General features: G+C 49.0%; 47 protein-coding genes and 1 tRNA gene (1 of these 48 running past the window's edge). 14 read left to right on the forward strand and 34 right to left on the reverse strand.

Features of this window, described 5'->3' with window-relative positions:
• Nucleotides 1-49: 49 nt before the first annotated feature.
• Both THS27_RS17380 and dapB read left to right on the forward strand, forming a co-directional pair.
• On the forward strand, nucleotides 50-949 hold the full coding sequence (locus tag THS27_RS17380; RefSeq protein ID WP_085593147.1) for an aldo/keto reductase family oxidoreductase: 900 nt from the start codon (nucleotides 50-52) through the stop codon (nucleotides 947-949).
• Nucleotides 950-1151: 202 nt separating this feature from the next.
• Nucleotides 1152-1952, forward strand: a complete 801-nt coding sequence (gene dapB / locus THS27_RS17385) for a 4-hydroxy-tetrahydrodipicolinate reductase (protein WP_085593149.1) — start codon at nucleotides 1152-1154, stop codon at nucleotides 1950-1952.
• 231 nt (nucleotides 1953-2183) lie between these two features.
• Here dapB and THS27_RS17390 read toward each other — a convergent pair whose 3' ends face one another.
• A complete protein-coding gene (locus THS27_RS17390) occupies nucleotides 2184-2846 on the reverse strand; it encodes an ABC transporter substrate-binding protein (protein WP_139835628.1) in 663 nt (220 codons plus the stop codon).
• Nucleotides 2847-3312: 466 nt separating this feature from the next.
• The gene (gene polA, locus THS27_RS17395) at nucleotides 3313-6153 is read right to left on the reverse strand and encodes a DNA polymerase I (RefSeq protein ID WP_085593153.1); all 2841 of its coding nucleotides are present in this window, start codon (nucleotides 6151-6153) and stop codon (nucleotides 3313-3315) included.
• 183 nt (nucleotides 6154-6336) lie between these two features.
• Between polA and THS27_RS17400 the strand changes: the two genes are divergently transcribed.
• On the forward strand, nucleotides 6337-7155 hold the full coding sequence (locus tag THS27_RS17400) for a hypothetical protein (RefSeq protein ID WP_085593155.1): 819 nt from the start codon (nucleotides 6337-6339) through the stop codon (nucleotides 7153-7155).
• Between the two features lie 345 nt (nucleotides 7156-7500).
• Here the strand turns inward: THS27_RS17400 and THS27_RS17405 are convergent, their stop codons facing one another.
• The 5 genes from THS27_RS17405 to THS27_RS17425 form a co-directional block, all read right to left on the reverse strand.
• The gene (locus THS27_RS17405; protein ID WP_168184928.1) at nucleotides 7501-8811 is read right to left on the reverse strand and encodes a folylpolyglutamate synthase/dihydrofolate synthase family protein; all 1311 of its coding nucleotides are present in this window, start codon (nucleotides 8809-8811) and stop codon (nucleotides 7501-7503) included.
• Between the two features lie 2 nt (nucleotides 8812-8813).
• On the reverse strand, nucleotides 8814-9746 hold the full coding sequence (accD, locus tag THS27_RS17410) for an acetyl-CoA carboxylase, carboxyltransferase subunit beta (protein WP_085593157.1): 933 nt from the start codon (nucleotides 9744-9746) through the stop codon (nucleotides 8814-8816).
• A gap of 54 nt (nucleotides 9747-9800) precedes the next feature.
• Nucleotides 9801-10649, reverse strand: a complete 849-nt coding sequence (trpA, locus tag THS27_RS17415; RefSeq protein WP_085593159.1) for a tryptophan synthase subunit alpha — start codon at nucleotides 10647-10649, stop codon at nucleotides 9801-9803.
• Nucleotides 10646-11869, reverse strand: a complete 1224-nt coding sequence (gene trpB / locus THS27_RS17420) for a tryptophan synthase subunit beta (protein ID WP_085593161.1) — start codon at nucleotides 11867-11869, stop codon at nucleotides 10646-10648. Before trpB ends, trpA begins: the two co-directional genes overlap by 4 nt.
• A 123-nt stretch (nucleotides 11870-11992) precedes the next feature.
• Nucleotides 11993-12169 (reverse strand): zinc-finger domain-containing protein, encoded by a 177-nt coding sequence (locus THS27_RS17425; protein WP_085578687.1) that lies wholly within the window; start codon nucleotides 12167-12169, stop codon nucleotides 11993-11995.
• Nucleotides 12170-12304: 135 nt separating this feature from the next.
• Between THS27_RS17425 and THS27_RS17430 the strand changes: the two genes are divergently transcribed.
• The 4 genes from THS27_RS17430 to THS27_RS17445 all read left to right on the forward strand — a co-directional run bounded on the left by THS27_RS17430 (nucleotide 12305) and on the right by THS27_RS17445 (nucleotide 16894).
• Nucleotides 12305-13279 carry an ABC transporter ATP-binding protein gene (locus tag THS27_RS17430; RefSeq protein WP_085593163.1) on the forward strand — a complete coding sequence of 325 codons (975 nt, stop codon included), beginning with the start codon at nucleotides 12305-12307 and terminating at the stop codon, nucleotides 13277-13279.
• Nucleotides 13280-13458: 179 nt separating this feature from the next.
• Complete coding sequence (locus THS27_RS17435) at nucleotides 13459-14718, forward strand: alpha/beta hydrolase (protein ID WP_246833007.1); 1260 nt, start codon at nucleotides 13459-13461, stop codon at nucleotides 14716-14718.
• A 145-nt stretch (nucleotides 14719-14863) separates the two neighbouring features.
• Nucleotides 14864-16600 (forward strand): adenylate/guanylate cyclase domain-containing protein, encoded by a 1737-nt coding sequence (locus THS27_RS17440; RefSeq protein WP_085593165.1) that lies wholly within the window; start codon nucleotides 14864-14866, stop codon nucleotides 16598-16600.
• A 217-nt stretch (nucleotides 16601-16817) separates the two neighbouring features.
• A tRNA-Arg gene (locus THS27_RS17445) sits at nucleotides 16818-16894 on the forward strand.
• Between the two features lie 118 nt (nucleotides 16895-17012).
• Here the strand turns inward: THS27_RS17445 and asnB are convergent.
• The 6 genes from asnB to THS27_RS17475 are packed head-to-tail and all read right to left on the reverse strand — an operon-like array spanning nucleotide 17013 to nucleotide 24068.
• Nucleotides 17013-18950 (reverse strand): asparagine synthase (glutamine-hydrolyzing), encoded by a 1938-nt coding sequence (asnB, locus tag THS27_RS17450; RefSeq protein WP_085593167.1) that lies wholly within the window; start codon nucleotides 18948-18950, stop codon nucleotides 17013-17015.
• A complete protein-coding gene (locus THS27_RS17455) occupies nucleotides 18951-20147 on the reverse strand; it encodes a glycosyltransferase (RefSeq protein WP_085593169.1) in 1197 nt (398 codons plus the stop codon).
• A complete protein-coding gene (locus THS27_RS17460; protein WP_085593171.1) occupies nucleotides 20148-21275 on the reverse strand; it encodes a glycosyltransferase family 4 protein in 1128 nt (375 codons plus the stop codon). It abuts the gene before it with no gap.
• Nucleotide 21276: 1 nt separating this feature from the next.
• Complete coding sequence (locus THS27_RS17465) at nucleotides 21277-21960, reverse strand: bifunctional 2-polyprenyl-6-hydroxyphenol methylase/3-demethylubiquinol 3-O-methyltransferase UbiG (protein ID WP_085593173.1); 684 nt, start codon at nucleotides 21958-21960, stop codon at nucleotides 21277-21279.
• 3 nt (nucleotides 21961-21963) lie between these two features.
• The gene (locus THS27_RS17470) at nucleotides 21964-22740 is read right to left on the reverse strand and encodes a TylF/MycF/NovP-related O-methyltransferase (RefSeq protein WP_085593175.1); all 777 of its coding nucleotides are present in this window, start codon (nucleotides 22738-22740) and stop codon (nucleotides 21964-21966) included.
• Nucleotides 22741-22751: 11 nt separating this feature from the next.
• A complete protein-coding gene (locus THS27_RS17475) occupies nucleotides 22752-24068 on the reverse strand; it encodes a flippase (RefSeq protein WP_085593177.1) in 1317 nt (438 codons plus the stop codon).
• Nucleotides 24069-24267: 199 nt separating this feature from the next.
• Between THS27_RS17475 and THS27_RS17480 the strand changes: the two genes are divergently transcribed.
• Nucleotides 24268-24885: a 5'-methylthioadenosine/S-adenosylhomocysteine nucleosidase gene (locus THS27_RS17480; RefSeq protein WP_246833008.1), complete on the forward strand. Its 618-nt coding sequence runs from the start codon at nucleotides 24268-24270 to the stop codon at nucleotides 24883-24885.
• Between the two features lie 229 nt (nucleotides 24886-25114).
• Here THS27_RS17480 and THS27_RS17485 read toward each other — a convergent pair whose 3' ends face one another.
• Both THS27_RS17485 and THS27_RS17490 read right to left on the reverse strand, forming a co-directional pair.
• Nucleotides 25115-26782 (reverse strand): thiamine pyrophosphate-binding protein, encoded by a 1668-nt coding sequence (locus THS27_RS17485; protein ID WP_085593181.1) that lies wholly within the window; start codon nucleotides 26780-26782, stop codon nucleotides 25115-25117.
• A 151-nt stretch (nucleotides 26783-26933) separates the two neighbouring features.
• Nucleotides 26934-27695, reverse strand: a complete 762-nt coding sequence (locus tag THS27_RS17490; protein ID WP_168184929.1) for a FadR/GntR family transcriptional regulator — start codon at nucleotides 27693-27695, stop codon at nucleotides 26934-26936.
• A gap of 241 nt (nucleotides 27696-27936) precedes the next feature.
• On the opposite strand from THS27_RS17490, the gene THS27_RS17495 reads away from it, so the two are divergent.
• Nucleotides 27937-28263: an NIPSNAP family protein gene (locus THS27_RS17495; RefSeq protein ID WP_085593185.1), complete on the forward strand. Its 327-nt coding sequence runs from the start codon at nucleotides 27937-27939 to the stop codon at nucleotides 28261-28263.
• 84 nt (nucleotides 28264-28347) lie between these two features.
• On the opposite strand, the gene THS27_RS17500 is transcribed toward THS27_RS17495, so the two are convergent.
• From THS27_RS17500 to kdgD, 5 genes are all read right to left on the reverse strand, one after another.
• Nucleotides 28348-29292, reverse strand: coding sequence for an AEC family transporter (locus THS27_RS17500; protein WP_085593187.1), 945 nt, complete (start codon nucleotides 29290-29292; stop codon nucleotides 28348-28350).
• 137 nt (nucleotides 29293-29429) lie between these two features.
• Entirely contained in the window at nucleotides 29430-30947 is a 1518-nt protein-coding gene (locus THS27_RS17505; RefSeq protein ID WP_085593189.1) for a tripartite tricarboxylate transporter permease, read from the reverse strand.
• Nucleotides 30947-31432, reverse strand: coding sequence for a tripartite tricarboxylate transporter TctB family protein (locus THS27_RS17510; RefSeq protein ID WP_085593191.1), 486 nt, complete (start codon nucleotides 31430-31432; stop codon nucleotides 30947-30949). Before THS27_RS17510 ends, THS27_RS17505 begins: the two co-directional genes overlap by 1 nt.
• 81 nt (nucleotides 31433-31513) lie before the next feature.
• Nucleotides 31514-32497 (reverse strand): tripartite tricarboxylate transporter substrate binding protein, encoded by a 984-nt coding sequence (locus THS27_RS17515; protein WP_085593193.1) that lies wholly within the window; start codon nucleotides 32495-32497, stop codon nucleotides 31514-31516.
• Between the two features lie 201 nt (nucleotides 32498-32698).
• Nucleotides 32699-33607 carry a 5-dehydro-4-deoxyglucarate dehydratase gene (gene kdgD, locus THS27_RS17520; protein WP_085593195.1) on the reverse strand — a complete coding sequence of 303 codons (909 nt, stop codon included), beginning with the start codon at nucleotides 33605-33607 and terminating at the stop codon, nucleotides 32699-32701.
• Nucleotides 33608-34056: 449 nt separating this feature from the next.
• Here kdgD and THS27_RS17530 point away from each other — a divergent pair, with 449 nt between their 5' ends.
• On the forward strand, nucleotides 34057-34905 hold the full coding sequence (locus tag THS27_RS17530; RefSeq protein ID WP_085593199.1) for a hypothetical protein: 849 nt from the start codon (nucleotides 34057-34059) through the stop codon (nucleotides 34903-34905).
• A gap of 275 nt (nucleotides 34906-35180) precedes the next feature.
• Nucleotides 35181-35957: a metallophosphoesterase family protein gene (locus THS27_RS17535; protein WP_168184930.1), complete on the forward strand. Its 777-nt coding sequence runs from the start codon at nucleotides 35181-35183 to the stop codon at nucleotides 35955-35957.
• A 653-nt stretch (nucleotides 35958-36610) separates the two neighbouring features.
• On the opposite strand, the gene THS27_RS17545 is transcribed toward THS27_RS17535, so the two are convergent.
• The 5 genes from THS27_RS17545 to THS27_RS17570 all read right to left on the reverse strand — a co-directional run bounded on the left by THS27_RS17545 (nucleotide 36611) and on the right by THS27_RS17570 (nucleotide 43494).
• Nucleotides 36611-37144 (reverse strand): polysaccharide biosynthesis/export family protein, encoded by a 534-nt coding sequence (locus tag THS27_RS17545; protein WP_085593205.1) that lies wholly within the window; start codon nucleotides 37142-37144, stop codon nucleotides 36611-36613.
• A 90-nt stretch (nucleotides 37145-37234) separates the two neighbouring features.
• A complete protein-coding gene (locus THS27_RS17550) occupies nucleotides 37235-38491 on the reverse strand; it encodes an outer membrane beta-barrel protein (protein WP_168184931.1) in 1257 nt (418 codons plus the stop codon).
• Nucleotides 38492-38561: 70 nt separating this feature from the next.
• Nucleotides 38562-39524, reverse strand: coding sequence for a hypothetical protein (locus THS27_RS17555; protein ID WP_139835629.1), 963 nt, complete (start codon nucleotides 39522-39524; stop codon nucleotides 38562-38564).
• A gap of 977 nt (nucleotides 39525-40501) precedes the next feature.
• Complete coding sequence (locus THS27_RS17565) at nucleotides 40502-41197, reverse strand: hypothetical protein (RefSeq protein WP_139835630.1); 696 nt, start codon at nucleotides 41195-41197, stop codon at nucleotides 40502-40504.
• The gene (locus THS27_RS17570) at nucleotides 41197-43494 is read right to left on the reverse strand and encodes a polysaccharide biosynthesis tyrosine autokinase (RefSeq protein WP_139835631.1); all 2298 of its coding nucleotides are present in this window, start codon (nucleotides 43492-43494) and stop codon (nucleotides 41197-41199) included. The genes THS27_RS17565 and THS27_RS17570 overlap by 1 nt, the downstream gene beginning before the upstream one ends.
• A 246-nt stretch (nucleotides 43495-43740) precedes the next feature.
• Here THS27_RS17570 and THS27_RS17575 point away from each other — a divergent pair, with 246 nt between their 5' ends.
• The 3 genes from THS27_RS17575 to THS27_RS17585 all read left to right on the forward strand — a co-directional run bounded on the left by THS27_RS17575 (nucleotide 43741) and on the right by THS27_RS17585 (nucleotide 47739).
• Complete coding sequence (locus THS27_RS17575; RefSeq protein ID WP_085593217.1) at nucleotides 43741-45129, forward strand: O-antigen ligase; 1389 nt, start codon at nucleotides 43741-43743, stop codon at nucleotides 45127-45129.
• 279 nt (nucleotides 45130-45408) lie between these two features.
• A complete protein-coding gene (locus tag THS27_RS17580) occupies nucleotides 45409-46404 on the forward strand; it encodes an NAD-dependent epimerase/dehydratase family protein (protein WP_085593219.1) in 996 nt (331 codons plus the stop codon).
• A 372-nt stretch (nucleotides 46405-46776) separates the two neighbouring features.
• Nucleotides 46777-47739: an NAD-dependent epimerase/dehydratase family protein gene (locus THS27_RS17585; protein ID WP_085593221.1), complete on the forward strand. Its 963-nt coding sequence runs from the start codon at nucleotides 46777-46779 to the stop codon at nucleotides 47737-47739.
• A 104-nt stretch (nucleotides 47740-47843) separates the two neighbouring features.
• Here THS27_RS17585 and THS27_RS17590 read toward each other — a convergent pair whose 3' ends face one another.
• The 9 genes from THS27_RS17590 to THS27_RS17630 all read right to left on the reverse strand — a co-directional run.
• Entirely contained in the window at nucleotides 47844-48809 is a 966-nt protein-coding gene (locus tag THS27_RS17590; protein WP_085593223.1) for a GDP-L-fucose synthase, read from the reverse strand.
• Entirely contained in the window at nucleotides 48809-49930 is a 1122-nt protein-coding gene (gmd, locus tag THS27_RS17595) for a GDP-mannose 4,6-dehydratase (RefSeq protein ID WP_085593225.1), read from the reverse strand. The genes THS27_RS17590 and gmd overlap by 1 nt, the downstream gene beginning before the upstream one ends.
• Complete coding sequence (locus THS27_RS17600) at nucleotides 49930-51378, reverse strand: mannose-1-phosphate guanylyltransferase/mannose-6-phosphate isomerase (RefSeq protein ID WP_085593227.1); 1449 nt, start codon at nucleotides 51376-51378, stop codon at nucleotides 49930-49932. The genes gmd and THS27_RS17600 overlap by 1 nt, the downstream gene beginning before the upstream one ends.
• A 144-nt stretch (nucleotides 51379-51522) precedes the next feature.
• The gene (locus THS27_RS17605) at nucleotides 51523-52293 is read right to left on the reverse strand and encodes a class I SAM-dependent methyltransferase (protein WP_085593229.1); all 771 of its coding nucleotides are present in this window, start codon (nucleotides 52291-52293) and stop codon (nucleotides 51523-51525) included.
• Between the two features lie 354 nt (nucleotides 52294-52647).
• On the reverse strand, nucleotides 52648-53841 hold the full coding sequence (locus tag THS27_RS17610; RefSeq protein WP_085593259.1) for a glycosyltransferase: 1194 nt from the start codon (nucleotides 53839-53841) through the stop codon (nucleotides 52648-52650).
• A gap of 46 nt (nucleotides 53842-53887) precedes the next feature.
• Nucleotides 53888-55084 carry a glycosyltransferase family 4 protein gene (locus THS27_RS17615; RefSeq protein WP_085593231.1) on the reverse strand — a complete coding sequence of 399 codons (1197 nt, stop codon included), beginning with the start codon at nucleotides 55082-55084 and terminating at the stop codon, nucleotides 53888-53890.
• Nucleotides 55081-55833 carry a glycosyltransferase gene (locus THS27_RS17620; RefSeq protein ID WP_085593233.1) on the reverse strand — a complete coding sequence of 251 codons (753 nt, stop codon included), beginning with the start codon at nucleotides 55831-55833 and terminating at the stop codon, nucleotides 55081-55083. Before THS27_RS17620 ends, THS27_RS17615 begins: the two co-directional genes overlap by 4 nt.
• Nucleotides 55834-55837: 4 nt before the next feature.
• The gene (locus THS27_RS26685; RefSeq protein ID WP_139835632.1) at nucleotides 55838-57034 is read right to left on the reverse strand and encodes a hypothetical protein; all 1197 of its coding nucleotides are present in this window, start codon (nucleotides 57032-57034) and stop codon (nucleotides 55838-55840) included.
• Between the two features lies 1 nt (nucleotide 57035).
• On the reverse strand, nucleotides 57036-57671 hold the 3' portion of the coding sequence (locus tag THS27_RS17630; RefSeq protein WP_085593237.1) for a glycosyltransferase. It continues 579 nt past the right edge of the window; 636 of the gene's 1215 nt are visible here — the last part of the coding sequence; the start codon falls outside the window, past its right edge; it ends in the stop codon at nucleotides 57036-57038.

Consider the following 57671-nt stretch of genomic DNA (forward strand, 5'->3'; position numbering starts at 1 on the left):
TGCCGGGACTAAACACCTAGCTTTGATGCAGCCACAAAGGAGGTTTCACATGTCTATTATTGAAAAATCGGGAACGTTTGAATTTGCCGGTCGTACGGTAAAGCGGATGGGATACGGTGCCATGCAGTTGGCCGGGCCGGGTGTGTTTGGCCCGCCGCGTGACCCGGAAGGGGCAGAAAAAGTTTTGCATGCGGCCATGGATGCCGGGATCAACCACATTGATACCAGCGATTTTTACGGTCCCCACATCACCAACCAGATCATTCGCAAGGCGTTGCATCCCTATAACGATGATTTGCTGATCGTGACCAAAATTTCGGCCCGTCGCGATGAAAAGGGCGGCTGGATTCCGGCCTTGTCAGCCGAAGAACTCACCCGGGCAGTCCATGACAATTTGCGCAATCTGGGCCTTGAAACCCTTGATGTGGTCAATTTCCGCAGCATGCACGGCTTGCACGGCCCGGCGGAAGGATCGATTGCCGAGCCGTTTTCGGTGCTGGCAGATTTGAAAAAGCAGGGATTGATCCGGCATTTGGGGCTTAGCAACGTCACGTCCACGCAGATACGCGAAGGGCAGGAAATTACGGATATTGCCTGTGTGCAGAACCAGTACAATCTGGCGCATCGTCATGATGATGCGTTGATTGATGACCTGGCAAAACAGAACATCGCCTATGTGCCGTTTTTCCCGCTGGGCGGATTTTCACCGCTGCAATCGCAGATTTTGTCCGATATTGCCGCCCGTTTGAATTTGACACCGATGCAGGTTGCCCTTGCCTGGCTGTTGCAGCGCGCGCCCAATATTTTGCTGATTCCTGGCACATCATCGGTCGCACATTTGCATGAAAACATTGCGGCATCCGCTGTTACCTTGTCGGCCGACGTGGTTGCCGAGCTTGACGGGGTGTGGGACGCGGCAAAGGATGCCCCGGCAGATGCCGCTCATTAAACGTTGTTTCACAAGGTCGCTGTTTTAAAAATACCTTCTTGTGCAATCAAGATCGGGGTGGTGCAAATATGCGCCACCCCTTTTTGTTATGTGGCGTGTTTTGTTGTGTTGTGTTTCTGCGCTGTTCCCGCCGTTTCATCGCCTGGCGTGATGTGCTAAAGCAGATGGCATATTGACTGAATTTGCCTGCAGGAGGCCAAAAATGAAAATCGGAATCGTCGGTTGTGCTGGACGTATGGGACGGATGCTGGTGGCGGAAACCGCCAAAACCAGTGGCTGCGAAATTGGCGGGGGCACCGACCTTCCGGGTAGTGCCTTTGTCGGCAAGGATATTGCCCTGGTTGCCGGGCTGGAAGAATGCGGCATTGCCATTGGCGATGATCCCAAAGCCCTGTTTACCGATGTCGATGCAGTGATTGATTTCACCACCCCGGCCGCAACCCTGAAACATGCGGCACTGGCGGCGGAAACCGGAACAGTGCTGGTCATTGGCACCACGGGCCTGTCGGCCGATCAGAAAGCGGAACTGGCAAAAGCGGCCGAAAAGACCGCAATTGTTTTTGCCCCGAATATGAGTGTCGGTGTTAATCTGGCCTTTGCCCTGGTCGAAAAAGTTGCCGCGATCCTGGATAAGGACACGGCGGATATCGAAATTGTTGAAATGCACCACAAGCACAAGGTGGATGCGCCGTCCGGCACCGCATTGGGCCTGGGCGAAGCGGCGGCCCGCGGGCGGGGTGTTGCGCTCGATGATGTTGCCGTTCGCTCGCGCGATGGGCATACAGGCGCGCGTGAAGACGGGGCGATTGGCTTTGCCACCCTGCGCGGCGGCGATGTGGTGGGGGACCATACGGTGGTTTTTGCCTGTGAAGGCGAACGGATTGAAATCACCCACAAGGCATCCTCGCGCGAAGTTTTTGCCAAGGGGGCAATGCGCGCGGCAAAATGGGCTTTTGGCAAGGACGCCGGGCTTTATTCCATGCAGGATATTTTAGGGCTTTAAGCTGCGCTGACAAAACCGGCACATGCGTAATACCAATTGTCGATGAGAAGAACTTATCGACAATTGGATCGGCGCGACGGTGCTGCGCGGCCAGTGCCGCGACAGGCAAGGGCTTCGTCGCGCCCGCCCGCCCGCCGGTTAAGCGGCTTCTTGATCGGTTTCGATCAGCAGGCTTTGGTATAAGGCAGTGGATTTATTGCGGGGATGCAATATATGCAGCCCCGCTTTTGTTTAGCGGCTGGCGCATCCGGCTTCGTTATTGCATTCCAGCCGGTTGAGTTCCTGATTGAATATCTCGCGTAAATTGGCACCGGCAGGCGTTTTGTGAAAGGCAACATAAAGCCCCTTGTTGGCAAGCGGGGTTGGGTGAAACCGGAAAGAATTAACAACCTGTGCAAACTCCTGGTATGTGCCAAGCAGATGCTCCATCACCAGTTTGTCCATAACGGCGACATCAATTCTGTTGGTACGTAATAATCGCAACAGGGTTAAATCATCATTGGTTTCAACAGTGCGCAGCTTGCCGCTGGCAACCAGTTCGTCAAAAAGCGGTGTGTTGGTGTATCCGGCAACCACACCAATTGCCATCCCCTGTAAATCGGCCAGGGTTTTCCAGTCAAACAGCTGGTTATGAAAAACCACAAATCCCATTGGGCTATAGCTGATCGGGGCGGAAAGCAGCATTTCGTCGAAACCTTCACGGTCCTTGTAAACCGGAAAAATGCCATCGATATCGCGGGTGGTGCGAAAGGTTTGCAGCGCGCGCCGCCACGGCAAAACCGACAAATGGATGGTCATGTTGGCATTGGCAAATACGGTTCGGACCGTCGCACTGCTAAGGCCATAGTCCGATAATTCCTCGCCTGAATAAGGCGGCCATTCGGTCGTGACCATTTCCAGATCACGGGGGGCCGCTATTGTTGGCAAAGCAGGGTCGGAATTGCTTGTCTGAGCCTGTAAAGGTAAGGACAGTATCAGGAAAAAAGAAGATAAAATGATGAAATGAAAATTTATTGCCCGGAATTTTTCCAAAATACCCGGTTTTTGTCCGGATTTTTGTCTGATTTTTGGGAAAAAATTATTCCGCACATCTCCTGCGACATTTATTCGCCGTGGTCTGGAAGACAGTATTTCCAGTTGCGGAAAAAGCCTCACGTACCCGTTTTCCCCATTCCTGCACGTGTGAAATCAGCTTCATAATCGTATCAATATTGTCAGAGATAGAAAGAGTTTTAAATTTTTGTCTGTTTTCTGTGGTTAATGATCAACGGCCCCGGCGAAGAATGTCGCCGGGGCCGTTGATTTTCAGATAAAATATCAGATGCGAATGACCACAGGCTGGTGACCCGTTGTTGCGTGGTCAGTGCGCATCTGCCCAACTGTTGCCAATGCCCGCATCCGCAATCAGCGGCACACTTAAGTGGGCGGCATTTTCCATCACATCGCGGATGACTTTGACGGCCTTTTCGGCCTCGTCTTCCGGGGCTTCAAAGATCAGTTCATCGTGGACCTGCAAGAGCATGCGGGTTTTTAACCCGGCATCGACCAGGGCATCGGGTACGACAATCATGGCGCGTTTGATGATGTCGGCGGCACCGCCCTGAATCGGGGCGTTAATGGCCGCACGTTCGCCAAAGCTGCGGCGCATGCCGTTTTTATCATTAATGCCATTGATGTAAATTTTCCGACCAAACAGGGTGCGGACCATGCCGTGGGTTTTGGCAAAATCCTTGGCCCGTTCCATATAATCGCGGATGCCGGGGTAAATTTCAAAATAGGCTTCGATAAAGGCTTTGGCTTCTTTTTGGGGAATGCCCAGCTGGTTTGCCAACCCAAAGGCGGAAATGCCGTAAATGATACCAAAGTTAATCGCCTTGGCCTTGCGCCGCACCATCGGGTCCATGCCTTCAATCGGCACGCCAAATACCTTGGACGCGGTGGAGGCGTGAATATCCTCGCCATTTTTAAAGGCGGTGCGCAGGGCATCGATTTCGGCAACATGGGCCAGCAGGCGCAGTTCGATTTGCGAATAGTCGGCAGATATCAGCTTGCAGCCCTTATCGGCGATAAAGGCGGTGCGAATCTTGCGGCCTTCCTCGCTTCTGATCGGGATGTTTTGCAGGTTGGGCTCGTTCGATGACAAACGGCCGGTATTGACGTTGGTTTGGCCATAGCTGGTGTGAACCCGCCCGGTTTGCGGGTTGATATGGGTTGCCAGCGCGTCGGTATAGGTGCTTTTCAGTTTGGAAAGCTGGCGCCAGTCCAAAATGCGGGCTGGCAGGTCGTGGCCCTGTGCCGCGAGGCCTTCAAGCACATCGGCCCCGGTTTGCCATGCGCCGGTTTTGGTTTTTTTGCCGCCCGACAGGCTCATCTTTTCAAACAGGATTTCACCCAGTTGCTTGGGGCTGCCCAGATTGAAAGGTTCGCCTGCCATTTCGTGAATGGTTTTTTCCAGAACGGCCATGCGGGTGGCGAAATCGGATGACAAATGACGCAAAATATCAGCATCGACCTTAACGCCAATGCCTTCCATTTTCGCCAGAACCGGCACCAACGGGCGATCCAGCGTTTCATAAACGCTGGCCATATGTTCCTGCGCGATGCGGGGTTTTAACAACCGGTGCAAACGCAAGGTAATGTCGGCATCCTCGGCGGCGTAATCGAGCGCCTTGTCTAACGGCACCTGATCAAAGGTGATTTGCTTTTTGCCCGACCCGGCAACGTCGGCAAATTTGATGGTTTTATAATCCAGATGCAAATCGGCCAATTCGTCCATGCCATGCCCATGGCTGGTGCCATCAAGCACATAAGACAGCACCATGGTGTCATCAATCGGCGCAACATCAATGCCATAGCGGGCAAAAATGATTTTGTCGTATTTGATGTTCTGGCCGACTTTTAGAACGCCACGATCTTCAAGCAGCGGTTTTAAAAGCTCGATCGCGCGTTTAAGCGGGATCTGTTTGGGAATTTCCTTGGCCGGAGTATCGTCTTTGGTATCTGCCGGGTTGCTGTCAAAGTCAAAGCCGCCCTGTGCTGTGCTGCTATCGCTGGCCGCGTTTTCTTCGTCAATAAGGCCATGGCCCAGCGGGATATAGCAGGCTTCACCCGGCTTGACCGAAATGGAGATACCAACCAGTTTGGCCTGATGGGCATTAAGCGATGTGGTTTCAGTATCAACCGCCAGCGTGCCTTCATAATCGGCCTGTGCGATCCAGTGTTTCAGGCGGTCTTCGTCCTGCACCAGTTCGTATTGGGCCTTGGTCACGCTGACATCATTGACACCGGTGCCCGCCTCGGTCAGGCCATTGGCATCGATGCTACCGCCATATTTGGCCTTTACCTTGGACGCCAGCGATTTAAAGCCATGGGTGGCAATGAAAGCCAGCAACACATCGGGGTCCGGCTCCAGCAGGTCAAAATCATCGACCGGGTGGGTCACCGGAACATCGGTTTTAAGGCGTACCAGATCGCGCGAAATACGGGCCAGATCGGCATTTTCAATCAGCTTTTCGCGACGCTTGGGCTGTTTGATTTCGCCCGCCCGTTCCAGCAGGCTATCAAGGTCGCCATATTCATCTATCAATTGTGCGGCGGTTTTAATGCCAATGCCGGGCACGCCGGGCACGTTATCAACGGCATCACCGGCAAGTGCCTGAACATCAATTACCTTGTTTGGCGCGACGCCAAATTTTTCCATGACCTCGGCTGCACGAATGGTGCGGTTTTTCATCGCATCAAACATTTCGACGCGGTCAGTGACCAGTTGCATCAAATCTTTATCGGACGACACAATGATCACATCTGCGCCCTGTTCGGCCGCCTGTCGGGCATAGGTGGCGATCAGATCGTCGGCTTCATAGCCTTCAAGTTCGATGGATGGCAGGTTAAACGCCCGCACGGCATCGCGGATCAGGCCGAACTGTGGCACAAGTTCTTCGGGGGGCGGCGGGCGGTGCGCCTTGTAAGCCGGATAAAAATCGTTGCGAAACGTTTTGCCCTTGGTATCAAAAATAACCGCCATATGATCAGGTCGGGTATCTTCGCGCAGTTTCATCAGCATGGTGCAAAAGCCATAAACGGCATTAACGGGGGTTCCGTCCGGGCTGTTCATGGGCGGCAAGGCGTGAAACGCGCGAAAAATAAAGCCGGAGCCGTCAACCAGGACGACGCGGCGGGGGGGCTGGGCAGAATCGGTCATACGATGGATGCTCGTTTTTCTCGATGAATTGGGTGGCCCGCAGAATGCCGTATAAGGCGGGCGAAGTCGAGTAGGGTGACAGCGAATTATCCAACTCGGCGCTTTGTGCTGACAATATCGGGTCAGGCTTGTTATGTTTTGCGGTGTCGCATCTTTATAATGCATGGCAGGGATTTGGCGTAAGTGATCAGGCGCGCGGAAAAGCCGGTTAACCGGCGCGGCGAAAAGCCGGTTTACCAACCGTTCGGCAAGGGTGTCGAGGCGGCTGGCCTTTCGCGTGAGCTTCACGACGGCATGAAACTGGAAAATCGGCGCAAAAACAGCAAAAAAGCAGCAAAGGCCAATCGGAAAGAACAGGCAAAAGCCAGACGCGCCAGCGGGGACAGCTGGTTATCACGCGGAACATTGTTGCGCGCATTGTTAACCCTTGTTCTTTTTGGTGGCGCCCTGCACGGGCTGTTTGTCGCTTTTGGTATTTATGATCGCAACCAGAGCCTTTCAAATGGTGAACAGTTTGTGTTGCTGATTAAATTGCTGGTCTTTGTCACGCTGATGCATCTGTTTTACCTGATGCTGATGCATTACCACCCGATCCGCCACAAGGTGCGGGGCCTGTTTTTTATGGCGCTGGCGCCGGTGGCCGCGATTTGTATTTTCATGATCTATGGCGGGGCGGGCATGTTTGGCAGCTTCCTGCCCATTCTTCAGTTTCTAACCCTGACAATCGGGGTGGGCGGGTTCATCTTGTATGTCGTTATCTATACCTGGTTGTCGGGAAAATCTGTGCGACGACGACGTGAACGCGAAGGGTCCGATGGGGGCTGGCCTGATCCGGGCCGGGGGGCCGGTATCGGCAAGGCAACCGGTTCCCGCGCTGGCGGCCCCGGACCAAACCGCAACGGTAAAAATGATGGTCCCGGCGGGGCAGCTGCCAGGTCCGGTCTTTCTGATGTCCGGCCAGTTGGCCCGGTCCCGCGGCGGTCTGCGCCCAACCGGGTATAATATCGGGCCGCCTGTTTATTATGGCGAACCGGCGAATGTTGTCTGCCGCGTGGCATCGATGGCAGCGCGAAAAATTACACCGGGCAGCCGATCGTCTGGTAAAGACAAGGCATTACCGCACAGGTGTTGTTCTGCGGTTTCGACAGCAGAGTTTTTACCGGCGAGGGGATGTCGAAATACCGGTGTTACCGGGTGCTGGCGTAGGAATTTCTCGGATTATTTCATTCATTCATACCGGTTGGTATTCTTTAACGCTTTGATATAATTTATAATAATCCGGGAATTGGCGTTTTTCTACCGGCCGCAAAAAAAGGTGACGGGGGTACTGGAACGGGGGTGTTCGATCTAGGAATGGTCTGCCAGCACGTGACCGGCAAGGTAGAGGGACCCTAAAATCAGAACCCGTTTGATATTGTGGTTTTTGTTTCGCAATGCCAATAAACCGGTTTGGACACCCTCTGTGGCGACGGCGGCAATGCCAAGATCTTCGGCTGCTTTGGCAACATCCGCCGCACTGTGCGACTGATGTTCATCACCGGGAATAAGCACCCCTGCCAGACCATCAACATATTTGGCGATAGGGCTTAAAAAGGCTGTGAGATCACGGTTGCTCAGCATACCGGCAATGACAACAGTTTGGCCATCAATAGGGTTGCGTGACAGCCAGTCGGCGATTACCGCAGCAGCGGCGACATTATGGCCGCCATCTACAACCAGTTCGGCACCTTCGGGCAGGATGCGAAACATCGGGCCTTTGCGCAGCCGTTGCAGGCGGGCGGGCCACACGGCATTTTTCAAACCACGGGAAATCGTTTCGAAGTCGATATTATCCTGGCCATCCGGTGCAACGCCGGCGTTTCGCGCAGCAACCGTCGCGACCATGGCATTGGTATATTGGTGGCGACCGGGCAATGCCGGGGCTGGTAAATGCACAGCTTCGCCGTCAATATGAATATCAAACCCGTCGTCGTCTTCTGCGGTGATGGCAAAATTGGTAATTAACGGTGTGCCAACCTTGCCGGCATGGCGGGTTAGCACATCAAACGCCGGTAAAACCTGGGGGCCAACCACACAGGGCGCACCCGGTTTCATGATCCCGGCTTTTTGGAAGGCAATTTTTTCGACCGTGTCACCCAGAAACGCCTGATGATCGATTGAAACAGGGGTAATCACGCACAGGGCAGGGTTGGGTAAAATGTTGGTGGCATCAAAGCGGCCACCAAGACCTGTTTCGAGCAAAAGCACGTCGGCATCGACTCGCGAATATGCCAAAAAGGCGGCTGCCTGGGTGATTTCGAAATAGGTGATCTGCGCCCCGCCATTGATGGTTTCGACTTCTTCAAGAAGATCACACAGATCGGTTTCGGAAATCTGTTTGCCTGCCAGCACAATGCGTTCGTGAAAGGTCACAAGATGCGGCGAGGTCGAGGTGTGAACCCGCAGACCTGCCGCCTCGTAAATAGCGCGCAGATAGGCAAGGGTTGATCCCTTGCCATTTGTCCCCGCGATATGGATAACCGGCGGAAGTTTCAGGTGTGGATCGCCGAGTTTTTGCAACAGCGTTGCAATTCGCCCCAGGGATAAATCAATTATCTTTGGGTGAAGCATGCCAAGACGGTTTAAAATGGCGTTGCTTCGCGATGTTGACACCTGCATGGTCAGTCAGCTTTTTCCGCAGTTGGGGTTTTGTCTTTGCCGCCGGCTTTTTTACCGTCCTTGATCGGTACGACCGATGCCCCGGGTTTGGGACGGCGGATCATGTCAATCAGGCGGCCAAAGGTCGCATTCAGTTCGCTACGCGGTGTCACCATATCGACCATGCCGTGTTCCAGCAGATATTCGGCTGTCTGGAAATTGTCCGGCAGTTTTTCGCGAATGGTGTTTTCGATCACGCGGCGCCCGGCAAAGCCGATTTGCGCACCTGGCTCGGCAATCTGGATATCGCCCAGCATGGCAAAGGATGCCGAAACACCCCCGGTGGTCGGGTCGGTCAGCAACACGAAATAGGGCAGGCCCTTTTCCTTGACCTTCTCAATCGCCGCTGTGGTTCGCGCCATTTGCATCAGCGATAAAATGCCTTCCTGCATACGTGCCCCGCCCGATGCGGGAACAACGATCAGGGCTGCATCCTGGACAACAGCCAACTCGGCCGCCGCCACAATGCCTTCGCCAACGGCCGTTCCCATTGACCCGCCCATAAAGGAAAAGTCGAAAACGGCAATAACGGTGGCATGGCCGCCAACGGTGCCATGGGCAACAGCCAGGGCGTCTTTGAATTCTGCCTTGGCCTGGGCTGTTTTCAAGCGATCGACATATTTTTTCTGATCGCGAAAACGCAGCGGGTCAACCGGCACCGAGGGCAACTCGATGGTTTGGTATTTGCCGCTGTCAAACATCAGTTCCAGACGGTCACGTGCGGAAATCCGCATGTGATGGCCGCAATGCTGGCAAACATGGTTGTTCTTGGCCAGGTCGCGATGAAAAATCATCTGTTCGCAGGACGGGCATTTGTGCCAGAGATTTTCCGGCACTTCGCTGCGGCGAACAAGTTTCTGAATTTTGGGTCGGACGAATTCAGTCAGCCACGACATATCGGATATTGATCCTCGGTTTTGCCTAAATCGGTCTTGCTGGTGCGCGCAACATTATTTGCGGGCGTTGCGTACACCATCGGCCAGTTCACGTACCAGACCAGAGACCACAAGGGCGGTGTTATCGGTGGCCTTGCCGTTTTCGTCAAGGCTTTCAGCGATTTTTGATACAATCGCCGACCCTACAACAGCGGCATCGGCCTCGCGGGCGACCTCGGCTGCCTGGGACGGCGTTTTAATGCCAAAACCGACGGCAATCGGCAAATCGGTATGGCGGCGCAGGCGCGCCATGGCCTCAATGATCTGGTCATTGGTGGCCGATCCGGCCCCGGTGACACCGGCAACCGACACATAATAAACAAAGCCACTGGTGTTTTGCACCAGTTTGGGCAGGCGTTTATCATCCGATGTTGGCGTGGTCAGGCGAATAAAGCTAAGACCTTTTTCCACGGTGGGAATGCAAAGCTCGCTATCTTCTTCGGGCGGCAGGTCAACAACGATCAGGCCGTCAACCCCGGCATTGCGGGCATCTTCCAGAAATTCGTTCACGCCGTAAATGTAGATCGGGTTGTAATAGCCCATTAAAATAATCGGCGTTTCATGGTCGTGATCGCGAAAACCGCGCACCAGCGACAGGGTTTTGCGCATATGCATGCCTGCGGCCAAGGCCCGGTTCGATGCTTCCTGAATGGCGGGGCCATCGGCCATTGGATCGGTAAAGGGCATGCCCAGTTCGATCACATCCGCACCGGCTGCGGGCAGGGATTTTAAAATTTCAAACGAGGTTTCCGGGTCCGGGTCGCCTGCGGTGATAAAGGTAACCAGCCCGGCGCGGTTTTCTGCGCGCAGTTTTTCGAACCGTTTGGCGATGCGGTCCTTGCCGCCAATGATTGCGTCGCTCACAGTTTGACTCCCAGTGCTTCAGCCACGGTAAAGATATCCTTGTCGCCCCGGCCGCTCAGGCACATCAGAACGATCTGGTCTTTGTTCATTTTTGGCGCGGTCTTAATGATCTGCGCGATGGCATGGGCACATTCCAGGGCGGGAATGATGCCTTCCTTTTCTGAACACAGGGTAAAGGCCGACAGGGCTTCTTTATCCGTGATCGACACGTAATTGACCCGGCCGATGTCTTTTAACCATGAATGTTCGGGGCCGATGCCGGGGTAATCCAGCCCGGCGGAAATCGAATCGGCTTCCTTGATCTGGCCGTCATCATCCATCAGCAAATAGGTACGGTTGCCGTGTAAAACACCCGGGCGTCCTGCGGTCAGGCTGGCGGCATGGTGGCCGGTATGCACCCCATGGCCTGCGGCCTCGACACCGGTAATGGCAACGTCCTTGTCATCAAGGAACGGATGGAACAGGCCCATGGCGTTTGATCCGCCGCCAACGGCTGCGACCAGTTCGTCGGGCAGGCGGCCTTCGGCATCAAGGATTTGTTCTTTGGCTTCGTTGCCGATCACACATTGAAAATCGCGGACCAGTTCGGGGTAGGGATGGGGCCCGGCCACGGTGCCAATGATGTAAAATGTATCGGAAACGTTGGTCACCCAGTCGCGCAGGGCTTCGTTCATCGCATCTTTAAGCGAACGTGAACCCGATGTAACCGGTTTAACCTCGGCGCCCAGCAGGCGCATCCGAAACACGTTGGGCGATTGGCGTTCAATGTCCTTTGCACCCATGTAAATGGTGCAGGGCAGGCCAAAACGGGCACAGACAGTGGCGGTTGCCACACCATGCTGCCCGGCACCGGTTTCGGCGATGATACGGGTTTTGCCCATGCGTTTGGCCAGCAGGATCTGACCGATGCAGTTGTTGATTTTATGCGCGCCGGTATGGTTAAGGTCTTCGCGCTTGAAATATATTTTTGCCCCGCCCAGATGGTCGCTAAGCCCCTGCGCGTAATAAAGCGGGTTGGGCCGGCTCACATAATATTTCAGGAAATAATCCATTTCCTTGCGAAATGCGGGGTCTTCCCTGGCGTCCTTATAGGCTTGCTCAAGTTCGAGGATCAGCGGCATCAGGGTTTCGGCGACAAACCGGCCACCAAACTGGCCAAAATGCCCTTCCGGGTCTGGCAGGGTGCGAAAACTGTTTATCGAATTTGGAGCAGACGTCATGGATAGTCCCCGTTTTGGGCCGCAGCAACATTACTGCGACGGGTGAGGCGGGCAGATCAGGATAAAACATTCCCGCACAAATACGGGCCTGCTGGCAGGCTGAAATGTGCAGGGCAGGCGACCCTAGTGGTCAGCATGTGCGAGGGTTTTGTCCAGGATATATTTTTTCGAGCAATACGGGCAGACCACCTCGCCTTTTTCCTCAAGATTGAGGTAGACGGTCGGGTGACCCAGATGGCCTTTGCCACCATCACAGGCAATATTAAGGCTGCCGACTTTGATTTCTTCGGTGATCTTCATATATCTCGTTCCCAGTTTGCGCCGATATTGACCCCGGTTCGACCGGGATGATACCCATAACGCACATTCAATCAACACTTCCGCATCGGTTTAGCGCAATTGCGCCATGTGGAAAAGAGCGGAGATCATGCATTTATGAATGCAATGCCCGATTATGCGATCGAGGTCGAAGGTCTGACCAAGGTCTATAAAAGCGCGCAAGGCGAAAAGCTTGCGCTTGATAACGTCTCATTGAAAATTCCGCGCGGTTCGTTTTTTGCCCTGTTAGGGCCAAACGGCGCCGGAAAATCTACTTTTATCAATATCCTGGCGGGTCTGGTCACTAAAAGTGGCGGCACGGCAAAAATCTGGGGGCATGATATTGTCGATCAGATGCGTCTGGCGCGCTGCTCGATCGGCATTGTGCCCCAGGAACTTAATCTCGATGCATTTTTTAGTCCCCGCCAGGCAATGGAATTGCAGGCCGGCCTGTATGGTGTGCCGAAATCCGAACGTCGGACCGACGAAATTCTCGATGCGATTGGATTGCTCGACAAGGCGGATTCGTATGCCCGTTCGCTTTCGGGCGGGATGCGTCGCCGTCTTCTGGTTGGCAAGGCCATGGTGCATAACCCGCCGGTTCTGGTCCTTGATGAACCGACAGCCGGTGTCGATATCGAACTGCGCCAGCAATTGTGGGCCTATGTAAAAGAACTCAACAAGGCCGGTGTCACCATTGTTCTGACCACGCATTACCTTGAAGAAGCCGAAGAACTTTGCGATCAGATCGCGATCATCAACAAGGGCAAGGTGATTGCCCATGAAGATAAAAGAACCCTGCTACGGCGTATCGATCACAAAGCGCTGATCCTGACGGTAAAAGGCACAATTGGCACCATTCCCGACGCATTAAAGCCCTGGGGTGCCGAACAAAAAGGCGAAAGCCAGATTGCCCTGCATTACCGCCCCAGTGAAAACAGCATGGCGGATATTTTGTTGGCCATTCAGGCCAGCGGTCTGGAAATTAACGATCTTTCGACCGATGAAGGCGATCTGGAAGATATCTTCCTGATGTTGACCCGCGAAAATAACAAATCGCTGGCCGAAGGTGCCGCCGGACAGGCAGCCTGATATCAACGGATTGGTGAAAATGCCAGTCAGCACGAATTGACGCAAAATTTTACGTCCGATCCCGGCAGGATCATGCCATCCTGCCGGGATTATTTTTATCTGACGGATCTTGCAAAAGAAAATATGCGTCAGGGTAACAGGCCGTGTGGTGCCTTTGACGACCGGTGAACAGTGCGGTTATGGATCTCGTGAAATTGAAAATTCCCGGTGTCAGGGATCATGCCAGGGCTGTTATGGCCGGGGCCCTGTTGTTGTTGGTTGCGGGATGTGCGCCATCTTTACGCCCGGCGGGAAAGCCGATGGCGACGGTATCGTTTGTTCTGGGCAGCGACGCCGAAACCGGGCAGGACAGCAAACAGGCCATTAAAAATGTCGATATGGCCGATGATCTTGCCCATTGCTCGGTCAATGCCAACACCAATACCAATGTCGGCATCAGCGCTGCGACGGATGTTCATAAACACCAAAAACTGTTTTTCCGCACGATAGATGGCACGTTACTGGCGTTACAGCGTTGGATGCCCGGGCCTGATGCTGTGTCTATTGTGTCAGGTGCTGCCTGTAAGGCGTCTGCAAAGGCGGATGTCGAACCCGGGTATGCGTCAGGGCAGGCTTTGGCGACCGCGCCACAGGCGGTTATTTTGGGGCTGCATGGCTTTGGTGATTATGCCAATGGCTTTGCCGAGGCGGGGGCGCAACTGGCGCAACAGGGCATTGCGGTTTATGCCTATGACCAACGCGGTTTTGGCCGCTCGCCCACGCGCGGTTTTTGGCCAGGTGCCAGCAGCCTGGTCCAGGATGCCAGCGACGCCCTGCTGGTTTTGCATCACCTTTATCCGGCAACGCCGGTTTATCTGGTCGGGGTTTCGATGGGGGCGGCGGTGGCGACTATAACGGCGGCAAGTCGCCCGCATGTGATGGACGGGGTTATTCTGGTGTCGCCCGCGGTATGGGACCGGGCCGACATGCCATGGTATCAAACCATGCCGCTTGCGGTTTTATCGCATAGCTTGCCGTGGTTACCGGTGTCGGGCCGCGGATTGAAGATTTGGCCGTCTGATAATATCGAAATGCTGCGGCGTTTGGGCCGGGATCGCAATATGTTATCATCGGTGCGGGTTGATATGGTCGCAGGTGTTGCCGATTTAATGGATATGGCGCGTTTAAGGGCGGGGGATCTCGATTTGCCGGTTCTGGTAATGTCGGGCCGTAAGGATCAGGTTATTCCGCCCGATGTGATGGCGTCTTTTGTTCGGGATTTGTCCGGAATGGCAAAAACGGCATCCTCAACCAGGATTGATAAGGGATCGGCAACAATTTGTGTGTATGAACAGGGATATCACATGTTGCTGCGCGATTTGAACGGGCCTCAGGTGATTGATGATCTGGCGATGTGGATCAGGGGCAAGCCCCGCGATGAAAGCAGCCAATGCCGCTAGCGCGGATCGGGATTGCTTTTTGACCGCAACGCCAGGATCAGGTAACATTTTGAAGCATTTGAAAAATAAGGGCTGATTGACCATCATAATACATCAGGAGATGTATTAGGTCCGGTTGGCCCGCTGCGGAAGGATCAGGACCGGTATGCTGCGGACCGTTCGAGCAAAGTTCCTGGGTGTCGCGGGTTTTTTTGTCGTCTGCCTGACCATTGGAACCGGGTTTTCGGTGATCCAGTCTTTGGGTATCAATGGCGACCTTGAGGCGGTTTCGCGTTATGTTACACCGGTTAAAGATGCGCTTTCCGATGTGCGCGCCCGCCAGCTTGAACAGATTTCCCTGCTGGATCGCTATATGCGGGTGCTTGAAAGTGACGGTGCCGAGGCCTCGTTATTAAGCGGCATCGAAATAGAAATCAGCGCCAAACAAACCCAGATCGGACAGGCTTTTCGCAAGGCATTTACCTCGGCTGCCCTGGGGCGGGCGCAGGCCAGCACGCATTTTGACCAAGGGGTTTTGTTAAACCTTGACGTGCGGATGCGCGAATTTGCCGATATTTCCTCGCAATTTAATATCGGGGTGGAAAAGCTGCTCGATTCGGTGCGCGGGGGCGATATTTTAACCGCACAGCGCCAGGAAAACATTGTTCGCGGCATTCATCGCAATATTGTTTTGAACCTGCGCAGCGAAATTTTGCGCCTTGAACGTTATGTCGCCGAGACGGTTGAGGCCGTTTCCGAGCGCGAGGATTTTCTGATCCAGGCTGAATTTATCATGATGCTGGTCGCCGGGATTGTCGGGCTTGGTCTGGCCTATTATCTGGGGGTCGGGGTGGCGCGCACGGTTGCCGATACCACCAAGGCGATCAACAGCGTGCAGTCGGGCAAGCTTGATACCAATCTTGATTTTAAAGGGCAGGGTGACTTTTCGGCCCTTGCCAATGCCTTTAACCGGATGACGCGGGAATTGCGGGTGCGGTTTCGTATGCGCGAACGGTTTGGCAAATATGTTGATCCCAAGGTGCTAAGTAATTTGCTGGCCCAGGAAACCGCTCTGGAAACCTCGCAAAAGCGGGTGATGACGGTGAGTGTGGTGAACCTGACCGGGTTTGACTGGCTGGCCGAGCATACCGAACCCGAACAACTGGTTGATTTCCTGAATGATTATCTGACCGCGATGACCGAGCCGATTTCGGGCCATAGCGGCATTATCGATAATTTCATTGGCGACCGGGTGATGGGTTTTTGGGGCCCGCCCTTTTGCAATGAAAAAAGCCATGCCTTGCATGCCTGTAAGGCAGCGCTGGAGCAAGTGGCCCGTTTTAACGCCCTTAAAACCAAATATGCCGACCTGATTGGCGATCATGGCCTTGATATCCGCATTGGTATTGCCACGGGCGAGGTTGTTGTTGGTTCGATTGGCACCGATAAATCGCGGGCCTATACCGTGGTGGGCGATTGTGTGAACTATGCGCACCGCCTGGAAAAAGCCAACCGGATTTATGGCACACGGATTTTGGCCTCGAATGAAACGGCGGATCTGGCATCGTCTGATGTGGAAATGCGCGACCTTGACCATGTGGTGCTGCTGGGCACCGAGCAGGTGGTGTATTTGTATGAAGTACTGGCCGAAAGCGGGCATTTAAGCGAGGAGCGCCGCGAATGGCGCAAGAATTACGAAACCGCGATGGGGTTTTACCGCGACGGTACGTTTGATCAGGCCTTTCCACTGTTTGAAAAGGTGCTTGAATTTAACGACGCCGATTTTGCCGCCCAACTGATGATGAACCGCATGGAACGGCTGAGCCGGCGCGAGCAGGACCGCGAATGGAACGGCACCTGGGTGGTGCGCGACCCTTATGAACGGCGCGATGTGGAAAGTTGATTACAAGATGATCGGCTGCACGCATGACTATACGCACATGAATATAAACGTGCGCCGGCGTTGTTTTCCGCTGTGATCTCGGAAAGCGTTTATGGCGCGGTGATGCGCCTTGGCGATAAAATCAATTATGGGGGGATGAATTGTTCAAAAACCCTTGCCCGCCCGATGCAAAACCTGTATCACCCAAACCGCTTGGTCAGAACAGACAAAGCCATGTGCACCCGTAGCTCAGCTGGATAGAGCGTTGCCCTCCGAAGGCAAAGGCCACTGGTTCGAATCCAGTCGGGTGCACCATTTTTCCGCATGTTTTAATAAAGTAACTTTTTGAATTTCTGTTTTCTGCATTGGCACAAGAACAGGAAATTTCCGCAATTGTCTGTGGCATTTATGCACGCACGAATTTTGTCTGCTATCACGTGTTTTTGTCCGCCCATGCGTGGAGCATCAAAACGTCCCAGATATGGTACTGCCAGTTGGCTTTACCAGAGAGATGCTCTTCCCATTTTTGTCGGACAGGCGCGTAGCGGAGCAAATTGTGCCGTGCGAACGTTTCCGGTGACAAAAGGTTTTCGGCCCAATCTCTCAGCGGGCCTCTGAGCCAGTGGTCAATGGGAACGCCAAAGCCCATTTTAGGTCGATCAATGAGGTTTTGCGGAACATATTGATACAGTACCTGACGTAGAAGCCATTTTCCCTGCCCATCCCGGATTTTCATGTTTTTGGGGAGGCTCCATGCAAATTCCACCACCCGATGATCCAACAACGGGACGCGCGCTTCAAGAGCCACTGCCATGCTTGCGCGATCAACCTTCGTTAAAATATCGTCCGGTAGATATGTTTGCGTATCAAGATATTGCATACGGGCAATAAAATCGGGAATTTGACGGTCAAGGTTAGCATCCCACAGAAGACCGTGATTTTCTTGCCCGCCGATAACAATATCATTGGGCTCTGGCCAATGGCTGATCATGCTACGGTAAAGCGCGCCGTCGTCATCATGAAGTAACTCGGCCATCTTATGAAGGCGTGCGCCAAGATTTTGCGGGCGTTTGTGCGCCGGGATACATTTTGCCGCCAAATTCCAAAAAGAAGTCGGCAGGGATTTGAGGCCGAGCCCCAAGGGATGACGCAGAACAGAAGGAATGCGGTTGATTTGATGGCTAATCTGGTTTGCCTGGAAATAACGGCTGTATCCGGCAAACAGCTCATCACCACCATCGCCCGATAAGGCAACCGTGACATGGTTTTTTGTTAATGCCGATACCAGACAGGTCGGGACTTGTGAGCTGTCGGCAAATGGCTCATCAAAATGGTCAGCAAGGTTAGGGATAACGTCAAGGGCATCCTGTGCTGAAACATAAAGTTCCGTATGATCTGTACCTAAATGTTTAGCGACGCGTGCGGCATGCTGGGCTTCGTTGTATTTTTCTTCGTCAAATCCGATCGAAAAACTGCGGATCGGTCGATCACTTTGTTTTTGCATCAGGGCGACAACGGCTGAACTGTCAATACCGCCGGAGAGGAATGCGCCCAGCGGTACGTCTGAAACCATTCGTTTTCTGACGGCATCTGATAACAGGTCATCCAGTGCCATAATGGCATCGTCGTCGTTTCCGGCAAACGGGTTACGTGACGCATTAGTCACCACATCATTCATATTCCAGAAGGGTTTTATGGTGTGCGAACTGTCTTCGGCCGAAAAGCGCAAGATATGGCCGGGTTGTAGCTTGAAAACGTTCTGATAGATTGTTTGCGGGCCTGCAATGTAGTTGTGGCGCATGAAACCTGCGACGGCATTACGATTAATGTCAGTCGGGCAATCCGGGTGCGCACGCAACGCCTTTAATTCAGAACCAAAAATGATGTTGCGGCCCGGAGACAGGCTCCAATAGAGCGGTTTGATCCCCAGTCGGTCACGGACAAGCCACAGCTGTTTATCTTTCTTGTCCCAAATGGCAAAGGCAAACATTCCAATCAGTTTACGGGTTGTTTCTTCCACACCCCACTGAGCACATCCCTCAAGAATGACTTCGGTGTCGGAATGACTTTTAAACGTACGTCCTGACGAGCTTAGTTCTTTTTTTAAATCGGGAAAGTTATAGACCTCGCCATTATAAGCGATGACATAGCGGTTACAAGATGAAGTCATCGGCTGATGACCCAAAGGCGAAAGATCAATAATAGCCAATCGACGATGGCCTATCGCAATGCCATTTGATGCATCAGTCCAGATGCCATCATCATCGGGGCCACGATGCCGGATTTTATCATTCATGTGCCGAATTAAATTCGTGAGATCCTGCGTATTACTATTTGATTCAACATTAACAAATCCGCTTAAACCACACATTTATTCATCCCTTAATCCCGGACGGGTTATCATTTCTTCAACAGATTGGTTTGGCATCGATAGTAACCCATCATAAAGCTGAACATATTGTGTAATGCAGCGATCTAGAGAAAATTCTGTTTCCACACGTTTTCGGCCAGCGAGCCCCATCTTTTCTCGAAGTTCAGGATCCAGTGCTAGTTTGAGAATTGCGTCTGCAAGTTCCTGTGGTTGACGCGCATTGACCACGAAACCGGTTTTACCATTCTTTACAGCTTCAGCATTCCCCCCAACATCAGTTACTACCATAGGTAATGATGCTGCCATTCCTTCAAGAATAGCATTTGAGAACCCTTCTTCATGTGAGCAAAGAACACCTATATCTGAAATTTTTAATAGATCAGGTACGTCATTACGCGAGCCTAGCCAGCGAATGTTTTGTGCAATATTGAGATGTTCCGCCTTTTTCAGCAAATTACCGCCTATACCGTCGTCTCGACCTATAAAAAGTACAGCCCAAGGGTAGGGAAGCATTTCTTTAACTATGCTTAATGCTATTAATAAATCTTCATGGCCTTTGTAATAAATCAAGTTTGCGGTAATCGATATAACAAAACATTTTTTTTGAAGGTTTAATTTTTTTCTTATCGAAGGGGGGGCTGAGTTGATTGCGACTGGTGATAAATTTATTCCGTTATATATTTTCCCAATTTTTGAAGGCTGTATATTCTCAGATAATAAGTTTTGGCACACGGCAGTTGAGTTTCCGAGTATGGCGGTCATTTTGGGGTGTAGCCAATGCTCCAACTTGGAAAGAAACGGATACTTCTTCTGGTAGTCATTTAGACTGCGCCTGCTCATCACACGTTTAGGGCCTTTTATAAGCAAACTTATGAACCCACCAACTAAATAAGACTGCGGTAGGAAAAAATGTATTATATCAGGGCGAAAATGTCTCAATTCAGAATATAGTTTTAAGGCGGAATAGAATGGCTTTATTAATTTGCATTCCAGGATTTTGTTTGAGCTTTTGATTGGTTCTATTACTTTTATTCCCTCTTCTTCCAAGATCTTCGCGAGGGCTCCTTTTTTTGATATAGTATACACCAATATGTTTATGTTTTTTGTCTTAAGGCAAGGTAGTATTTGAGTGAGGTGTCTTTCGCATCCTCCTACGTCCAGGCTTCCAATTACATAAAATATTTTAATTCTATCCATTTATTTTTCTTGCTTGTTATTTAAAATAAGGTCTGCCCATTGAGATGTGATTCTTTCTAGAGACAAAGTTTCAGATATTTTTGAAGCTTCTAATCCTATTTTCTTTCTTTTCTCATTTGATAGAAGTAATGTTTCTATTTTTTCTGGAAGGTTATTCATGTTTGAATTTGAAATCAAAATTCCATTTTTCTCATGATCTATGATGTCAGATGGACCTGTTTCACAGTTTGTCGCAATCGATGGTAAGCCATAGGACATAGCTTCAATTAGAGTGTTCGGAAATCCCTCATATCTAGACGGCAGAACATAAATATCTGCTGTTTTATACCAATCTTCAAGATTTCCCACTCGCCCGGGCAAAAATACATTTCTTTCAAGGTTGAGGGTTTTTATTTTATTTTCTAATTGGGGGCGTGAAGCGCCTTCTCCAATGATTACCAGGTACCATTCTGGGTGATCTTTGGTGATTAAATGAAATGCATCAATTAACCTGTCAAATCCCTTTTGGTGAACAAGTCTGCCGACGCCTAAAACAATTTTATTTTCGGCGCCAATCTCAGGTATTATATTATTAGGTTTAATTGTAGGTTCGTTTCTTGGTAACGGGAAGATAACAGGGTTTGGAATTACTTTGGTTTCATGTGCTGGCGCATTTTTTCTCAGCCAGACTGCAGTGGTTTCCGTTTGGGCAATCAAAAGAGAAATATGTTTATATGATATTCGTCGTACAAATTCCCACGGCTTACTAAGTGGAAACATGGGTGGGTGAATACGTTCAGATCCCAAAATTTTTACGTTTAAGCCTAAAGCTGAAATGGCAAGGTAGCAGTTTGACGCGGTCATGATACCAATAGCAACATCGGGACTTTCTTTTTTTAATTCTTTTCGTATTTCATATATTTTTTTAATGGGGTTGAATATTCTTAATATTTTCTCTGCGATGTTATTTTGTGATTTGAGGGAAATGCGTTTTATTTTTGGTTCTATCTCATAGAAATCTACTACTTTAGATTCTAGTGTCAAAATACTTACTTCTATGCCTTTTTTATAAAGGCTATTTGCTAAAGTCGTTGTAAATCTCTCTGCTCCGCCGGAGGAGAGAGAGTGTATGAGAAATAGAACTTTCATATCATTTTCTGCATCGAAAATAAAAATTTTGATTTGATCCTGGTATGTTCAATTTTGCTTGAATTGTTTTGGGAATTACAATTGCTTTTCCTTTCCAGTTCAAGTTTTTATGATCGTGGAAGAATAACCTTGAAATTTTAGTCTCTAGGAATTTATTGTTTAATGTCTGAGTTATTTTTCCTTCTGAGAAGCTTTGTTGGTGGCCCCATCGATGAAAAATTTCGCCGCAACAAGGACACACTACGTTTCCATGTTGTAAATTTTCATCTGCTGGAACGGTTCCGATAAAAGTGCCACCTTTTTTAAGAACACGATATACTTCAGAAATTGTCTTTAATAAAGTTTCGGTTGATAAGTGCTCCAAAACCTCAGTCATTACAACAAAGTCAAAAAAATCATCTGGAAATGGAATTTCTTGAGAGTATCCAACCTGAGCCTTTTCTTTTAAGCCTAGTTCTTCCGATATTCTTTTTATTGTTTCTTTGCTCGGGTCGAGGCTGAAAATATTAACTCCTTTTTCAGCGCACAGTTTTTCTAATCGCCCTTTGCCGACCCCTATATTTAGGATTTTTTTGTTAGGCGGGCATTTTTTAGAAATGAACTCTATTCGGCCACCATCAGGACAGCCAAATTGTTGAATGCTTTCGTCATTTTGATAGACATCCCAAATTTTATCTTGGTTCATATCTTAACATCCTTCCATTTTCAACGGCGATGTTTGAACGCCTTTAATCATAAATCCTCCGCCATCTGCGAGACTAATCATTTTTTCCGGTTTGTCGTTCAAGAACTCGTCAATTGATTTTGTTGCTCCAGGGCAACTTGTAAACCCATAGTCATCACAAAGAATGATCCCGCCGGGGCTCATTCGGTCATAGAAGAAATTTATTGAATCTTTAGTTGGTTGGTATAAATCAACGTCGATGTGGACAAAAGAGAAGATACGCTCTTCGTAATCAGAAAATTTTTCTGGAATCCACCCTTTATTAATCGTGATTTTTTCAGAAAACTCTTTTAAATTTTTTATAACTATGTTTTCAGGTACAGCTAAATCTCCCTTTTTCCAGTGCTGTTCATCGATATCATTAGGTAAACTCAATCCTTCAAATGAATCAAACATATGGTGAATTTTATCGCTAGAGTTCTTTTGGTTGTGGCAGCAGATTAACCATGAAGATGCAGCTTTAAATACGCCACATTCGGCTGTGTCACCCTTTACATTTTCTACCAGTCTGAGTAATTGCCATAAGGTCCATTTTCGATGTGTGTTGAGCCCATCAATTTCTTGGAATTTCAATAAATAATCATTGAAAAATTGATCGTTCCACCATTCCATTTGAGGCCACATCAGGCGATATTCGGGCATTATTAATTTTGAAAATAGTATGATGTTCTCAAAATTTCTATCTTTGCTTGGTAATATTATATTTCTGATTATTTTAATGATATATTTTATTTTTCTCATGTTTTTCTCTACTATAAGGGTAGTGTGCTGATGGACATTTTCGATTTAACATATAGGTATAATATTATACTGCAAGGGGCGGTGCTTACTGCAGTAGCAATAGCTGCGCCAACGTTTCCATATTGTGGAATGAGTATGCTGTTTAGTATTATATTTGCTATTGCTACGGCTAGAACAGTTATAACGGACACTCGTTCGTTTCCGGTCATTGTTGTAAGTGTCCCAGAAGGACCAAAAAATGAATTGATTGTTTGCCCGGTTGATAATATTATAAGAGTAGTATAAGCATTTTTGAAATTTTGGCCGAAAACAGTTGTTATTATTTCTTCTCCGAATGCGAATAAAATAATCAAGGTGAGTGCGGAAATGAAAAAACAAATTCGAGACGTTGTTTTAACAACTTGCTGTAGTTGTTTGAGATCTTTTTTTGCATGAAGAATTGAGAAATAAGGACCAGCAACCATTGTTATTGCTCGCATCGAAAATAATATAAGAGTGGCACCTTGAACTGATACTCGATAAATTCCAATGTTCTCCGGAGATGAGAAATATCCAAGCATAACAATATCAGTTTGGCCTGCGATAATTGAAACTCCTCCTAAGAGCGCAAATGGTATCGTGCTTTTAATCCATGTGATGTTGAGTTTGGGTTGGTTTTTGTTTTGGTTAATTTTCGGGATTTTTTTCGTTAAAATTTTAATTGATATGGTTAATGCTAAAATTGCAGAAATTATTTGAAAAGTTATTGCATATCCAGGTTGCTGCGTGCTCGGTATTAATATGAAGAAAGTTAGCAATAATAATGCAGTTGTCGCTGGCCGAGCTATTAAATCCAAGAATTGACCTGATAATAAACTATCTACTCCAGCTAAAGCGTGGGACGTTGTTTTCATTAATGCTGCAACTGGAAGAAAAACCATTATAAGATATAAGGTGTATAACTGGTGGTCGTTGTATGTTTGGTTGAGGTTCCATATTATTGCCAACCCAACAATCGAGATGCTGATTGAAACTAGGCCAACAAATTGGTACGCTCGCAATATTGATCCAAAAAGTAGATTGAACTTTTTTTGGTTAAAGTTTATCGATGTTTCTCGCATCAATAAAACTGGGACACCTGCTTCTGCTGCTATAGATAATATATTCATAATGGCTATGGCATAAGCATATATGCCATATTTTTCGACTCCTAAAAATCGCGCGAGTAATATGCTAAGTAATAATGAAAAAAATTGACCAAAAGCTTGTATTAAGCTGTTTCCAATTCCGCCTTTTATTAACTTTGTTGTAATTTGTTTGTCTTTTAGTTTGTGAAGTATTTGTCTCATTTTTTATGCGACTTTTTAAAATTTTCAACTTCCCAACCAACAACTTCATAGTTTTTGAAGAACCGAAATGTTACATATGGAGGCGTGCGATAGCTGAAGTCAATGTCCCATTGTGAATACGCTGGGTATTCCACGCCGTCAATTGTAGATTGGTGCACCATTGTGCTAGGGAGGATCGTTTTGTTGAGGTGTTTGTGCCGTGCTAAATAATGTTTTTTACTGTATGGCCGCCCCCGCCGAATATGGGCCGCATTTGCAGGCGCGGATAACGCCCGAGATGATCGGCGTTGGGCCTGTTGAAGCGGCTGTAAATTTAACGGCTGTTTTGGCGCGTAAGGAAATTCAGGGTCAATTGCCCGATGTCGTTGTGTCGCTGGGCTCGGCCGGGTCGCGGCATTTGGTGCAGGCCGAAATTTATCAGGTTACTGCTGTTTCCTATCGCGATATGGATGCGTCGCCGCTGGGGTTTGAAAAGGGCTGTACGCCGTTTGTGGCGTTTCCTGCCAGTGTCGCGCTGCCCCATCGTATTCCCGGTATTGCCGAAGCAACATTATCGACTGGCGGAAACATCGTGTCGGGTGTGGCTTATGATGCGATTGATGCCGACATGGTCGATATGGAAACCTATGCCATCTGGCGGGTATGTCATAAATTCGGGCTTCCCTTGATCGGCTTGCGCGGTATTTCCGATGGTAAAACCGAGCTTACCCATATTTCAGGCTGGACCGAATATCTCCATATCATCGATGAAAAGCTGAGTGCTGCGGTTGATCGTTTGGATGAGGCCCTGAAGAACGGCGCGATTGTTCTGCGCTAAGGTTTATTCGGATTGCATGCATCAATTGAGCAGTGATTACATTGGTGATTTGTGTGACGCGCGATGGAGCCGCGCGGTTTATACCGCGAGGACAACCACTTGCCGTTTGAAAGTCTTGTTGACCGGTTCCAGTTTGGCTGCTGGCTTTGTCTCACCGCACAATAAAAAGCCGCCGGTCCATCAAACAGGATCGGCGGCTTTTTCATTTTCAGGTAAAAATCAGACGGTATCAGCTGCCGCTGCGAATTTCGTCCAGCGTTTTAACCGGTGTTAACGCCTGCGGGTCCACCTGTACTTCAATGATGGCGGGTTTGTTTGCCGCCATTGCACGTTCAAGGGCTGGGCCGAAATCTTCGGTTTTGGTGACGGTTTCGCCGTGGCCGCCAAAAACGCGGGCATAACCGGCGAAATCGGGATTGTGCAGTTCTGTGCCCGAGACACGCGCTGGATAATTGCGTTCCTGGTGCATGCGAATGGTGCCAAACATGCCGTTATTAACCACCACCACAATGATGTTGGCACCATATTGAACGGCAGTGGCAAATTCCTGCCCGTGCATCAAAAAGCAACCATCACCAGCCAGGCACACCACCGGGCGGTCCGGGTGGTGCAATTTTGCCGATACCGATGCCGGCAGGCCATAGCCCATGGAGCCCGATGTCGGGGCCAGTTCGGTGCGATAGGTTTCATAACGATAAAACCGGTGCAAAAACGCGGCATAATTGCCAGCCCCGTTGGTCAGAATGGCGTTGTCGGGCAGATTGTCGCGCAGATGGCCAATCACATGCGCCATTTTAACATCGCCCGGCGTATCAAGCGGGGTCGAGAACGCGAGATAGGCTTCATGGGCCTGTGCGATTTGCTCTGCACGCGCACTGCCATCTACCGGGTTCATATCGGCGATGGCACGCATGAACGAGCGCTGGGAGGCATTAATGGCGATATCGGGGCGATACACACGGCCAAGCTCGTCCGGCCCCGGATAAACATGGATCAAACGCTGTTTGGGGCAGGGAATGTCGAGCAGGTTATACCCGCTGCTGGTCATTTCCCCCATGCGCGAACCAACAAGGATCACGAGGTCGGAATCGCGAATAAACCCCGCCAGCTTGGGGTTAATGCCAATGCCGACATCGCCAATAAAATTGGGGTGGCTGTTGGGCATATAATCCTGACAGCGAAACGAGGTCGCAATCGCCACATTGTTGGTCTCGGCAAAGCGGATCAGATCCCGGCTGGTCTGCGCGGTCCAGCCACCACCACCAACAATCATAATTGGCTGGCGGGCTGTTTCAAGTTCGGCCCGGAAGGAGGCGACATCTTCGCCAGCAGTGCGGGCTTCCACCTCGACATAGGGTTTGCCATCGGCAACAACCGCGCTGGAAGACAGCATGTCTTCGGGCAATGCCAGCACCACCGGGCCGGGGCGCCCCGATGTGGCAATGTGATAGGCATGGCTGATATATTCAGGAATGCGGTCGATGCTGTCAATCTGGGCAACCCATTTGCACAGCGGTTCGAACATTTTGCGATAATCGACTTCCTGGAATGCTTCGCGATCGACCATATCGCGGCCAATCTGGCCAACCAGCAGGATCATCGGGGTTGAGTCCTGATGGGCAACATGAACACCGGCCGATGCATTGGTCGCGCCGGGGCCGCGCGTTACCATGCAAATGCCGGGTTTTCCGGTCAGCTTGCCATAGGCTTCGGCCATAATGGCGGCACCGCCTTCCTGACGGCAAATTACCGGGGTGATTTCCGGGTGGTCAACCATGCCATCAAGCACGGCCAGAAAACTTTCACCGGGAACAAGAAAGGCGCGCTCGCAGCCGTGAATTTGCAGCTGATCGACAAGAATGCGCCCTCCGTGGCGCAGACCGGGGGTATTGGACATGTTTTTCCTCATTGGTGGCGAGTGGTGGCGTTCGTCATATGTTTGTTTTGGTCTTATCAAAAGAACCCCGATATCATCATGCCGGGATGGTAAGGTAAAGGGGGAACGCTGCAAAAAAACGGCCCTAAACCCGTTAGCGCGGCTTGAGCCATCAGGGGGCGGTTACATCGGCAATATCGGCCCGTTCCATCAGGCGACCGGCGGCATTTTCAAAATGCTGGCGCACGGCAATTTCGGCAGCAGCCTTGTTTTGCGCACGGATCGCCTCGTAAACCATTTTATGCTCGCCAATCACGCCATCCCCCCATTCGGCGGTCATGACATTTTTAATCGCGACATTGCGCAAATTGGCGTCAATCCGGCCATCCAGCATGGTCAGAAAATCGTAAAAATAGCTATTGCCGCAGGCCCTGGCGATGGCCCGATAAAACCGGCGTTCCGCGTCATAGCGATGTTCGGCCGTCTCAAAACGGGTTTGGCCCGTCGCCACCTGCATGGATTGAAGCTGTTCATAAATCAGGGCCAGGTCGGCATCGCTACGGGCCTCGGCGGCAAGGGCGGCGGCCCCGGCTTCGTTGCTGGTGCGTAATTGCAGGATTTGCACCAGTTCCTTACGCTTGGCAAAACAATCGGCACTGATACGAAAAACGCTCCGTGCGCCCGGCTCCGATACAAAGGCGCCAACGCCTTGTTTGGACTGGATCATACCATCGCTTTTTAGTTGCGATACCGCTTCGCGCACCACGGTTCTTGCCACCCCGTAATTGGTTGCAAGTTCCTGTTCGGTAGGCAATTTGTCGCCCGGTTGCAAAATACCGTCGCTGATTTGCCCGGTGAGTTTGGCGGCAATTTCATCGGGCAACCGTCGGGGGCGGATAATTTTTTCGTAGCGGTGTGGTTCTGTTTTTTGCATCAGGTTTTCTTGCGCTTTTTCAGGGGTGCGGTATCGCAAAAGGTTCAACTGGCGCGCTATGGGCGATACAACTTTGTGGCATATGGTTGTTGCGCTGTCATCATTAAATAATGTTGTCTGACAATAATACTTATTGTAAAAACAGAGATCAAGGGAGGATGTTTTGCCCGGCGCATATCGCTTAAACAGGCGCGGGCAACGCATCCGATATGACATTACGTAATAACGGGATGAAATCATTATGCTTTACGACGTTCGCACCTATAGCTGTTATCCAGGCACATTGAAAAAACAGCTTGCCCTGTATGGCGAGTTTGGCTTTCCGGTGCAAAGCCGCCATTTGGGGCAGCCCCATGCCTATATGGTAACAGAAACCGGCCCGGTGAATTCCTATGTTCACATCTGGGCCTATGACAGTGCGGCGGACCGCGAAGAAAAGCGCAAATCCCTTCAGGCTGACCCGGAATGGCAGGCTTATTTAAAGAAAAGTGCCGAAGCAGGCCACCTGGTGAACCAGGAAAACAAACTGATGTCGCCGGCACCGTTCTGGACACCACCAGCGCGTTAATTGCGCTAATCGTGGTGCGATATCGATATATGCCTTCATGCCGCATTTGGCATGGGGGCTTTTTTTATGGGTGTCCAGGGGCGGTTATTCGCCGGGCAAGACCAGCAAAATTGCCAGCAACGGAATAACCACAATCGACATCAGGGTCGCAACCAGCATGGTGGTCGCGGTGCGTTCGCGTGCGGTGTCATAAGATGCCGCCATAAGAACCGAATTCACCCCGGGCGGCAGCGCGGCGATCATGATGGCAGGCCCCATAATTTTTGATGGCATGTCCAGGGCCAGACCGATTGTAAAGACCAGTGCCGGCAGCAGGCACACCTTGGCGGTGGCCGCGATCATGCTGGTGGTCATGTTGCCGCGCAGTTTTTGCCCGTAAATGCCTGCCCCGATCAACATCAGGGCAATGGGCGGCATGGCCTGTTTAAGCATGGTGAAAAATGTATCCACCACGACCGGCATCCTGACATCGAAGGACGCCACAGCAATGGCACTTAAAATGGCAATAATGATGGGATTGCAAATTTGGGCCCGCAGCGTATTGGCCAGAACAGCACCGGGGTTGCCTTTGGTGTTGCGGCTCCATTCCATTAACAGAATGGTCGGGGTCAGCAGGCTTAGCGCATGAATGCACAGAATGGTTGCCAACACCAAAAGCCCGTCATGGCCATAAAGAATATCAATCACGGGAATGCCCAGCATCCCGATATTGGAAAAAATTGCGCCAAAGGTTAGCACAATGCCTTCCGCACGGTTGTTCTTTTGCCAGCGGGTCAGCACCACAAACACAATCAGGGCAGCGCTTATAACCGCGCCATAGTAACAGACCCAGATATTAAGATTAAAAAGCTCCGCAACCCGGTTGGACGATATGGTTTGAAACAGGGTGGCCGGGATCAAAGCCCAGAAGGTCATTTTTGTAAGGCCCTGAATGGCCGAAGCACCGATCAAGCCGCGCCAGGCCAGAGCATATCCGGCTCCAACCAGCAAAAAAATGGGGCCTAACTGATCAATCAGGGAAGATATCATGCCCGGGTCCCTTGCATCTGCCCGGCAAGGCTGTGTTTTAGGATTACCGGTATGTCTTTGAAATACGATGGCCACTGACGTGGTAAAACGTCAGTGGCGCAAATTAATGGTATTGGCAATATCTTGCGTTACCGTGATCAGGTTTTTTTGGCAGCCGGCGGTGTGCGGACAACCATGAAGTAGAAAAACACCGCCGTTAAGGCCAGGAAGAACAGGCTGTCGGGGCTGGTGATAAATGTCAGCGGGTTGCCATCATTTAGCGATAATGCCCTTCGTAAATACTGTTCCAGATCGGGGCCAAGGATAAAGCCCAGAAGCAGGGTAACGGTGGGGTATTTTTGCGCACGCAGGAAAAACGCCAGTACGCCAAACACCAAAGCCAGCATCATTTGAAACGGCGAATAGGTGGCAACGTAACTGCCAACCAGGGCAACAACCGCGATGCAGGAATAAAGTACGGCCTTGCGGATCGAGACGATTTTAACGAAATACGGGCCAAGCAGGTAAAGGGTTAGCGGTATCAACACCAGCGCACTGATCAGAAGCGATGCAAACATCGGGGCGATCAGGTCGATCTGGGTATCGAGAAGGCGCGGGCCGGGTTGCAGGCCGTTAATAATCAAAACACCCAAAACAATGGCCGTGGTTGGATCGCCGGGGATACCAAACATCAGCATGGGCACAAATGCCCCGCCACACATCGAATTGTTGGCGGTTTCGGCCGCGGCAATGCCTTCACGCGATCCCTTGCCATACAGGTCGGGGTTTTTCGATTTGCGCATGGCCTCGGCATAGGACACGAACGCCGCCATCGAGCCGCCAGCCCCGGGCAGAACACCAATGAAATAGCCAATAATGGCGCTTTTCAAATAGGTCCAGATGCCGATCTCGCGAATTTCCGCCAGGGTGGGGAAAAAGTCGCGGCGGCGAATGGGGGGAATGTCGATGATTTTTTTATCAACAGTCAGGGCGTTCCGGTTTTCGCAGGCCTGAAACAGAATTTCGCTGATTGCAAAGGTGCCAATGATCAGCGGCATCATGTCGATGCCTTCTACCAGCACTTCGGTACCAAAATTAAACCGGGCAATGGGTTGCATCACATCAATGCCGATAGTGGCAATCATAATGCCCAAAAGGGTGGCGACAAAGCCTTTGGCAATGGCGTTACGCTGCGAAATAACGATGACGATCAGGGCAAACAGAATCAGCGAGAATTTGCCAGGCGTTTGAATAAGCAATGCCAGCTTGGCGGCAACCGGTGTCAGGCAGATCAGCAAAAGGGCACCAATCACCCCCCCGATCATGGAACCCAGCGCAGCATGGCCCAGGGCATTGGCCCCTTCACCCTTTTTCATCAGGGCATAGCCCTCGATCGAGGTCATCATCGAAGATGGCGCGCCGGGGATATTGATGGTGGTGGCCGTGATAGAACCCGCATACATGCCTGACATGAAAATCGACGCACACATCACAAGGGCCGGGACAACATCAAGGCTGTAGGTAATGGGAAGCAGCAGGGCAATGGCAAGAACCGATGTCAGGCCGGGAACAGCGCCAAAGAAGGTGCCGATCAAAAAGCCGATAATCATATAGCCCAGCACGGTGGGGTCGGCCAGGGCGGCAAAACCGCCGAGAATGTGAAGGGTAAAGTCCATTAGAACATCCCCCAGAAGTCGGTATCAAACAACGGCAGACGAACCTGAAAAATCACCGCGAACAGGCCATAGAAAACGGCGGTAATGGCGGCGGTATAAACAAGACGTTTGATCAGGCCGGTATTTTCCATCCCAAAAATGTAGAGCAGGGCGAAAACATATAAAAATGTCGAAACCGGATATCCCAGCGGCTTGAAGGCCAGAATATAAATGGCTGTGACGACAACCACCTTGATGGGAGCCACGAGATTCAGTTTCTCGCGTTCGCCGGTGTCCGTCTCGTTTCGCATTCCCAAAACAACGAATGCCAGCGCAACATACATCAGGATGGATGCGACCACCGGCACAAAGGACGGGCCAACCAGTCCTTCGTCAAACTGGGCGGTAATTTGCAGGGCGGTGGCAAGATAAATGCTGGTGATCACAAACAGCACGAAAGGCAGGATTAGGCGTCTGTCCCAGCCGCCCGATGAACCGGACTTCATTTGGTCGTCTCCGTTTCGACAAGGGTCGTCAAAATGGGGAACGGCGGCCAGTGTGGCCGCCGTCCTTTGATAGGGAAATGATTATTTCTTGATCACGCCCTGGTCAACGAGGGTCTGCATCTGTTTGAACAGGGTCGCCTGGGTGTCATTGGCCCAGTCGGTAACCTCGGCAGTGCCCAGCCAGTTCGGTGCAACGCCAACTTTGGCAACCCAGGTCTGAAATTCGTCGCTATCAAGGGCGGCTTTATAGGCCGCTTCGATTTTGGCAACGATGTCATCGGGGGTTTTTGCCGGGGCGGCCAGAACAATAAAGCTGCCAATCTGAAGGTCGATGCCTTCTTCCTTGGCGGTCGGGACGTCTTTGTAGGTCGGGTTGCGGCTGTCGGAAAATTCGACCAGGCCTTTAACATCGCCCGATTCAATCAGCGATGAAAAATCTCCAAGGCTGGTGGCAGCAACCTGGACTTCCTTGGACAGGATGGCTTCTTTCTGCGGTGCAGCACCGCCCGGATAGGCGACCAGTTTAAAATCGGTGCCGGTCAGTTTTTCAAATTGCAGCATCGCCAGGTGCAGGCGCGACCCGGTATTTTGAATGGCAACCTTGATTTTGCCCGGGTTTTCCTTGGCGGCCTTCACCAGGTCATCTACCGATTTATACGGTGCATCCGACGCAATGATCAGGGCGTCCGGTTCGCTGGTGACGCGGGCGATCAGTTTCAGTTTGTCAAGTTTGTAGGTCGGCAGCAAACCCTGCCAGGGAACAGTGACAACAGAATCGTAGGTCAGCGAACCAATGGTGTAGCCATCGGGGCGGGCTTTCATGACTTCGAGAACACCGGTTGCGCTAACGCCGCCTTCAATGTTTTCGGCATAGATCGATGTGCCCAGCTCTTTTTCAGCAATGGTGCTGAGCTTGCGCACGATGCCGTCGGTGCCCCCGCCAGCGCCCCACGGAATAATCATACGAATATCCTTGCTGGGATAATCGGCAGCAAATGAAGCAGTTGAAAAGGCAGTCGCAGCCAGAACGCCGATTGCGGCGATTTTAAACAAACGATTGATCATCGTTCCCTCCTTGATGGGTCTCATTTCAGACGCGGATCCGGGATGTTGCTTTTGTCATTCATGGCATGCGCCATGTGGCCGGGTAAAAGGGGGCAGAACGGGCCAATTTGCCTGCCTGCCCCAAACTCATCTTATCTATGCTTGTCAGACAACATAATATTTCGCAAGTCCAATATCATGTTTTCCAATCATTTCGCCAAATCAGCTGTTTTTGGCGATCAGGTCCTGCAGCATTTTATATTCATCGGGGCGCAGGTCGCATAAAGGTGCGCGCACCGGGCCCGGATCGCGGCCAATGGCCTTCAGGCCCGCCTTGACGATGGAAACGGCATAGCCGCGCTTTGCGCCCAGGTCGCGAATGGCGACATAGGGGTAAAAGAAATTTTCCAGCAATGATTTGACTGTTGGCGCATCGTCGCTGGTAACAGCCCCGTAGAACTTTTGCGCCAGTTCCGGCATGAAGTTAAACACCGCAGAGGAATAGGTTGTCATGCCAATGGCTTTATAGCCCTGGGCGTAAACTTCGGCGGTGGGCATGCCACCAATATAGGTCAGACGGTCGCCCATTTTGTTGCAAACCCGCGCAACCAGGTCGATATCGCCGGCACCATCCTTAAAGCCAATCAGGTTCGGGCAAACGTCGCACAGCTTTGCCAGGGTATCAGGCAAAACAATGCTGTTATCGCGGTTATAGACAATGACGCCGATTTCAACGGCATCGCAAACCGCACGAATATGGTTAAACAGGCCTTCCTGATCGCCCCCCACCAGATAATGGGGCAGCAGCAAAACGCCGTCGGCACCGGCATCCTGTGCGGCGCGTGCCAGTTTCGGGGCAATGCCGGCGCCATAACCACAGCCTGACAGGATCGGGGTGTTGCCGGCTTCGGCCTTGGCCGCGCGAACAACCGCAACCACTTCGTCCGGGGAAAGCGAGAAAAATTCGCCGGTGCCGCCAGCGGCAAACAGGGCAGCTGCGCCAAAACCGGACTGCCACGCGACCTGTTTGCGATAGCGGCCTTCGTTAAAGCTGTAGTCATCGTTAAAAACGGTGGTTGGGAAGGAGAGCAGGCCCGAGGCCAGTGCCTTTTTCAGATCATTTGGGGTCATGGTTATTTCTCTTTGAAGGTGTACGCGTGCCTGATCGCATCGCCAAGCCAGGGCCGCACCCTAAAATAGGTGATATGTTTCGTCAATAACATAATATGAATTTTGGGATTAAACAGTCGAATATGAAGCGCTGCGCGAGGGCTGTTTTGACCATAAAACAGGGTGAATTTGGCACGTTTTTGACTAAATACAGGCCAAATTGACGGGGCGGGAAGCAGAAATATAAATTGATGTGATGAATATAAGGGAAAATTCACCATAATCCGAAACCCGGGAGCTTAAGGACAGAAAAAGCAACCGCAAGATTGAATGAAATTTAAATTTGTGACTGGATTCAAAGGGATCAGATTCATAGGATGCAGGCAGGAAGATACGCGGCCCTGATGGAACGGGGTAAGTCGCATTCGATTTCCGGGTGTGTCAGGTAGGTCTTGTAAAAGCGGGTGCGGATGAAAAAGCTGTTAATTGGAATTATCGTTCTGGGACTGGTTGCCGTGGGCGGATGGTTGTATTGGAACCAGCAAAAGGCCGAACAGCAGAAAATGGCTGACCGGTTTTATCCGTCGCCAGCGCAGCTTTATTCAGGAATTGCCGATCAGGTTTCGCCGGTTTTTGAGGTTCATGGTTACAAGATTGCCATGCTGGTGCCAGGCGACCGCATCGAGGATGACAGCTGGGTGTTCCGCGGAACGGCCCGGAGCGGCAATTTATCGCCAGCCTATTACGGACAGATTGACTATGTTTGTTCGGTGCAGGAAAAAACGACCGATCAGTGCTGGAAGTTAAGCCAGCTGGTGGTTGATGGCCGCCCGCTTGAATTTGCCGCAATGGATGATGCCAGCACCACTGGCGGAGCAGACGCGCAAAAAGAAATGGAGACGCGCGAGTCCGAAGCGCTGGGAATGACCAATGCCCTTGATACCGCAGACGGCGACAGAAAGGCGGTTTCCCCGGAAACAGATACCACGGATGATGCCGCAACCATGCCGGTGGATACAGCAGCAACCGATGTGTCTGGCATGACAGCCAGTGAGCAAGAGACGGCCCCATCGCCTGAGAATACAACTGCGGCGAACGCGGCAGATGCGCCGTCTGGTGATGTTTGGCGAACAACGTCGGGCAATGTTAATGCGCGAATGGGGCCGGGAACCGATTTTGAAGTGGCGTTTGCCATGCCGGAAACGACCCCTCTTCATTTGATTGAGCAGAAAAATGGCTGGGGTCATTTTTCCTATATCGGGCCGGATGGAAAAACATATCGTGTCTGGATTTATATGACGCTGGTGGCAAAAGATTAGGCCGGTGGCAGGTTGCCTGGCCCAGACAGAGGGCAGCCAGGTTGCCACCAGAGGTGATGTTTTGGCCGGATCGTGTCGGCGTAGCTATTGTTCGTGACACTGTTCGTAACGCTGTTGGCGCTGTGTCGCGTTGGGACGGGCGATGCGGTTTGGCATCGGATAACGGTTTTACCGGGTGTCCATATTGGCGGTTCGGGTTCTTCGGGCCGGTTTTGTTTTAATGCGGATTAATGGTTTTTCCGGTGTTTCGCACCAGGAAAACAAGAGGGTATTTCATGTTTGGCTGGTTTCGAAAAAAAAGCAAGCCGACGCAATCGGTTAAGAAGCAGGTTTCGCTTGATGAGGCGAGCGTTCCGGCGGATGTCGTGGTGTATGCCATTGGCGATATTCACGGGCGTGCTGATCTGCTCGAAAAGAAGCTTGTAAAAATACTGGCCGATCCGGTGCTGCCATCGCAGAGCAAGACGGTGGTTTATCTTGGGGACCTGGTCGATCGCGGCTTAAAAAGCAAACATGTTATTGATCTGATTTTAGACCAGCAAAAGGCCGGGCTTCGTCAAATCTGGCTGATGGGAAACCACGAGGAATTTATGCTTCGGTTTCTCGATGACCCGGAAAACAGCCTTGAATGGCTTGGCTATGGCGGGGCTGAAACCCTGCTAAGCTATAATGTTTCGGTCGCGGCCGGTGCCTTTAACAATGCTAAAGCAGTTAAGGCCTCGGAAGATTTGCGGGCCGCAATGGCCGATGCCGGACATGACAGGTTTATTGCAGATTTTCGCGATAGTTACGAACTGGGCGATTATTTGTTTGTTCATGCCGGGATTGACCCGGAACGACCGATTGCCGGGCAGGGGCCAGATATTTTGCGCTGGATTCGTGAACCATTTTTAAGCCATGCCGCACCGTTGGCGAAGGTTGTGATTCATGGCCATACTGTGGGTGATGAACCTGTGGTTCGCCACAATCGAATCGGACTTGATACCGGCGCGTATTATTCCAATAAGCTAACCTGTCTTCGCCTTGAAGGACGTGGCTACCGGTTTTTATAGGCCGTTTTACACGTTGTGACCCATGCGTTGGAAAAAGATCTGCATTTGACCTGGTTAGACATTTTACGATGGGTGTCGCGTATGGGGCCTTGTGCGGGATGTGCCGTTTATTGCGGCTTTGCAGATGATATCGGCGTTATCGTTAATCAGCAGGCGCCAAAGTATCCGTTTTAATAAGGGCGATTTTGCCAGGCGGTAGACTGCACCGGCCCGCCGGGTTTGTTTTTGGTGATATTTGGTTGTGTTATACGGTTCGGCGCAGGACAGCACCGCACCGGACCGTGCCAAACGATAGGACAAAACAAACAAAGTAGGTGTTATTAAAAGAAGCAGGCAATAACCGCCGTCACGCGAAACCTTGTTATCTTCGCGAGTGCTTTGCCACGTGATAATCGAAAATGGGCTAAAAAACAGTCTCGATTAACACGGGTACTTTAACGGAAAAGTGCTTTGAAGGCAGACGGTGCCCGATGCTGATAACCCACCGTTCCAGGAAAATGGCAGGGTGGGAGATGTACAGGGTGGGATATGTAAGTGTCCAGGGATATCGAGAGTGTGAGGGCAGGGCAAAAAAAGACCGGCATGTGCCGGTCTGGATGTATTTTTCAGAAGTCATCTTCATAAAACCGGCATTATCGCCTTAGATGCCGCAGTTAGAAGAAGCGTTCTTCCACACGGACGATATCACCGGGCAGGACAATGGTTTCCGGTGTTGCTTTTTCGGGTTTCCGGCTTTCATCGCCACCACGAATGATCAGGATATCGTCTTTGTCGGCGCGGTAGGTAAAACCACCACCTAATGCAACAGCGTTCAGGACACTCATGCCATTTACAAACGGGTAGCTGCCAGGTTCCTTGACTTCACCAAGAATGTAAAAAGGACGGTAGTTCAGGACTTCGACACTTACTTTTGGGTCAACCAGATATCCATCCATCAGCTTTGTCTGGATGTCTGTACCTAATGTATTCAGGGTTTTCCCGTCGGCAGAAACAGAACCAATCAGGGGAAGGGATAATTGGCCATCACCCGATACTTCAAATTCGCCCGATAAGTCGGGTTCGCCAAATACCGTAATCCGAACTTTATCGCCCGATCCCAGTGTATAAACCGGTTGTGCCGCATAGGCAGTGTTAACTGCACACAGGGCAATGATCAGGGCGAAGATGAATCCACATAATTTACGCATTACCAACCTGTCTAATAGAAATCCCTTCGGGAGGGGAACCCGAAGGGATCATAACATCTACAGAGCGAATGAGGAATGGTTCACAGCCAATTAGAACTGGCCGCCAACCTTTACCATAATTACGTTCTGATCATATTCGTTGACGGTGTTGGTTGAATCGCGGGTTTCGTGGCTTAGCTTGACGCCGCCATAAAGGTTGCGATTGAGTTTGTAATCAGCGCCAACAGAATAGGTGTATTTGTCGTCTTCGCGCGAAATACCCTGATAATCAGAGTTATAATATTTCGCATCCGCATTCAGGATCAGGTTGCGGAGCAATTCGTGATCGACACCCACACCGGCAGCGGTGCCGATGGTCGAAGACGCACCGGTTGTGGTGGTTTCGTTGATGGTGCGTGATGCTAACGCACGCAATGTCGTCAGTTCGGTGATGTTCCAGCGAATGCGGGCATCGGCCGAATAACCGTCGACATCGTCAAGCGTTACATCGTCGTAATCCTGTTCCATCCAGCCCACGCCAAGGTCGGCACGGATCAAACGGTCGAGATCAATGGCGATACCGGCAAGGACCTTATAACCGTTGGAATCACGATTAACGCCGCCATCATCGACCCGTGAGTCGTAATCACGTTCGTTGACCGAGCTTTTAATGAAAGCCTCGTAACCATTCTGGATTTCGTAACCAAGGCGAACTTCGCCTTTGGTTTCTGTCCGGTCACGGTCATCGTTGTTGTCTGTGCCGCCGCCGACGGTAGCATTATCGTCGTAGTCATAATCATCGACGGTGCCGGTCAGGCCAACGCTGAAACGATTGGGCTTATAGGTGCCGCCGATAACGCCGGTCAGTTTGTTATATTCAACCGGTTCCTTGGCATCGGTTGCAACATCATCGCCGCCGCGCTCTTCATGCAGGTGCTGCATGCGGGCATCGCCGGTGAATTTCAGGGCTTCGGTGGCATCGGCACGGCCGGTCGCACGCAGATTATAGTCGGTATAATCATTGTCGCTGGTATCGGCATAAATGCCAAATTCGGACGATGCTTCAAACTGCAGGAAGTGACGGTTCCAGTCCGAACGCAACTGTAAGCCCGGCGAAATTTTGGTGATGTAATCGTCGGTTTCGTTGGTGTTCGATTTATAGATATTGTCGTTATATTCTTCGGCGGCTTCTACCTTCGGATAAAGGCGGAAAGAGCCAAGCGTGATGCCATTGGGTTCATACCCTTCCGGTGCGCGCTGCGTCACAGCCTGATCAGGGTTGACCTGTTCCTGTGCGGATGCAGGAAATGCTACCGCCAATGCGCTGACTGCTACAGATGCGAGCAGCCCCCCTTTGAGAAATTTCACGTTGTATCCCCTTATAAACTCTCGCGTTCAATATGCTATCAGGACAGCAAGCTTAATCATGGTTCTGTGATTAAGTCGGGCTGGCATTGTTGTTTACAGCTTCACTTTCGGGTTGTGGTTCTTCAGGAGTTGCCTCAACACCACCGGTATCACCAACATCCCCACCAGTTTGCTGGTTGGATTCGGCAATTTCGGCGCTGGTCGCAGCCTGTTCATTTGCGGAACTCGCAGCTTCGGCATCATTTTGTGCTGTCTGCACGGTTTGCGTTGACTGATTCACAATTTGTTCAACCAGCCGACCCATCGTCGCACCCGCAGCCTGGGTCGCAACGTTTGCAGGAAATATGTTTATTGCACTTGAAACAGCCCGAATAACGTCCACGTTGTTGGCACCTGAGCTTCTGGCGGATACCGCGGCGATTAGTCCCGGCGTGGCGGTTGATCCGCTTGCGGCGGCCTGAACGGCAACCGAGCTGGCAATCTGACTGGCGGCTTGCGGGTTTGCCCGCGAAACAGATGCGGCAATGTAAAGGGCGCTATTAGGCGATGCTTTGGTCGCGGCGGCGGCAATGGCAGCAGGCGAGGTTGTGCTTGCTGTGCCGGTTGCGGCCGCAGATTTTTGTGATGCTGTTGTCACAGAAACCGCAATTTGCGCGGCGGCGGTCGGAACAGCGGTGACCACAGAACCGGTAACCGATTCGGCAGAAGCCGGAACGGCGGTGACAACCGAAGCTGCAATTGTGCTGGCAAAGTCAGGGGCGGCTGCGGCGGCAGCGCTTGCAACTTGTGCAGCGGCATTCGGGTTTGCTTTTGCGGCGGCTGCGGCAATGGTGGCAGCAGCACCCGGGTTTGCACGAACCAGCGCGCTAACGGCTGCGGCAAGACTTTCCGGTGTTCCTTTGGCGGCGTCAAGTGATGCTGCGATTGACGGCGTAATGGCATCTGCACCCGCAGATTGCGCATTGGCGAGGCCATATGCCCCCATAAGCATGCCACCGGCCAATGCAGTGACTGCTGCAAGTTTGCTCATCATCTTCATGTTCCAGCGACTCCCTTAGTGCGCTTTGTTCAGTCCCCAACAGGTAACAAGGCGTACATGTCCTGCCTTTTGACCCTTATCCGTGAGGATAAATCTATGTGACGGGTTCCGTGGAAGCAAACGATATTGCACGCTTTACGCGATTTCCCTCAATAACGGTTTAATGCTGTTGCTTATTTGCCACATAACTCGAACATCTACTGCCCCTATACCAGATGTTCAGATAGGTTTGTATCCTCTTAAGGTAGAGGGGGTGAGGAGGCTTTAAGTCAGTTGATTCGGAAGTTGCTGTTTTTTCGAGCGAATCACGGGCCGGAAATTTCGGCAAATATGACGAAAATAATGGCATTCAATTAATCTGTCCCTCGACCCCATCACCGTGATATGTGCTTGTCCCCCGGGAAATACACTTAAAAATTGCATTGTGATGCTTTGGCGACAGTATGATCGATCAGAAAGCAGATTTACCCCTGAAGTGATGAGAATCGGAAAGAGCCGTAGTATGTTCTGATCCCGGCAGAGGCAGGACGCGCCCGCCGGGATCATGAGGTGAATTTGCAAAATTTAAATGGGTAACAGGTCGGCTTGTGTGCGGTGTTAAGCAAAGGCCGTGTTTCGCTAGCCGTTATTTTGTGCATCACTGTCCTGAGCCGGTTTGGTGCTGGTATGATTATTGGCTTCGGCGGTTTCGGCACTGGTTTGTGCCTGTTCGTTTGCTGTTTGGGCAGCGGCAACGTCATTATTGGCGGCTGCAACGGTATCGCCAGCGTTTGCTATCGCAGCTTGTGCCTGAAAGTGTATCGGTAGTCTGATCTGAGCCCTGTGGATTACCTGTCAATATTCGGTCTTGCTGTTGGTAAATCCTGTGAAGGGATTTACGTGTCAGCGACAGACATATTTGTCTGAAAATATTGCCTGTTTTTGCTGTGTTTTCAGATCTAAGACAAACAGGGAGAGGGGCTGTTTGATGGTTAGTCCGGTTTGTTTACGTCACGGATAAAACGGACGAACGCATTGTTTGGCGCCGTTGCCATTGCTGCGACTGTAACCTGGATTGCCTTGGGATTGTGCCGGGCCAGATTTACCAGGTCGCGATGTTCCAGCCTATCGATCCAGCGGATTTTTTTCTGAATGTCAGTTTGTTCAGCTGCGGTAAGCTGGGACCACAGGCTTATGGCATAACTGATCTGGTTGACAGCGATATTGCGTTCATACGGACCTGTCAGAAGCGACATACGCAGGGCCTCTATAGCTGTGCCATCATTCGCCCCTCCTGTTTTTAGCCGGGTAAATGTCAGCCTTGCCCAGGTAAAGGTATCCATGGGGGAGATGGTAAGGGCCGAGGTAAATGCATTGTCGGCTTTCAGGTAATGATTTGTTTTGTCTTCCGGTGTTGTGGCACGCCTGGCGCGCGCCATTTCGATATAGCCGATCCGGGTCCAGGCATCGGAAGTTGCAACCCAGCCGATGGCATCCATGGTGGTGTCGTAGAGCCGGTTTATGGTTTCGTCGCTGGTATCGGGATTATTGATATACTGATATCGTTGCGTTGACAGTGCCAGCAGCATTGACGCCATGGTATGGGGAATGGCGAGAACAAGCAGCCCTGTTCCCGCCAGTAACCCGATAATCGCAGGAATTCTGCGCTTTGAGATAAAGCGCATCATTATCCCTTGGCGTAGTAATCTTTGTAACGGCCATAATAATAACCGTAGTCGCCATAGCCGTATTTGGCGTGCTTTTTGACATTCACCTGGGTCAGGACAGCACCGGCAAGGTCGATCCCGGCTTCGGCTGTTTCTTTAAGGCCTGCTTTAACCAGCCCGCGTGGTGTGCTGTCCCACTTTACCACATAGAGCATTTTGTCGGCCATCAGGCCGATAACCTTGGAGTCAGAAACGGCAAGGATTGGCGGGGCATCAAGCACGATAAAGTCGAAATGTTCACGCAAGGCGCGCAATGTTGTTTCCATGTGGGTCGAGGATAACAGATCCAGTGCGTTGGCCTGGGTGACCTTGGCCGGAAGCAGGTAAAGACCGGTTTCTTCATCGCGTTTAATTGCCTGATCGATGGTGCATTCATCGGCCAGCAATTCAACTAGGCTATGGGTGTTATCGGCGCCAAAGGTTTTATGAACCGTCGGGCGGCGCAAGTCGCAGTCAACCAGCAGGGTGCGCTGGCCGGAATTTGAGGTGACCTGTGCCAGCCATGCTGCCAGCGTTGATTTACCTTCGGAGGGAACCGTCGAGGTAATGCCGACAATCCGCGGCGGATTATCAACATTGGAGAGCATCAGCGAGGTTCGCAGGCTGCGAACAGATTCAGTTGTGGCAGAACCGGGCTTGTGGGTTGGAAAGCGTCCGACATCGGTTTTGCCGAGCAAATTACCGGTTAAAAGCGGGATCATGCCAATACCGGGTACGCCGGCAATCTGTTCAAGCTGTTCGGTGCTGCGAAAGCTGTTATCAAGCTGTTCAAGCACAAAGACCAGAACGATGCCAAGGAAAACAGAACCGACAAGGGCAACGGCAATGATCAGCTGTTTTTTCGGGGCAGAGGGAACTACCGGGACTTCGGCACGCGAAATGATGCGGGCATCGGCCTGTTGCAGGTCTTCCTGGCTGTTGGTTTCCTTAAAGCGGTTCAGGAAGTTTTCATAGAGCAGGCGGTTGGCGTTGGCTTCGCGTTCAAGCTCGCGCAGGCGAATTTCGGCCTGGTTCTGGGTGTTGTTTTTGCTTTCAAGGCCATTCAGGCTTTGTTGCAAGGTGCTGACCCGGGCCTGGGAAACGCCAACCTCGTTTTTAAGGCTTTGCGCGATTTTGCGAACTTCGCGTTCGATAGAGGTGCGTAAATCGGCCAGTTCGGCCCGGGCCTTGATCATGGCGGGGTGACGGTCGCCATATTTTGATTCAAGTTCCGAAACGCGGCGCAGAAGCTCTGCTTCCTGATCGCGCAAACGCTGAATCAGCGGGGAATTTAGCACTTCGGCAGCTGATGACAGATCGGCGCTGTTGCCCAGAAGGCTTTGTACCTGATTGAGGCGGGCCTGGGCTTCGGCGCGGCTGGCCTGGGCGAGGATCAGTTGTGAACTGAGTTCGGAAATTTGCTGTTCCGTCATTTTCGAACCCTGACCAACCTTGCTGGAAATGGATTCGCTATAGGCCTGTACCGCAGCCTCGGAGGTTTGAACCTTGTCGCGTAGCGATGCAAGACGGTCGTTCAGCCATGACGTGGCACGACGGGTGGCCTCGAACTTGGCTTCAAGCTGATCGACGATATATTGATCGGCGATGGTATTGGCGATCAGCGATGCCTTGCGGGCGTTGGTGGAGGTAAAGCTGATTGCGATGACCTGGGAGCGGCCAACAATGCTGACATCCATATGTTCTTTAACATTGTTGATGACGCGGTTGGTGCGTTCTTCGGCCAGTTCGGTTTCGCTGACAATGATTTCGGGTTTTTTCAAGCCGATTGAAATCAGAAAATCGTCACCGACATAGGTTTCAGGGCTTAGCAGGGTTTTATACCACGGGACTTCGCGCAGTTCGGCGTTAAATTCGGGGTCTTTTTCCAGGTTAAGATCCGTCACCACGCGGCGGATAAGCGAGCTTGATTTGATGACTTCCACTTCGCTTAGCAATGCGCCCATTTCGGATGAAACGCCGCTCATGACACTTTCAATGTCAACAACCTGGTTTTTACGGCCATCAATAATGACATTGCTGGTGGCGGTATATTTGGGTGCGATTTGAAAAACAATCAGCGTGACCAGCACAGTTAGCAAAACCACAACTGAAAAGATCATGCTTTTGCGCCGCCACAGGGTGCGTAGCAACTCCTGAAGGTCAATTTCGTCGCTGTCATTGCCGCGTGAAATGCTGTCGGCCAGCGATTTTAATCGCGACCGTTTTTCTTCCGCCTGCGTGTGCGCAGTGGCGGTTGATGGCGTGGTGGAGTTGCTCAAACTGGCCCCCGGTTTAAATCCCGTTAAATCCCTTTGGTGCCGGATTGTCCCAAACCCGGTTCTGCTGCTAGCTATACGGAATTTCAGCCCTGTCAGCAACCAATAGGCGATGGTGTTGGCGCAAAAAGATGTTTCTTGCTGACGAATGACTTGTAGAACGGTATTTAGGCAGGCGGGACGTAAAGAGGGATTTAGGGTTCGGACCCTAAATTCAGAAGGGGATTTCTTAAATCGGGGAGGGCAGGTTTGCCCGTAATTCTGCGCCGGATTGTTTTTTATGGATTGCTCGCCCTAATTGCAGTGGCGCCATTGCCCTTTGGCAGTAATGTGCCGTGGGCATGGTCACTTATGTCCTTGTGGGTGGGTGTATTGATTGTGATTGATGCCGTTGCCTGTTTGCTTTCACCACCGGAAGGCGAAAGGCGGTTTTTAAAACGTATTAAAATCCCGCTGGTTTTGTTTTTCATCGTTGTGGCCTGGATTGTGGTGCAGGCTACCCCCGGTATTGTCCCCGCCATTGCGCATCCGATCTGGAATGAGGCCAGCGCCCAGCTTGGCATTCCGCTTGCGCCACGTGTGACCATTGCGCCCGATCTGACCTGGGATGCGCTGATGGTGTTGCTGGCCTATGCCGGGGTGTTCTGGCTTTCAGCGCGCTATGGGCGCAAGCGCGAGAATGCCGCAACGATGCTGAAATTCTTTGTGCTTGTTTCTACGGCATATGCCGTTTATGGGCTGGCGGTTTATTTTGGCGGCTGGGAAACAATTCTTTGGTACGATAAAACGGCCTATCGTGGTCATGTGACCAGTACATTTATTAACCACAACAGCTATGCCACTTATGCGGCGATTGGGCTGGTGGCGTCGTTATTGTATCTGGTGAAAATTCTTGCCCGTGATGTGCGCGGCGGTGGCACCGCGCGGCAGATTATTCGCAATATGGCAGATGGCAGCCTGGCCCGGGCATGGTTACCGATGGTGGGCATTTTATCGACCGGCACGGCCCTGATGCTTACGCATTCGCGCGCCGGGTTTGTAAGCGGGATGATTGGGGTTTTTGTCGCATTACTGGGGTTGCGCTTTGCCCGAATTTTACCGGTCCGGTTTGGTAACGGGTTGATTGCCGGGGCGGTTTTGCTGGCGGTGGGCGGTTTTGCCATTAGTGGTGGCGGACTGGAAGAACGGTTTGGATATCTTGAAGGGGATCAACAAACTCGTTTGCATCTTTATGATGCCGTATCGGCTGCTGGCACACAGGCGCTATCTACAGGGTATGGTTATGGAACCTTTGAACCCGGTTTTCGGCCATTTAAGGATTTGCCTTTAAGTGGTTTAACCTGGAGCCTTGCCCATAACAGTTATCTGGAATTTTATTTTGGCACCGGGCTTTATGGCCTTGTCATTATTATATGTGCTTTTGTCTGTATTTTTTTCGGGCTGGCGAAGGGGGCCTTTTTAAGGGCGCACGATACGGCTTATTTAATAACCGCTGTTTCGGCCCTGACGATTGTGGGGCTGCATGCCCTGACAGATTTTAGCATTCAGATGCCAGCGATGGGGGCAGCTTTGGTGTTTGTCGCGGGGCTTGGCTATGCCAGGATTATTGTTGAACCAAAAAGAAGATCACGCCCCTGATATTTGCGAAAACACCAATTGATGTATTCTGCCAGGCGGTTTTATGTCTGGATTGATGTGAAAATAAATTCCGGGTTTTATCTTTTCCTATCCTAATGGGTGGTTGTTGTTACGCCCATAATTTGCTATTGAATTTTTGTCCACACACGAAGTGCGCCTGCTGGCCATTTCTGTGTGGATTTTTTATTTCCGCAACATGACAGGATATTAACCGAACCGGTCGCAGGTGATGCGCCCGGTGTTTGGTCGTGCCCTGTTATATGTAAAGGGATATAAACGATGGCCTGGTTGACATACGATATTACAGGGAAGCGGGTTTATATTGCCGGTCATAGTGGCATGATTGGTTCGGCGCTTGTGCGCCGGTTTGAGCAGGAAGATTGTACAATTTTAACCCGCACGCGCAGCGAAATGAACCTTTTGGATAAGGCATCGGTTACAGCGTGGCTGATGCAGGAAAAACCTGATGTTGTGATTATTGCGGCGGGCAATTCCGGCGGGGCAATTGCCAATCCGGGCCGTGGCGAGGATTTTATGTATGAAAACCTTGCCATAGCCAGCCACCTGATACATGGCGCCTATGAAGCCGGGGTGAAACAGCTGATTAACATTGCTGGCCCGCATATTTACCCCGAAGATACGTTTTTACCGACGTTGGAGCGGGGGATTACGGGTGAACAGCTTAACCGTTCATGTGAGGCCGCATCTGTTGTACGGCTTGCTGCCTTGAAACTTTGTCAATTTTATCATCGGGAATATGGCGTTTCTTTCAGAACAGTTGTTCCGTTTGACGTTTATGGGCCGGGGGATAATTTTGGGCCGCTTTCGAGCCGGGTTATTCCGGCGATTATTCGTAAAGCAGTGGAAGCAAAGGAGGCCAATGCAGGGCATATGGAGCTGTCGGGTGTTGGCACGGAAGTACGTGAATTTCTGTATGTTGATGATTGCGCCGATGCCATTGTTACCTTTTTGAAATATTATGGTTACAAGGGCCCGGTTAATATCGCGACCAGTTTTAATTTCGGTGTCACGCTCGCGGAGCTTGGCTATATGATTGCCGATATTGTCGGGTTTGACGGGCGGATTAAATTTTTGCGCAAAATACAAGCTGGTAGCGGGGAACGACGCCTTTGCGGGCAGACATTACGCTCTATTGGCTGGCATCCGCAATGCAGCCTTGAAATGGGGATTCGCAAAACTCTGGATGCGTTTCTGAAGGGCAATTATCGGGAATATGACATGAAAAATGAACGTTTCACGTTATGCCCGGCCTGATATTAAATGCGGCGGGATTAAAGCGTTTCTTTTTTAACAAGACCAAAATGTATTGATCGAAACTGATTAATACAGCCCTTGGGCGGGCTGGCTTATCGCGCGCTTGCCTTTTGCGATATGGGCTGCGTGGTGCCGTTATTTCCAACCAGTCCCAACCCGTTCTCAACCTGTGCTTAATGAGTTGTCTTCATAGAAAACGGGTATAAGACCCGTTTTGCTTACAATTAGCCTGTCCACATACGACGTGCGCCCGTTGGCCATTTCTGTGTGGATTTTTTATTTCCGCAACATTGCAGGACGTTACGTCAACCGGTCGCAATTCATGCGCCCGGCGTTTGGGCGTGTTCTGCTGTTCGTAAAGGGATACAATGAATGAATTACAATCTTACAGGTAAACGTGTTTTTATTGCCGGTCATAACGGCATGGTCGGGTCGGCCCTTGTGCGCCGGTTTGAGCAGGAAGATTGTACAATTTTAACCCGCACCCGTAGCGAACTGGACCTTTTGGATCAGGCTGCGGTTATAGAATGGTTGAAACAGGAAAAGCCTGATGTTGTGATTATTGCGGCGGGCAAGTCTGGTGGGTCCATTGCCAACCGTGACCGCCCGGTGGAATTTATGTATGAAAACCTTGCTATTGGTATGCATTTGGTACGGGGTGCATATGAGGCCGGGGTGGGCAAACTGGTGAATATTGCGGCACCGTATATTTACCCGGAAATGGCGTATGTGCCGAACGACGAACAAACACTGATGAGTGGTCGTCTTCATCCCGCCTATGAATCTTCTGCTATGGCGCGTCTTGCTGTTCTGAAGCTGTGCCAGTTTTATTATCAGCAATATAATGCAAATTTTACCACTATTATTCCGGCCGAGATTTATGGACCGGGGGATAATTTTGATCGGCTGTCAGGCCGGGTGATGCCCGCCTTTATCCGCGCGGCGGAAGAAGCAAAGCAGGCCAAAGCCCCGTATATGATATTGCGGGGATTTAGCACGGCAGTCCGCGAGTTTATTTATGTGGATGATTTCGCCGATGCGGTTGTTACCGTTATCAAACGTCAAAAGGGATGTTACACGGTAAATATTGGTGCGGGTTTCAGCATTACGCTACGTGAGCTTGTTTTCAAAGTTGCCGATATTGTGGAGTTTGAAGGAGAGATCAAATTTTTGCAAAAAATGCCTGCCGGGGTGGCAGAACGTTTTCTTACCCCAACAAAAGCCAAATTTTTGGGCTGGCAGCCAAAATACAGCCTTGAGGAAGGAATTTACAAAACCTGGGAAGCGTTTACTCAAGGCAGGTATCGGGAATATGACCTGAAACTGGTTGGTTAATGTGAGGTCCGACCTGATGTTATTTACAAAGAAATTAGCATCAGGTCGGACATGTATTGCATATGACTATCTTCAAGTCACAGTTCGAAAATCAGGCCTTTGTTTTATCTTTTTGCATATTCCGCTTTGAACGTTTTATATGTTTCGGCCAGACCGTCTGCCAGTTCGATATGCGGTTGCCAGCCAAAAGACCGCAGGCGTGCGGAATCCATCAGTTTTCGCGGGGTGCCGTCTGGTTTTGAAACATCAAACGTCACCTCGCCGGTGTAACCGGTAACAGTTGCGATCAGTTTTGCCAGTTCGCCGATGGGGATATCAATCCCACTACCGACATTGATATGGCTGCACATTGGTGTTGTGTGTGCCTGATAAATGTCCCTGGGCAGGTTCATGACAAAAATGGAAGCCCGGGCCATGTCACTGACATGCAAGAACTCACGGCGCGGGGTGCCTGTCCCCCAGATTTCGACATTTGGCGCGCCATTTATTGTTGCTTCGTGAAACCGGCGGATTAACGCCGGGATAACATGGCTGTTTTGCGGATGGTAATTATCACCCGGCCCGTAAAGGTTGGTCGGCATGACACTGCGGTAATCACGCCCATATTGACGGGCATATGATTCGCACATTTTAATACCGGCAATTTTGGCAATGGCATAGGGTTCGTTTGTGGCTTCAAGATACCCGCTTAATAATGCGCCTTCGGCCATCGGCTGATCCGCATCACGGGGGTAGATGCAACTTGACCCCAAAAACAGCAACCGCTGCACATTTGATAAATGCGCTGCGTGGATGATGTTGGCTTCAAGCATCAGATTTTGATAAATGAAATCGGCGGGATAGGTATTATTAGCATGAATACCGCCCACTTTTGCTGCCGCCAGATAAACCTGATCAATGCTTTCCTGTGCGAAAAAATCCGATACATCCGCCTGGGATACCAGATCGAGTTCATCATGCGTGCGGACCACAAGGTCCACGTCTGCCGACGCCTCAAGTTGCCGCAGGATCTGACTGCCAACCATTCCCCGATGGCCGGCAACAAACACCCTTTGACGTTTGCTTGCCATCAGCTTTCCACCTGTAAGGAAACATTAAATCCGTGGTGTTGCAAAAGGGCATGACGGCGTGCCTGATCAAGATCAAACTCCATCATCTCGTCGACCATTTCATCCAGTGTGATTTCAGGCAACCATCCCAGATCTTTTTCCGCTTTGGAAGCATCACCCAACAATGTCTCGACTTCTGCCGGACGGAAATAACGCGGATCAACCCTGACAATCACATCACCAGCCTTTACGGATGGCGCAAGGTTTCCGGTGATAGTCTCAACCACGGCACATTCGTCAACACCTTCACCCTCAAAGCGTAAAGTAATACCAACAAATGCCGCTGCTTTTTCAATGAACTGACGCACGCTATACTGCTTGCCCGTCGCGATGACATAATCTTTGGGTTCATCTTGCTGCAACATCATCCATTGCATGCGCACATAGTCCCTGGCGTGTCCCCAGTCGCGCAAGCTGTCCATATTTCCCATGAACAGGCATTTTTCCATCCCGTGGGCAATATTTGATATCCCGCGCGTGATTTTGCGTGTGACAAACGTTTCGCCACGACGACAGCTTTCATGGTTAAACAAAATACCGTTGCATGCATACATGCCATAGGCTTCGCGGTAGTTAACCGCAATCCAGTAGGCATAGAGCTTGGCGACGGCATAGGGGCTGCGCGGGTGAAAAGGTGTGGTTTCCTTTTGCGGAATTTCCTGAACCAGACCGTACAGCTCGCTGGTTGAGGCCTGGTAAAAGCGGGTTGTTTTTTCCAGCCCTAAAAAGCGGATGGCCTCAAGCAACCGCAAGGTTCCAAGAGCGTCAACATCTGCGGTATATTCGGGTGCCTCAAAGCTGACTGCGACATGGCTTTGTGCCCCAAGGTTATAGACCTCGTCGGGGCGCACATCATTTAGAATACGCGTCAGATTGCTGGTATCGGACAAATCGCCATAATGCAGAAACAGCTTACGGCCGGTTTCATGGGGATCCTGATAAAGATGATCAATCCGGCCGGTATTTAGCGAACTGCTACGGCGCTTAATGCCATGAACTTCATAGCCCTTTTCAAGCAGAAATTCTGCCAGATAACTGCCATCCTGGCCGGTAATTCCTGTAATCAGTGCTTTTTTGGTCATTATTCGGTTCGGCCTTCAGTCTCACTAAAATTGCGCCCGTAATCATCATCAAGACGCACGATATCATCTTCACCAAGATAGGTTCCCGACTGAACCTCGATCATTTCCAGCGGAATTTTACCGGGGTTTTCCATCCGGTGAACCGCTCCCAGCGGGATATAGGTAGATTCATTCTCGCGCAACAGGAACTTGCGCTCATCACAGGTGACCAGCGCGGTTCCTTTGACGACGATCCAGTGTTCGGCCCGATGATGATGGTGTTGCAACGACAGCTTCGCGCCAGGCTTCACCGTAATGCGTTTAACCTGGTGTCGTTCCCCGATTTCAATGCTGTCATAGGCCCCCCAGGGGCGGGCCACCTTGCGGTGTGCAACGGCCTGGGAACGATCCTCAGCGACGAGTTCCGCCACGACTTTTTTAACATCTTCCACCTTGTCACGGCTGCTGATCAACAAGGCATCAGGTGTATCTACCACGATCAGGTCCCGAACCCCCATGGTCACGATCAGCCGGTTCGGATCCGCATGAACAAAGGTATTTTCCGTCTCAATTGTTTTTATGTTTTCCGTAGCACCCCCAAGGCTATTTCCAGAGCTGTCGGAAAGGCTCATGTCAGACAGCGCGTTCCAGCTGCCGACATCACTCCAGCTGCCTGCGAACGGGAAAATAACAACGTTATCGGCCTTTTCCATCACCGCATAATCAATGCTTTTAGCAGTGGCACTTGCAAATTCTGCGGCATCCGGACGCCGAAACAGCCCATCTGGGACACTTTTGGACATTGCCCGTCGACAGGCTTCAAGCATTTCGGGCTCAAAAGTTGCGAGTTCTTTTATCAAAACGTCGCGGCGCACCAGAAATATACCGGCATTCCAGACATGCCGACCAGAGGCCAGAAACGCCGTTGCCCGCTCAAACACCGGTTTTTCAAGAAACCCGTGTGATTGATAACACCCATTATCCAGTTTCTCGCCCATTTCAATATAGCCATAAGCGGTACTGGGCGAATGGGGCATCACGCCAAAGGTCACAATTTTGCCATCCATCGCAGCGGGAACGGCCTGTTCGACCATGCCAACAAACGCATTTGTATCGGGAATATAATGATCGGCCGGGCAAAAAAGCAGCAAATCACTATCTTCGCCCCCCGCCAGCGCCCCAAGCGCCATGGCCGGTGCTGTATCGCGTCCTTCCGGCTCCAGAATTTGCAGGATGTCAAAGCTTGCGGATAATGCTGCCTCTTCAACCAGAAACCTTTGGGCCTCTGAACCGATCGCGATAATATCGGAAAATGACCGAAGCCGGTCGAATGTCAATTGCAACAATGACTTGCCATTGATCAGCGGTACAAACTGTTTCGGATAATCCCGACGCGACAGCGGCCATAAACGCGTGCCGGATCCGCCGCATAAAACGATTGGGGAAATATTATCGATACTAACTACCACAATACCCACCTTTGGAAAAAATCAATATGAAACAAATTTATTTTCACATCTTGTTGATTCACAATATATAAATTAACAAACGCACGTGCTTTCAGCATGTATTATTTCGATATAATCAGAATTTTATTCTTATGAAACAAAATATTATTCGTGACGTATATTTATGGATCTTGGGACGTGTTTTTTCTCAACGAGTATCATTTCACGAATAATGTGATATCCGGCCGGGTAGTCATCAACTCTGTCTTTTACATTTAAGTTGTCAAAATTAAATGGATATGAAAATAGGTCGATCATTCTAAAATCCCCACTTATAATATCGAAGTTATATATGTCTCCATTGTTGATATGAGTGGTGGTAAGTAAATATTTGTAATCAGTCTGGAATAAGTTTTTCAAAAACTTATTTATATCCTCATATGAAAGATGAAATAAACAGTCTCTCACCATTATCAAGTCACAATTAGGCAAGGGGTCTTCGCAAATATTTGCGACATCGAATTGTATTAAGTCGGATGAAAATTTTTTCTTATTAATATCGATAACGGAAGGCGCTATATCAAAACCAAAATATTTTACGTCTATTTTTGGAAGTACTTCTTTCATCCAATTAAAGTCACCGCATGGAGCGTCCACAAACACCTCTACATTAAGCTGTGGCAATGTTTTAATCAACCAATTTCTTAATGGTTCGGTGTAAGCAATCTCACTGCCTTCTCCACTACCAGACTCTTTAGATAGCCATAGGTTTTTTTCATAAATTTCGGTGAAACGTTCGCTAATATTGCCCTTCGTTAGCATGGATTTATATGTTTTTCGTCGTTTTAGCGTGAAAGGAAATTGTAAAATTGAAAGTATTGTTTTAAGGAAACCTTCCCGCCGTAATTTTTGCAGGGTTTTTTCTAATAAGTTCACTTATTGTTCCTTATAATTGCAGTGTTACAGTAGTGTTTTTATTTTGTTTTTCAAGAAATCCGCGTGACTGGAGACAATCATAATTCAGTTTTTTGCGCATTTCAATATGTTCATAGACGGTACTGGGCTAATGAGGCATTATCCCAAAGGTGAAAATAATGATTTGGCATTGATCAGCGGTACAAACTGTTTCGGGTAATCTCGACGGGGTAGGGGGCCCAAACGTGTGTCGGATCCACTGCATAAAATGAGAAATTTAACATAGCGTCGATGGTTTATCATATATTACTCAAAGAGATATAATTATATGAAAATTTCGAAAATAAAAGTCAAAAACTTATTATTCAATTGCGTTCAATCTTTGGTAAGTCTTCGATCTCGCGACATTTCTGTTATCTTTTCTTCAACAAATAATTTGAACTCAGATCTAAATCGTTCTTTGGAAAAAAGCTCTGCTCTTTTTCGGCACTTCTCAGAGACATTGTTATATTTAGGGAAAAAATTTTCAAACTTATCCACTGCGGCGAGTAAAGAAGGGATGGACTGTGTATCAAAAAATAACCCAGTTTCGTTTTCAACTACTGTTTCTAGAGCACCGCCCTTGCCATAGGCAATCACTGGTGTACCGCTTGCCATAGCCTCAACTGGTAGAATGCCAAAATCCTCTTTAGCTGCAAAAATAAAGGCCTTTGCATTCGCAAGGTATTCTTTTAATTTTGAAAATTCTTGATGACCTAGAAAAAATAAATTTTTATGCTCACTGCATATTTTCTTTATTTTATGAGCATCAGGGCCGTCCCCAATAATGTAAAGCGTGCGGTTAGGAGTTTGAGAAAAAGTTTGAGCAACGAGATCTATCTTTTTATATGGGACCAAGCGCGATGCCGCTAAATAAAATTCTTTTTTCTCAGATTTTTCCTCAAAGTCTTCTATGGATACTGGAGGGTATATGGTAGTCGCCGTCCTCCTATAACATTTCGACACTCTTTTATTTACAAAATCCGAATTTGAAATAAAAAAATCAACAGAGTTTGATGATCTGACGTCAAAATTTCTAATGTATTGAAGTAGGAATCTAATAGCAAAAGATTTTATTCCACTGTTTAAGCCAGAATCTCTAAGATATTCATGTTGTAAATCCCAAGCATATCGTATAGGAGAATGAATATAGCTTATATGGAGTTGATCTGGTCCAGTTATAACCCCTTTTGCAACAGCGTGGCTGCTAGAAATTACAAGATCATATTTAGAAAGGTCTAGCTGTTCTATCGCCATGGGAAATAGGAAAAATAAATTTCTATATATTCTTTCTATTTTTGGTATTTTGTTTAAAAAAGACGTCGTTATTTTGTTCTTGAGGAAGGTAATTTCCGGAGATTTTGGTTTGTGTATCAAGGTGAATATGTCAGCGTCTGGAAATAAATTATTTATCTCAAAAATTACCCTTTCTGCTCCGGAGTATGTGATTAGCCAATCACATACAATTGCTATTTTGATTTCCTTTTTTTTTGTGGTTTGTGTTTCTACTTCCGAATTTTTATTTTTCATTTTGAAACCCAACATATATATTCTATGGTTGAATTCATCAATCTACCTAACTGTTATACGTTTCTATAAGCTCGTCGATGTACGATTTTTTATCTAGACGTAAGTACGGATTCGACGAAGTATCAATATCATAATACTCGTTTTTTTCGACATCATTCATTTTTAAAATTAAATCTGCTTCTGATCCTATTTTGAATATTATACCTAATTTATATTTCTGAATGGCCTCGCCTGGCGCAGTGTCTTTTGGAGCAATTATAGGGCAATTACGTGCCATTGCCTCAAACGCCACTAGGCCTTGTGTTTCATATAATCTTGAGGGTATGATTAGCGCAGAGCAACTGTCTAATAGCTGATTTATTTCAGATCTATTTTTCCATCCTAAGAACGACACGCTTTTATATTTTTTTCTAAGATTTTCTTCTAATTCACCAGATCCAACCACAACTCCTTTAAAACCTCCTGCCTCGCAGGCGGAACAAAAAATGTCCACTCCTTTTTCTGGTGAAATGCGGCCAATATATAAAAAAAAATCGTTTTTACGGTTGATATGTTTTGGCCCTATGAGCACGGGCTCGGTAAGAATTGTAGGTAATATTTTTGTTTCTTGTTTTGGGAAATGTTGGTGTATTATTTTGTCGCTAAAATTTGAAACTGATATCATCAGGTTAATTTCTCCTTTTAAAATTTTTAAAAATTGTGAACCAATAAAATGTCGGAGCAGTCTATATGTTTTTACATAGTACGAATTTTTATCGCAATCGGATACGATGCATTTCCATCCCATAGGTTTGTAATGGCATATGTGGTTTTTTTTGTAATTGTATAGTCCTCCATTTGGACATATTATAGAATAATCGTGAATTGTAAGAATTTTTTTTAATTTTCCTCTTTTCTGGTTGAATTTTAAAACACTTGGCGAAAGTCCTTTTAACCAGTTGTGATAATGTAATACTACAGACGTATCCTCTAAATGTATTAAATTTTTTAGTTTCGATCGTGCCTTGAAGTTCCACAAGGATCGAAAAAGCGATATATATTTTTCCTTTCCGGAAAAGCTTATTTTTTGATTGAGATCAGTAAATGGAATTTCAAGATTTATTATTTCTTCATCGGGGGGGCCATCGCAAAAAAAGAAGTGCACATTTTTTCCTCTCTTATACAAGCTTATTGCGCTTTCTATAGCGACCTCTGAGGCTCCGCCATTTCTGTGACCATAATCATTTAATATAATTATTTTCATTTAAATATCCGATGGTATATATAAACGGGGTCAAGTATAAGCTTCGCCAATCTGTACATTATTGGATGTGATTTTATGTTATGCTTTTTACCCATTTCTTTGCAGTGGTTCGAAATTTTCTTTTTGTAGGAGTAAGATGATGTTATGGCTGTTGAGTGTATTCGAAAACTGGCGATTTTGAGCATATATCTTTTGGGCTTTTTGTTTTTTGAGTAACAATCAAAGATAAATTCACCATCCCATGCTATTTTGTTTTTAACATTAAATTTTATCTCCTCAAATACTTCATTTCTAAAAAAGAATCCTTGTTGAAATATGGTTGTTGCGTTGCTAATGTACCGTTCTTTCGAAAAAAAACTCGGGTAAATAGACCTTATTTCTTTCCCGTCAATGTCAATCAAGTTGCCCGCGAAAAAAAATAAATCTGTATTTTTACTTTTTTCCATTTTTTTGACTACTATTTTAAGAATGTCGGGGAATAACCGATCGTCCGCATTCAAAAAATAGTAATATCGACCCTTTGCAACTGAAAATCCTTTATTTAGGCCATCTGCAGGCCCATCATCCTTTTCAAAAATGTGTTCAATATTTTTGTGCTGTCTTATAATTTCCTGACTACCGTCAGTACTCCCTGCATCTATGATAATATGCTGTATCGAAACATCTTTTTGTTGTTGGACCGATTTTATACAGTCCTCAATAAAATCTTTCTGGTTAAAAGATAAGGTAACAATCGAAAAATCATACATTTTCTTATACTTCGCGTTTATTTATAAATATTGCGGCGCTTATCGCTAGAATGGTGATTCCATCAACGTAAGTGGTTCCTCGAATTGTGCAAAAAATAATTCCAACTAAAAAGGTTGGGAGCCACGGAGATGAGTTACAGTAGAGATGTGTTTTAATTGCTTTAAAAACCATGAAAAAATAAAAAAACAATCCAATTAATCCAAACTCAGTAGTGATTTTAAATAAAATTGATGATCCGTCTTCGTTATTAAGTTGAGGGAACATTATGACGTTTGTTAAATTGTAATCTTGGTATGCTGTAGGCATATTCATAATTCCGTATCCAAAGGGATGATTTTTTAGCGTGAATAAACTAACATTGTATCCGTTTAAGAAAACTATTGAAGAAACATTTTCAACTAAAAATCCATTTTTTTGTAATATTCCATATAAAGTTTGATTCACGCGATCAGTTATTTCTGATGGCAGATAACTATATATACTTAAAACTAACCCAACAACAATTAACGACGATATGAGAAAATAAAATGGACTCTTTCTTTTTGATAAAATATATAAAAATATACATGTGAAAAATACGATCAAGAGTGTTGCTGATGGGCAGATGATTAATGTTAAAATAATCATCGCTATTGAAATAATTCCTAATTCCTTTTTAACCCAGGCATAGTGACAAGTTAATAAATAAATGATCGGTGAGTAGCCTATTGCAAGCATGGATGGTTCCGGATATATACCAGTATAGCGTTCAGTTGGTAAAAAATAGTGTGGGTATGAATTTACTGTCGAATGTAATGTTTCTGCTATATTAATTCCGGAAGATATTTCAAATAATTGAAGCATAAAATTTATGAATACAAAAATTTTTATCGCTGCAGGAAGTTTTTTCAGTCCTAAGTGGAAGGAATTAGAAAAAGACAGTAACAGTAAAGGTACAATAAGCGCAGACATCCATGATTTTTGAAATGAAAATAAGCTAACACCTATTTCATGGTTGTAAAGTAGAGATGTTATTGATAGTAACATAAAGAATATAGTTAATATTATATTTCTCTTTGATGTGGTTGACGTAATTAAAACAATTGGCGATAAAAACACATATATAGGTATCGTTATCGAGAATAAAGATATCTGAAGTGGCCATAAAAGTAAGCCTGAAGATAGATAAATTGTTGATGCATTTTCTTTTGATATTTTCATGTCAATTTCTGTTTAGAATTTTTCTATATAATGAAATATATTTTTGCGATGCTTCTGTGACGTCGAATTTTCTCATAAATTCGCTTATATATGAGCGTTTATATTCTCCTGCTGGAAAATTATTTAACACCCATTCAATTCCATTTATAAGAGAAGTTGTACTATTATTCTGAGCAAGATAACCGTTGAATTTGTGCTCTACGATATCTTCAAGACCTGTATCATCAAATGCTATGACGGGAGTTCCACTAGAAATCGCTTCAACTGCTGTTTTCCCGAAAGCTTCTTGAGTGGAAGGCATTAAATAACAATCGGCCATTGCATATATTTTTGAAAGTTCCTCATCGTTGCGAATTTTCCCAAAATTGTAATCAAAAATCCCTTGTTCATTTGGTACTTCTCCAAATGAGTACAACTGTATTCCAAGTTTTTTCTTTATTTTTGATATTTTTTTTATATGAATATATCCTTTGTATATAGCGTTCTGATTTATTGCTCCGCACAAAACTATTTTTCTGTCAGATTCTATTTTTAGTGTTTTGCGAGCTTTGTTTTTTTCTAAGTATGGGAATAATTTTATATTTACCGAGTTGGCGATGTAGTGTGTTGATTTTCCTCTTTTTATGATATTAGTTTT

The sequence above is a fragment of the Thalassospira sp. MCCC 1A01428 genome (genome assembly GCF_002115825.1).
Classification (GTDB): Bacteria; Pseudomonadota; Alphaproteobacteria; order Rhodospirillales; family Thalassospiraceae; genus Thalassospira.

Coding starts and splice junctions, on each gene's coding strand:
- THS27_RS17380 (WP_085593147.1), top strand. CDS start 50: ATGTCTATTATTGAAAAATCGGGAACGTTTGAATTTGCCGGTCGTACG.
- dapB (WP_085593149.1), top strand. CDS start 1,152: ATGAAAATCGGAATCGTCGGTTGTGCTGGACGTATGGGACGGATGCTG.
- THS27_RS17390 (WP_139835628.1), bottom strand. CDS start 2,846: ATGGTCACGACCGAATGGCCGCCTTATTCAGGCGAGGAATTATCGGAC.
- polA (WP_085593153.1), bottom strand. CDS start 6,153: ATGACCGATTCTGCCCAGCCCCCCCGCCGCGTCGTCCTGGTTGACGGC.
- THS27_RS17405 (WP_168184928.1), bottom strand. CDS start 8,811: ATGCAGGTGTCAACATCGCGAAGCAACGCCATTTTAAACCGTCTTGGC.
- accD (WP_085593157.1), bottom strand. CDS start 9,746: ATGTCGTGGCTGACTGAATTCGTCCGACCCAAAATTCAGAAACTTGTT.
- trpB (WP_085593161.1), bottom strand. CDS start 11,869: ATGACGTCTGCTCCAAATTCGATAAACAGTTTTCGCACCCTGCCAGAC.
- THS27_RS17425 (WP_085578687.1), bottom strand. CDS start 12,169: ATGAAGATCACCGAAGAAATCAAAGTCGGCAGCCTTAATATTGCCTGT.
- THS27_RS17430 (WP_085593163.1), top strand. CDS start 12,305: ATGAATGCAATGCCCGATTATGCGATCGAGGTCGAAGGTCTGACCAAG.
- THS27_RS17435 (WP_246833007.1), top strand. CDS start 13,459: ATGGATCTCGTGAAATTGAAAATTCCCGGTGTCAGGGATCATGCCAGG.
- THS27_RS17440 (WP_085593165.1), top strand. CDS start 14,864: ATGCTGCGGACCGTTCGAGCAAAGTTCCTGGGTGTCGCGGGTTTTTTT.
- asnB (WP_085593167.1), bottom strand. CDS start 18,950: ATGTGTGGTTTAAGCGGATTTGTTAATGTTGAATCAAATAGTAATACG.
- THS27_RS17455 (WP_085593169.1), bottom strand. CDS start 20,147: ATGGATAGAATTAAAATATTTTATGTAATTGGAAGCCTGGACGTAGGA.
- THS27_RS17460 (WP_085593171.1), bottom strand. CDS start 21,275: ATGAAAGTTCTATTTCTCATACACTCTCTCTCCTCCGGCGGAGCAGAG.
- THS27_RS17465 (WP_085593173.1), bottom strand. CDS start 21,960: ATGAACCAAGATAAAATTTGGGATGTCTATCAAAATGACGAAAGCATT.
- THS27_RS17470 (WP_085593175.1), bottom strand. CDS start 22,740: ATGAGAAAAATAAAATATATCATTAAAATAATCAGAAATATAATATTA.
- THS27_RS17475 (WP_085593177.1), bottom strand. CDS start 24,068: ATGAGACAAATACTTCACAAACTAAAAGACAAACAAATTACAACAAAG.
- THS27_RS17485 (WP_085593181.1), bottom strand. CDS start 26,782: ATGTCCAATACCCCCGGTCTGCGCCACGGAGGGCGCATTCTTGTCGAT.
- THS27_RS17490 (WP_168184929.1), bottom strand. CDS start 27,695: ATGCAAAAAACAGAACCACACCGCTACGAAAAAATTATCCGCCCCCGA.
- THS27_RS17495 (WP_085593185.1), top strand. CDS start 27,937: ATGCTTTACGACGTTCGCACCTATAGCTGTTATCCAGGCACATTGAAA.
- THS27_RS17500 (WP_085593187.1), bottom strand. CDS start 29,292: ATGATATCTTCCCTGATTGATCAGTTAGGCCCCATTTTTTTGCTGGTT.
- THS27_RS17505 (WP_085593189.1), bottom strand. CDS start 30,947: ATGGACTTTACCCTTCACATTCTCGGCGGTTTTGCCGCCCTGGCCGAC.
- THS27_RS17510 (WP_085593191.1), bottom strand. CDS start 31,432: ATGAAGTCCGGTTCATCGGGCGGCTGGGACAGACGCCTAATCCTGCCT.
- THS27_RS17515 (WP_085593193.1), bottom strand. CDS start 32,497: ATGATCAATCGTTTGTTTAAAATCGCCGCAATCGGCGTTCTGGCTGCG.
- kdgD (WP_085593195.1), bottom strand. CDS start 33,607: ATGACCCCAAATGATCTGAAAAAGGCACTGGCCTCGGGCCTGCTCTCC.
- THS27_RS17530 (WP_085593199.1), top strand. CDS start 34,057: ATGAAAAAGCTGTTAATTGGAATTATCGTTCTGGGACTGGTTGCCGTG.
- THS27_RS17535 (WP_168184930.1), top strand. CDS start 35,181: ATGTTTGGCTGGTTTCGAAAAAAAAGCAAGCCGACGCAATCGGTTAAG.
- THS27_RS17545 (WP_085593205.1), bottom strand. CDS start 37,144: ATGCGTAAATTATGTGGATTCATCTTCGCCCTGATCATTGCCCTGTGT.
- THS27_RS17555 (WP_139835629.1), bottom strand. CDS start 39,524: ATGATGAGCAAACTTGCAGCAGTCACTGCATTGGCCGGTGGCATGCTT.
- THS27_RS17565 (WP_139835630.1), bottom strand. CDS start 41,197: ATGATGCGCTTTATCTCAAAGCGCAGAATTCCTGCGATTATCGGGTTA.
- THS27_RS17580 (WP_085593219.1), top strand. CDS start 45,409: ATGGCCTGGTTGACATACGATATTACAGGGAAGCGGGTTTATATTGCC.
- THS27_RS17585 (WP_085593221.1), top strand. CDS start 46,777: ATGAATTACAATCTTACAGGTAAACGTGTTTTTATTGCCGGTCATAAC.
- THS27_RS17590 (WP_085593223.1), bottom strand. CDS start 48,809: ATGGCAAGCAAACGTCAAAGGGTGTTTGTTGCCGGCCATCGGGGAATG.
- gmd (WP_085593225.1), bottom strand. CDS start 49,930: ATGACCAAAAAAGCACTGATTACAGGAATTACCGGCCAGGATGGCAGT.
- THS27_RS17610 (WP_085593259.1), bottom strand. CDS start 53,841: ATGAAAAATAAAAATTCGGAAGTAGAAACACAAACCACAAAAAAAAAG.
- THS27_RS17615 (WP_085593231.1), bottom strand. CDS start 55,084: ATGAAAATAATTATATTAAATGATTATGGTCACAGAAATGGCGGAGCC.
- THS27_RS17620 (WP_085593233.1), bottom strand. CDS start 55,833: ATGTATGATTTTTCGATTGTTACCTTATCTTTTAACCAGAAAGATTTT.
- THS27_RS26685 (WP_139835632.1), bottom strand. CDS start 57,034: ATGAAAATATCAAAAGAAAATGCATCAACAATTTATCTATCTTCAGGC.